At 64.4% G+C, this 50,145-nt stretch carries 48 protein-coding genes, 1 tRNA gene and 2 pseudogenes; 26 read left to right on the top strand and 25 right to left on the bottom strand.

The features are described 5' to 3' along the window. Window positions 1-70 precede the first annotated feature (70 nt). Window positions 71-187 (bottom strand): annotated as a pseudogene (locus NFV80_RS00820) (addiction module toxin RelE); the annotation flags it as partial. A gap of 175 nt (window positions 188-362) precedes the next feature. Here NFV80_RS00820 and NFV80_RS00815 point away from each other — a divergent pair. Next, window positions 363-1,334 (top strand): hypothetical protein, encoded by a 972-nt coding sequence (locus tag NFV80_RS00815; RefSeq protein ID WP_295324465.1) that lies wholly within the window; start codon window positions 363-365, stop codon window positions 1,332-1,334. A gap of 444 nt (window positions 1,335-1,778) precedes the next feature. Here NFV80_RS00815 and NFV80_RS00810 read toward each other — a convergent pair. The 7 genes from NFV80_RS00810 to dapC all read right to left on the bottom strand — a co-directional run bounded on the left by NFV80_RS00810 (window position 1,779) and on the right by dapC (window position 9,988). Beyond that, window positions 1,779-1,855 (bottom strand) — tRNA-Arg (locus NFV80_RS00810). 114 nt (window positions 1,856-1,969) lie between these two features. Then, window positions 1,970-4,603: an aminopeptidase N gene (gene pepN / locus NFV80_RS00805; RefSeq protein ID WP_296757508.1), complete on the bottom strand. Its 2,634-nt coding sequence runs from the start codon at window positions 4,601-4,603 to the stop codon at window positions 1,970-1,972. A 75-nt stretch (window positions 4,604-4,678) separates the two neighbouring features. Continuing rightward, the gene (prmB, locus tag NFV80_RS00800; RefSeq protein WP_296757506.1) at window positions 4,679-5,572 is read right to left on the bottom strand and encodes a 50S ribosomal protein L3 N(5)-glutamine methyltransferase; all 894 of its coding nucleotides are present in this window, start codon (window positions 5,570-5,572) and stop codon (window positions 4,679-4,681) included. Continuing rightward, window positions 5,565-6,725, bottom strand: coding sequence for a succinyl-diaminopimelate desuccinylase (gene dapE, locus NFV80_RS00795; RefSeq protein WP_296757503.1), 1,161 nt, complete (start codon window positions 6,723-6,725; stop codon window positions 5,565-5,567). Before dapE ends, prmB begins: the two co-directional genes overlap by 8 nt. A 13-nt stretch (window positions 6,726-6,738) precedes the next feature. Beyond that, window positions 6,739-7,920, bottom strand: coding sequence for a PilT/PilU family type 4a pilus ATPase (locus NFV80_RS00790; RefSeq protein ID WP_295324474.1), 1,182 nt, complete (start codon window positions 7,918-7,920; stop codon window positions 6,739-6,741). A gap of 35 nt (window positions 7,921-7,955) precedes the next feature. After that, entirely contained in the window at window positions 7,956-8,777 is an 822-nt protein-coding gene (gene dapD, locus NFV80_RS00785) for a 2,3,4,5-tetrahydropyridine-2,6-dicarboxylate N-succinyltransferase (RefSeq protein WP_295324477.1), read from the bottom strand. A gap of 11 nt (window positions 8,778-8,788) precedes the next feature. Then, window positions 8,789-9,988, bottom strand: coding sequence for a succinyldiaminopimelate transaminase (gene dapC / locus NFV80_RS00780; protein ID WP_296757510.1), 1,200 nt, complete (start codon window positions 9,986-9,988; stop codon window positions 8,789-8,791). A gap of 431 nt (window positions 9,989-10,419) precedes the next feature. Between dapC and NFV80_RS00775 the strand changes: the two genes are divergently transcribed. Next, window positions 10,420-11,319, top strand: a complete 900-nt coding sequence (locus NFV80_RS00775) for a DMT family transporter (protein ID WP_295324480.1) — start codon at window positions 10,420-10,422, stop codon at window positions 11,317-11,319. 43 nt (window positions 11,320-11,362) lie between these two features. On the opposite strand, the gene NFV80_RS00770 is transcribed toward NFV80_RS00775, so the two are convergent. Further along, window positions 11,363-12,070 carry a UPF0149 family protein gene (locus NFV80_RS00770; RefSeq protein WP_295324482.1) on the bottom strand — a complete coding sequence of 236 codons (708 nt, stop codon included), beginning with the start codon at window positions 12,068-12,070 and terminating at the stop codon, window positions 11,363-11,365. Between the two features lie 4 nt (window positions 12,071-12,074). After that, a complete protein-coding gene (queF, locus tag NFV80_RS00765; protein WP_295324485.1) occupies window positions 12,075-12,494 on the bottom strand; it encodes a preQ(1) synthase in 420 nt (139 codons plus the stop codon). A 181-nt stretch (window positions 12,495-12,675) separates the two neighbouring features. On the opposite strand from queF, the gene smc reads away from it, so the two are divergent. The 7 genes from smc to NFV80_RS00730 all read left to right on the top strand — a co-directional run bounded on the left by smc (window position 12,676) and on the right by NFV80_RS00730 (window position 21,943). Next, entirely contained in the window at window positions 12,676-16,179 is a 3,504-nt protein-coding gene (smc, locus tag NFV80_RS00760) for a chromosome segregation protein SMC (protein ID WP_296757498.1), read from the top strand. 8 nt (window positions 16,180-16,187) lie between these two features. Next, window positions 16,188-17,462 carry a cell division protein ZipA C-terminal FtsZ-binding domain-containing protein gene (locus NFV80_RS00755; RefSeq protein ID WP_295324490.1) on the top strand — a complete coding sequence of 425 codons (1,275 nt, stop codon included), beginning with the start codon at window positions 16,188-16,190 and terminating at the stop codon, window positions 17,460-17,462. A gap of 14 nt (window positions 17,463-17,476) precedes the next feature. Then, on the top strand, window positions 17,477-19,498 hold the full coding sequence (gene ligA, locus NFV80_RS00750) for an NAD-dependent DNA ligase LigA (RefSeq protein ID WP_295324491.1): 2,022 nt from the start codon (window positions 17,477-17,479) through the stop codon (window positions 19,496-19,498). A 76-nt stretch (window positions 19,499-19,574) separates the two neighbouring features. Next, window positions 19,575-20,123 (top strand): hypoxanthine-guanine phosphoribosyltransferase, encoded by a 549-nt coding sequence (locus NFV80_RS00745; RefSeq protein ID WP_295324494.1) that lies wholly within the window; start codon window positions 19,575-19,577, stop codon window positions 20,121-20,123. Between the two features lies 1 nt (window position 20,124). Beyond that, window positions 20,125-20,868 carry an S-methyl-5'-thioinosine phosphorylase gene (locus tag NFV80_RS00740; RefSeq protein WP_295324497.1) on the top strand — a complete coding sequence of 248 codons (744 nt, stop codon included), beginning with the start codon at window positions 20,125-20,127 and terminating at the stop codon, window positions 20,866-20,868. Continuing rightward, window positions 20,861-21,394: a peptide deformylase gene (gene def / locus NFV80_RS00735; RefSeq protein ID WP_295324499.1), complete on the top strand. Its 534-nt coding sequence runs from the start codon at window positions 20,861-20,863 to the stop codon at window positions 21,392-21,394. The genes NFV80_RS00740 and def overlap by 8 nt, the downstream gene beginning before the upstream one ends. 57 nt (window positions 21,395-21,451) lie before the next feature. Further along, a complete protein-coding gene (locus NFV80_RS00730; protein WP_295324502.1) occupies window positions 21,452-21,943 on the top strand; it encodes a low molecular weight protein-tyrosine-phosphatase in 492 nt (163 codons plus the stop codon). 51 nt (window positions 21,944-21,994) lie between these two features. Here the strand turns inward: NFV80_RS00730 and NFV80_RS00725 are convergent, their stop codons facing one another. Further along, window positions 21,995-22,603: an NUDIX domain-containing protein gene (locus tag NFV80_RS00725; protein WP_295324505.1), complete on the bottom strand. Its 609-nt coding sequence runs from the start codon at window positions 22,601-22,603 to the stop codon at window positions 21,995-21,997. A 151-nt stretch (window positions 22,604-22,754) separates the two neighbouring features. On the opposite strand from NFV80_RS00725, the gene NFV80_RS00720 reads away from it, so the two are divergent. The 7 genes from NFV80_RS00720 (at window position 22,755) to xerC (ending at window position 27,933) form a co-directional block, all read left to right on the top strand. Then, a complete protein-coding gene (locus NFV80_RS00720) occupies window positions 22,755-23,630 on the top strand; it encodes a YihY/virulence factor BrkB family protein (protein ID WP_295324507.1) in 876 nt (291 codons plus the stop codon). A gap of 127 nt (window positions 23,631-23,757) precedes the next feature. Further along, the gene (gene scpB / locus NFV80_RS00715; RefSeq protein WP_295324510.1) at window positions 23,758-24,537 is read left to right on the top strand and encodes a methylmalonyl-CoA decarboxylase; all 780 of its coding nucleotides are present in this window, start codon (window positions 23,758-23,760) and stop codon (window positions 24,535-24,537) included. A 105-nt stretch (window positions 24,538-24,642) separates the two neighbouring features. Beyond that, window positions 24,643-24,924, top strand: a complete 282-nt coding sequence (locus NFV80_RS00710; RefSeq protein ID WP_295324513.1) for a high-potential iron-sulfur protein — start codon at window positions 24,643-24,645, stop codon at window positions 24,922-24,924. Window positions 24,925-24,996: 72 nt separating this feature from the next. Next, window positions 24,997-25,497: a GNAT family N-acetyltransferase gene (locus NFV80_RS00705; protein WP_295324516.1), complete on the top strand. Its 501-nt coding sequence runs from the start codon at window positions 24,997-24,999 to the stop codon at window positions 25,495-25,497. A gap of 24 nt (window positions 25,498-25,521) precedes the next feature. Next, window positions 25,522-26,352, top strand: a complete 831-nt coding sequence (gene dapF / locus NFV80_RS00700; protein WP_295324519.1) for a diaminopimelate epimerase — start codon at window positions 25,522-25,524, stop codon at window positions 26,350-26,352. Then, a complete protein-coding gene (locus NFV80_RS00695; RefSeq protein ID WP_295324523.1) occupies window positions 26,349-27,002 on the top strand; it encodes a DUF484 family protein in 654 nt (217 codons plus the stop codon). Before dapF ends, NFV80_RS00695 begins: the two co-directional genes overlap by 4 nt. 10 nt (window positions 27,003-27,012) lie before the next feature. After that, window positions 27,013-27,933, top strand: a complete 921-nt coding sequence (xerC, locus tag NFV80_RS00690; protein WP_295324526.1) for a tyrosine recombinase XerC — start codon at window positions 27,013-27,015, stop codon at window positions 27,931-27,933. Between the two features lie 56 nt (window positions 27,934-27,989). Here xerC and NFV80_RS00685 read toward each other — a convergent pair whose 3' ends face one another. The 9 genes from NFV80_RS00685 to NFV80_RS00645 form a co-directional block, all read right to left on the bottom strand. Further along, window positions 27,990-28,379 (bottom strand): DUF2784 domain-containing protein, encoded by a 390-nt coding sequence (locus NFV80_RS00685; RefSeq protein ID WP_295324530.1) that lies wholly within the window; start codon window positions 28,377-28,379, stop codon window positions 27,990-27,992. 84 nt (window positions 28,380-28,463) lie between these two features. Further along, entirely contained in the window at window positions 28,464-28,790 is a 327-nt protein-coding gene (locus NFV80_RS00680) for a TfoX/Sxy family protein (RefSeq protein ID WP_295324533.1), read from the bottom strand. A 118-nt stretch (window positions 28,791-28,908) separates the two neighbouring features. Continuing rightward, window positions 28,909-29,313: a S4 domain-containing protein gene (locus tag NFV80_RS00675; RefSeq protein WP_296757491.1), complete on the bottom strand. Its 405-nt coding sequence runs from the start codon at window positions 29,311-29,313 to the stop codon at window positions 28,909-28,911. 2 nt (window positions 29,314-29,315) lie between these two features. Continuing rightward, window positions 29,316-29,882: a response regulator transcription factor gene (locus NFV80_RS00670; protein ID WP_295324539.1), complete on the bottom strand. Its 567-nt coding sequence runs from the start codon at window positions 29,880-29,882 to the stop codon at window positions 29,316-29,318. 12 nt (window positions 29,883-29,894) lie between these two features. Next, entirely contained in the window at window positions 29,895-31,262 is a 1,368-nt protein-coding gene (locus tag NFV80_RS00665; protein WP_295324542.1) for an ATP-binding protein, read from the bottom strand. Between the two features lie 137 nt (window positions 31,263-31,399). After that, window positions 31,400-32,704, bottom strand: coding sequence for a nitrate/sulfonate/bicarbonate ABC transporter ATP-binding protein (locus tag NFV80_RS00660; RefSeq protein WP_295324545.1), 1,305 nt, complete (start codon window positions 32,702-32,704; stop codon window positions 31,400-31,402). A 12-nt stretch (window positions 32,705-32,716) separates the two neighbouring features. Continuing rightward, window positions 32,717-34,480: an ABC transporter permease subunit gene (locus NFV80_RS00655; protein ID WP_295324549.1), complete on the bottom strand. Its 1,764-nt coding sequence runs from the start codon at window positions 34,478-34,480 to the stop codon at window positions 32,717-32,719. A gap of 235 nt (window positions 34,481-34,715) precedes the next feature. Beyond that, window positions 34,716-36,026, bottom strand: a complete 1,311-nt coding sequence (locus tag NFV80_RS00650; protein WP_295324552.1) for an Nramp family divalent metal transporter — start codon at window positions 36,024-36,026, stop codon at window positions 34,716-34,718. Window positions 36,027-36,111: 85 nt separating this feature from the next. After that, window positions 36,112-37,374: a CBS domain-containing protein gene (locus NFV80_RS00645; protein ID WP_295324555.1), complete on the bottom strand. Its 1,263-nt coding sequence runs from the start codon at window positions 37,372-37,374 to the stop codon at window positions 36,112-36,114. Window positions 37,375-37,686: 312 nt separating this feature from the next. Between NFV80_RS00645 and NFV80_RS00640 the strand changes: the two genes are divergently transcribed. Beyond that, window positions 37,687-38,373, top strand: coding sequence for a DUF1345 domain-containing protein (locus NFV80_RS00640; protein WP_295324558.1), 687 nt, complete (start codon window positions 37,687-37,689; stop codon window positions 38,371-38,373). A 133-nt stretch (window positions 38,374-38,506) separates the two neighbouring features. Further along, entirely contained in the window at window positions 38,507-38,881 is a 375-nt protein-coding gene (locus NFV80_RS00635; protein WP_295324561.1) for an amine oxidase, read from the top strand. 66 nt (window positions 38,882-38,947) lie between these two features. Here NFV80_RS00635 and NFV80_RS00630 read toward each other — a convergent pair whose 3' ends face one another. Beyond that, complete coding sequence (locus tag NFV80_RS00630) at window positions 38,948-41,221, bottom strand: heavy metal translocating P-type ATPase (RefSeq protein ID WP_366143379.1); 2,274 nt, start codon at window positions 41,219-41,221, stop codon at window positions 38,948-38,950. Between the two features lie 82 nt (window positions 41,222-41,303). On the opposite strand from NFV80_RS00630, the gene cadR reads away from it, so the two are divergent. Continuing rightward, the gene (cadR, locus tag NFV80_RS00625) at window positions 41,304-41,735 is read left to right on the top strand and encodes a Cd(II)/Pb(II)-responsive transcriptional regulator (RefSeq protein ID WP_295324567.1); all 432 of its coding nucleotides are present in this window, start codon (window positions 41,304-41,306) and stop codon (window positions 41,733-41,735) included. 3 nt (window positions 41,736-41,738) lie between these two features. Here the strand turns inward: cadR and NFV80_RS00620 are convergent, their stop codons facing one another. Continuing rightward, complete coding sequence (locus NFV80_RS00620) at window positions 41,739-42,260, bottom strand: ACT domain-containing protein (RefSeq protein ID WP_295324570.1); 522 nt, start codon at window positions 42,258-42,260, stop codon at window positions 41,739-41,741. 197 nt (window positions 42,261-42,457) lie between these two features. Between NFV80_RS00620 and NFV80_RS00615 the strand changes: the two genes are divergently transcribed. The 7 genes and pseudogenes from NFV80_RS00615 to NFV80_RS00585 form a co-directional block, all read left to right on the top strand. After that, the gene (locus NFV80_RS00615) at window positions 42,458-43,579 is read left to right on the top strand and encodes an AI-2E family transporter (RefSeq protein ID WP_295324572.1); all 1,122 of its coding nucleotides are present in this window, start codon (window positions 42,458-42,460) and stop codon (window positions 43,577-43,579) included. Between the two features lie 28 nt (window positions 43,580-43,607). After that, a complete protein-coding gene (locus tag NFV80_RS00610; RefSeq protein WP_295324575.1) occupies window positions 43,608-45,143 on the top strand; it encodes an efflux transporter outer membrane subunit in 1,536 nt (511 codons plus the stop codon). Beyond that, complete coding sequence (locus tag NFV80_RS00605) at window positions 45,140-46,285, top strand: HlyD family secretion protein (protein ID WP_295324577.1); 1,146 nt, start codon at window positions 45,140-45,142, stop codon at window positions 46,283-46,285. Before NFV80_RS00610 ends, NFV80_RS00605 begins: the two co-directional genes overlap by 4 nt. Before the next feature lie 4 nt (window positions 46,286-46,289). After that, on the top strand, window positions 46,290-47,318 hold the full coding sequence (locus tag NFV80_RS00600) for a DUF2955 domain-containing protein (protein WP_295324579.1): 1,029 nt from the start codon (window positions 46,290-46,292) through the stop codon (window positions 47,316-47,318). A gap of 14 nt (window positions 47,319-47,332) precedes the next feature. Continuing rightward, the gene (locus tag NFV80_RS00595; RefSeq protein ID WP_295324580.1) at window positions 47,333-47,794 is read left to right on the top strand and encodes an ion channel; all 462 of its coding nucleotides are present in this window, start codon (window positions 47,333-47,335) and stop codon (window positions 47,792-47,794) included. 246 nt (window positions 47,795-48,040) lie between these two features. Then, a complete protein-coding gene (locus NFV80_RS00590) occupies window positions 48,041-48,331 on the top strand; it encodes a type II toxin-antitoxin system Phd/YefM family antitoxin (protein ID WP_295324582.1) in 291 nt (96 codons plus the stop codon). Window positions 48,332-48,348: 17 nt separating this feature from the next. Next, window positions 48,349-48,519 (top strand): annotated as a pseudogene (locus tag NFV80_RS00585) (type II toxin-antitoxin system RelE/ParE family toxin); the annotation flags it as partial. A 19-nt stretch (window positions 48,520-48,538) separates the two neighbouring features. On the opposite strand, the gene NFV80_RS00580 reads toward NFV80_RS00585, so the two are convergent. Genes NFV80_RS00580 through NFV80_RS00570 form a run of 3 tightly spaced genes read right to left on the bottom strand, consistent with a single transcriptional unit; the run spans window position 48,539 to window position 49,850 of the window. Further along, window positions 48,539-48,892 carry a hypothetical protein gene (locus NFV80_RS00580; protein WP_295324591.1) on the bottom strand — a complete coding sequence of 118 codons (354 nt, stop codon included), beginning with the start codon at window positions 48,890-48,892 and terminating at the stop codon, window positions 48,539-48,541. Continuing rightward, window positions 48,889-49,335, bottom strand: a complete 447-nt coding sequence (locus NFV80_RS00575) for a transposase (RefSeq protein ID WP_295324583.1) — start codon at window positions 49,333-49,335, stop codon at window positions 48,889-48,891. Before NFV80_RS00575 ends, NFV80_RS00580 begins: the two co-directional genes overlap by 4 nt. Further along, complete coding sequence (locus NFV80_RS00570) at window positions 49,323-49,850, bottom strand: hypothetical protein (RefSeq protein WP_296757477.1); 528 nt, start codon at window positions 49,848-49,850, stop codon at window positions 49,323-49,325. The genes NFV80_RS00575 and NFV80_RS00570 overlap by 13 nt, the downstream gene beginning before the upstream one ends. Window positions 49,851-50,145: the final 295 nt, after the last annotated feature.

Genomic DNA, 50,145 nt, shown 5'->3' with positions numbered 1-50,145 from the left:
CTCCTCAAAGTATGCCAATCGCAGCATGAGTCCAGGCGACAACTAGCTTGACATTTACCGCCTCCGCGCAGACGCGCAGGAAAGCCTCGCGATCTTCGTCATCCTCGAAGATCGCTTCCCGCCGGTCGCCCCGGGAGGTGACGTGGTACAGGGCACCGGCAAACTCGATGCGCAGGGGTCTGACCATGTCGGGAGTCTGGCGGGTTTTCTGGAATGTCCCATGCGACGATTGACCCTATGCGGACATTAGAATTGGCCCCATACATACAAGAAGAGTGCGACCCCTGACCCGAGCGCTCGGCTTCCCGACGTGGAGCGCAATTTAGCGCGGATTGAGGTCAATTGATCAGCGAAGCCCTAGGATGAATGAAGAACTGAAATTGCTTAGCTGCGCTACCTTGGAAGAGCGAAGGGGGTTGGCAGCGCTGTTGGGGAGCAAGTCTTCCACACCTGAGGGAATTCTTTTTTCCATTCAACAGGCATCTCAATCACTTCTCGGTCGGATGTTCAGTTCAGATCCGACCTACCGAGACATCGTTCTCCAGTGCCTGGAGAAGCTCGGCGTCACCTCCAGCAGGAGCGAGCCAATTTCTATTCTTGAAGCCAAATTGGTGCATAAGGTACTCGGCGACACATGGAGCCGTTTGACTCCAGTGCAGCGCGAGAAGATGCAACAGGAAATGTCTAACGCGGCTGCATTGGAAGGAATAGACAGAGGACGACTTGCATCCCTTGGCCCAATCGCCGCCCTATCCGCTGCTCAATTGTCCGGCTTTGGCATCTATCTTTTTGCGACAACTGCATTGTCAGTGACTGGGGTTGTAGGTATCACACTTCCATTTGCAGCCTACACGGCAATGACTTCCGCCATATCGGTGGTAATTGGCCCCGTTGGGTGGATAGGTGCAGGGTTATTCGCCATTTGGAGGCTAACCGGTCCCGACTACAAGAAGCTCATTCCTGCTGTACTGATGATTGCAGCTCTTCGGGACAAATACTCTCCAAGAACGCCGCCCCGGAAGAATGGAAACGTTGGTTGGCTACGATGGGTTATCGTGGGCATTGGTGTTATTGGATTTGCAATTTGGCAGTTACCCAGCTCTCCACCAACCCCGGCAGCCTCCAATCCGGCGACTGCCGCCGCCAAACCGTCCATCGGAGATCAGAATGCTGGAACCGGAACACACATGCCGCAGCAAGCATCAAGACCTCCAGATAGACAAAGTAAGCCAAGAGCAGCAGTCGCGTCGTCCGTTATTGGAAAGAGGGATATGAGACATTGCTTGAATTTAGCGACCAATGCTGAGATTGCGCGTTGTGCCTCGCGGCAATGACGGCTCTTTGTCTCCACATGGAGCACTAGGCCGAACTTTGCAGGCGGGCGAGTGCAGGTTAGGGGTCACCGACTAGCCGGCCCCGGTCAATAGGGCGACCAAATCTTTTCGCACCGGGGGATAGGGCTCAGTTCTCCCATGATTGCGGGGCAAGGGGTCAATTCTCGCATGATTGCATGGAATGCTGAAATCATGCGAGAACCCCCAAATCTGCGTATGAAGGTATCAGCTTGTGTTCGATCCAGTCTTGCGGGGCAGCGCAAGAGCTTGACGGGCAAGTCTCGGCCTGATCAGGTACGCTGTAACCAATTTGGTTCTTGGAGTCATGGGTTACGCAGTAACGGCTTGCTTCGGCTACAAGGTATCACTCTGCCGCATGTGTCACCGGTGGCCCAATTAAGCACGTAGGCCAATCCGAAGATTGGCCTACGTTATTGATTCTATTGGCACGCCCGGAGCGATTCGAACGCCCGACCCCTTGGTTCGTAGCCAAGTACTCTATCCAGCTGAGCTACGGGCGCCTTGCCGTGTCTGAGGCAGCGATTATACCGAGCCGCTTGACCCCGCTCAAGCACTATTTGTCCGATCGGGGAGGGATGAGATCTGGTCGGGCTTGCGACGGGTGTTGGTCAGTGCTATTCCAGGGCACGTCCAACGATTTCCAGCACGTCGGACGACAGGCCTTGCGCGCACCGCAAGCCTTCGAGTGCCGATCGTGCGTGCGCCTGCCGACCGGAGTCGAACTTGCGCCAGCGGTCGAAACGTCGCGCGAGACGCGCGGCAACCTGCGGGTTTATGCGATCGAGTCGCTCGATTTGCCCGGCGAGGAAGCGGTAACCGCTACCGTCGGCGGCGTGGAAGCGCACGTGGTTTGCGCCGAAGGTATTGATCAGCGCGTAAACCTTGTTCGGATTGTGCAGATCGAACGCCGCGTGATTCAGCAGACCCTGCACGACCGCCAACGTCGCCGGCAGACGGCTCGCGGCCTGCACCGACAGCCACTTGTCCATCACCAACGCTTCGTCCTGCCAGCGTTCGTAGAAAGCGGCAAGCGCCTGGACACGTTCGGTACAGTCGCGTTGCGCCAGGGTGGCCAAGGCGGCGAACTGGTCGCTCATGTTGTCGGCTGAATCGAACTGACGCATCGCCATAGCCTCGTTGCCATCGAGTTCGCCAAGGTAGCCGAGACAAAGGTTGCGCAGGGCGCGTCGACCAGCGTCGGACGGTGTTGGTCGGTAGGGCCCCTTGCTCGCCAGGGATTCGTAGCAATGTCGCCACTCATTTGCCAGTTGCTCGGCGAGGAAACGGCGCAGGCCGTTGCGCGCCGCGTGCAGTGCGTCCGGGTCGACGATGGCGATTTCCTCGGCGAGAGTGGCTTCTCCTGGCAAGGTCAGCACTTCCGCTGCGTAAGCCGGGTCTTTCGCTGCGTCGGCCAGCACCTGCGCGGCAGCTGCGGCGAAGCTTTGCGGCCACTCGGCCGGGCGACCGGCGGTGATTTCTGCGGCGGCCGTCAGAATCAGCCGGCTGGCCAGGCGTTGTCCCGCCTCCCAGCGATTGAAAGGGTCGCTGTCGTGGGCGAGAAGATGATTGAGGTCTTCGTCGCTCCATTCGTACTCGAGTATCACCGGTGCCGAAAAATCGCGCAGGAGCGAGGGCACCGGTGCTGCCGGCAGATCTACGAAAACGAAGCGCTGTTCGGAGGAAGTCAGCGAGAGGATGCGGGTCGTCTCGTGGCCGTCGGCAGACGGATCGTCGACGAACCGCAGGGGCAGATCGGTTCCGTCCGGAGCGAGCAGCCCGATCGCCACGGGAATGTGGAATGGCTGGCCGTGGGCACAAACCGTCGGCTGCGACTGCGACAGCGTGAAGACGTAGCGCCGGGTGTCCGGATCGTAGCGGCCGCTTGCCCGTATCCGGGGGGTCCCCGCCTGACCGTACCAGCGCTGGAACTGTGACAGGTCAACCCCCGAGGCGTCGGCCATCGCGGCGACGAAGTCGTCACAGGTGACCGCCTGGCCATCGTGGCGTTCGAAGTAGAGGTCCATGCCTCTGCGGAACGCCGGTTGCCCGATCAGCGTTCGTATCATGCGGACCACCTCGGCCCCCTTTTCGTACACGGTGCTGGTGTAGAAGTTGTTGATCTCGATGTACGAATCGGGACGAACGGGGTGCGCCATCGGGCCGGCGTCCTCGGGAAACTGCATCGCGCGCAGGGTGCGTACGTCGCGGATGCGAGTGAGCGCGCGGCCGTGCATGGCGGCGCCAAATTCCTGATCGCGGAAAACGGTCAGACCCTCCTTGAGCGAGAGCTGGAACCAGTCGCGGCAGGTGACGCGGTTGCCGGTCCAGTTGTGGAAGTACTCGTGCGCGACGACGCGGTCGATATTCTGGTAATCAGCGTCAGTGGCGGTGTCGGAACGCGCGAGAACGTACTTGGTGTTGAAAATGTTGAGCCCCTTGTTCTCCATCGCCCCCATGTTGAAGTCGCCGACCGCGACGATCATGTAGTGGTCGAGGTCGCATTCGAGACCGAAGACTTCCTCGTCCCAGCGCATCGCGCGCTTGAGCGCGTCCATGGCGTGGGCGCACTGATCGAGCTTGCCCGGTTCGACATATACGGCAAGCTGGACACCGCGCCCGCTCCCGGTCGTGAAACGGTCGCACAGCACGTCGAGGCGTGCGGCGACCAGCGCGAACAGGTAGCAAGGCTTGCGGAAAGGATCTTCCCAGCGCGCCCAGTGACGGCCACTTCCTTCGTCACCGCTGCCGACCGGGTTGCCGTTCGCCAGCAGGACAGGCAGGCTGGCCTTGTCGGCGTGCAGTGTCACGACGTAGCGCGACATGATGTCCGGCCGGTCCGGGAACCAGGTGATCCGGCGGAAACCCTGTGCCTCGCACTGGGTGAAATAGCCGTCCTGCGAACGATAGAGGCCAGACAGGCTGGTATTGTGATCGGGATCGATCCGCACCAGCGTACGCAGGGTCAAGGATTCCGGCGGATCGACGATGGTCAGCAGGGTGTCGCTACAACGGTAGCGGTCATCGGCGACGACCTTGCCGTCGATCATCAGAGACAGCGTTTCGAGCCCGTGGCCGTCGAGTTGCAGTGACTGTCCGGCAGCGGCCGCCGGATTGCGTCGCAACTGCAGTTCGCTGCTGACCAGCACCTCGCCGGCGTGGAACTGCACATCGAGGTTTACCTGATCCACCAGGAAAGGCGGTGGCGTGTAATCCTGGCGGCGGATGATCTGCGCGGTGTCCCTTGTCATTGAGGTGTCCCTATTGCCTGTTGGCTCCGTTGGCAGCAGCCATGTAGATTCGCCGGGAATGTGGCGAGCGCCGCCTCACGGCACTTCGTCGCGGTGCAGCAGGAAGACGTATTGGTCTCCGCCGCTGGTGTCCAGCCAGGTGAAGGGCGTGCTGGGGAAGGCCGCTTCCAGTGCGTCGCGGTTGTGGCCAATCTCGACGACCAGCAGACCATCCGGCTGCAGATGCGCACGCGCTGCGGCGAGGATCGCGCGCGTCAGATCGAGCCCATCTTCGCCGCTGGCGAGCGCGATCTCGGGTTCGCAGCGGTATTCGTCGGGCAGGGTGTCCATCGACTCGGCATTGACGTAAGGCGGGTTGGCCAGGATCAGGTCGTAACGCCGGCTGCCGAGTCCGGCGAACAGGTCTCCTTCGACAAGGCGGACGCGCGCCGCGAGATCGTAGTCGGCGACGTTGCGCCGAGCGACGGCAAGCGCGTCGGACGAGATGTCGACGGCGTCCACGTCGGCCGCAGGAAAGGCGTGCGCCGCGAGAATCGCGAGGCAAGCCGAGCCGGTGCAGAGGTCGAGAACGCTCGTCACCCGGTCCGGGTCGTCGATCCATGGCGCCAGTTGTTCGCGCAGCAGTTCGGCGATGAACGAGCGTGGAACGATCACCCGCTGATCGACGTAGAAGCGAAATTCTCCCAGCCAGGCTTCGTTGGTCAGATAGGCGACCGGCAACCTTTCTTCGATGCGGCGTCGGATGAGATACAGAAGGTCGGCACGTTCGTCGCTGGTCAGTCTGGCGTCGAGAAAGGGTTCGAGCCGAGAAGGCGGAAGATGCAGCCGTTGCAACAGCAGGTAGACGGCCTCGTCCCAGGCGTTGTCGATGCCATGGCCGAAAAACAGCCCGGCTTCGTGGTAGCGGCTGACGGCGAACCGCAACAAATCACGCAGCGTCAACAGCTCGTCCCGTGCCTGCTCAAACATCGGCTGGCAACAGCTCTTCGAGGATGCGCCGGTAGATCGCGGCCAGTCGCGGCAGGGCGGCGACTTCGACGCATTCGTTGACCTTGTGGATGCTGGCATTGACCGGCCCGATCTCGAGCACCTGCGGGCAGATCTCGGCGATGAAGCGACCGTCCGAAGTGCCGCCGCTGGTCGACAGCTCGGGCTCGCAGCCGGTTTCGGCACGGATTGCCCGCAGGGCAGCATCGATCAGGGCGCCGCGACCCGTGAGGAAGGGCCGGGCAGCCAGCGTCCAGTCGATGTGGTAATCCAGACCATGCCGTGCGAGCAAGGTGCACAGTCTTTCTTGCAAGTCTTGCGGACGACTGGCGGTGCCGAAACGAAAGTTGAAGTCGATCACGACGCTGCCGGGAATCACGTTTCCGGCGCCGGTTCCGGCGTGGATGTTGGAGACTTGCCAGGTGGTCGGCGGGAAAAACTCGTTGCCCTCGTCCCAGACGGTGGTCGCCAGTTCGGCGATTGCCGGCGCCGCCAGATGGATCGGGTTTTTCGCTAGGTGCGGGTAGGCGATGTGGCCCTGGATCCCGTGGATCGCGAGCTTTCCGCTGAGCGATCCACGCCGTCCGTTCTTGACGATATCACCGAGCGTGTCGACCGCAGTCGGCTCACCGACGACGCAGTAGTCGATCGATTCGCCGCGCCGACGCAGCGTATCAATGACGACCACGGTGCCATCGATGGCGTCGCCTTCTTCGTCCGAGGTCAGCAGGAAGGCGAGCGAGCCGTGATGACGCGGATGATCGGCGACAAAAGCCTCGCTTGCCGTCACGAAAGCAGCCAGCGACGATTTCATGTCGGCGGCGCCCCTCCCGTAGAGCAGACCGTCCCGCTCGACAGGCACGAACGGGTCGCTATCCCATTGTTCGAGTGGTCCGCTCGGGACGACGTCGGTGTGCCCGGCGAAACAGACCAGGGGACGCTGCTCACCGCGCCGTGCCCAGAGGTTGGTCACGCCGCCACGGTTGATGAACTCACAGGCGAAGCCGATCGCCGTCAGGCGGCTGGCGATGATTTCCAGGCAACCAGCGTCTTCGGGCGTGACCGAGCGGCGGGCGATCAACTGTCCGGCCAGCGCCCGCGTGGCATCACCAGCGAAACTGCGGTCAGCCGACATCTTCTCTCTTCGCCTAGCCGCCTGATGCTTCGTCAAGGTGGATCATGAATTCCTTGTACGAAGGGCTGCCGGGATTGGTGAGCGCGAGATCGAACAGCGGCGACTGCGGAGCCTGGTTGGCTTGCGGCTTCTCGACGGCGCCGGAGTTGTTGATCAGCCAGGAAAGATTGGTTGGCGAGTCGGCATTGAGCATTGCCTCCTGCAGGGTGATCACCTCCGCGCGATAGAGACGGACGAGATCCTGTTCGAAGGTCTGTGATCCGGGCACCAGACTCTGTTCCATCGCTTCCTTGAGGGCGGGGATGTCGCCACGCTCGATCAGCTCCTGCACGTGATAGCTGTTGAGCAGCACTTCGACCGTTGGCGTTTGCTGGCCATCCTGCTTGCGCACCAGCCTTTGCGAAACGATGGCCTTCAAGCTCACGGAGAGGTCCATGTACAGCGCCGGCCGGTTTTCGATCGGGAAGAAGTTGATGATCCGGTTGAGTGCGTGGTAGCTGTTGTTGGCGTGCAGCGTTCCCAGACAGAGGTGGCCGGTCTGCGCATAGGCCAGCGCCGCCTGCATGGTCTCGACGTCACGGATTTCGCCGATCAGGATGCAGTCGGGCGCTTGCCGCATGGCGTTCTTCAAGGCATGCTCCCAGCCCAGCGTATCGAGTCCGATTTCGCGCTGGTTGACCAGCGATTTCTTGTGTTTGAACAGATATTCGATCGGATCCTCGATGGTGAGGATGTGGCCTGTGCAGTTCGCATTGCGATGATCGAGCATCGCCGCCAGCGTCGTCGATTTTCCTGAACCGGTCGAACCGACGATCAGCACCAGCCCGCGCCTTTCCATTACCAGATCGGCCAGCACGGACGGCAGACCGAGCGTATCGAGTGGCGGGATGTTGCCGGCTACGTAACGCACGACGATCGATATCGAGCGTCGCTGGCGGAACAGATTGATCCGGAAGTTGCCAAGCCTGTTCACTCCGAAGGAGAGGTTCATCTCCTTGTTCTTTTCGAAGGCCGCAGCCTGTTCGGCGCTCATCAGCTCGGAGGCGATCTTCTCGATCATCGCCGGCTCCATGACTTGCTGATTGACGGGCACCGAGTTGCCCAGGATCTTGATGTGAATCGGCGCGCCGGCAGTGATGAAGATGTCCGACGCCTGCCGGTCGGCCATCACCTGAAAGAGCTTGTCGAGGATCATTCCGGCGTTTGTACGGGGCGCTGGTCAGCGGTTGCTCAGTCGCCGCGCAACAAGTCGTTGATGCTCGTCTTGGCACGGGTTCCGGCATCGACCTTCTTGACGATCACTGCGCAATAGAGGCTGTAGCTGCCGTCGCCGGCAGGCAGGTTGCCGGCGACAACGACGGATCCCGGTGGCACGCGGCCATAGCTGACGGTACCAGTTTCGCGGTCGTAAATCTTGGTCGACTGGCCGAGATAGACCCCCATGGAAATTACCGAGCCGGCACCGACGATCACTCCCTCGACGACCTCCGAGCGCGCGCCGATGAAGCAGTCATCCTCGATGATCGTCGGGTTGGCCTGCAGCGGTTCGAGCACGCCGCCGATTCCGACTCCGCCCGAGAGGTGCACGTTCCTGCCGATCTGGGCACAGGAACCGACCGTCGCCCAGGTATCGACCATCGTGCCTTCATCGACATAAGCGCCGATGTTGACGTACGAAGGCATGAGTACCACGTTCCTGCCGATGAAGGCGCCACGGCGAGCGGTGGCCGGCGGCACGACGCGGAATCCGCCCTGGGCGAATTTCTCGTTGTCGTAGTTGGCAAACTTGTTCGGTACCTTGTCGAAATAGCGCATGGCGCCACTCTCGACCAGGGTGTTTTCCTGCAGCCGGAAAGACAGCAGCACGGCCTTCTTGATCCATTGATGGGTGACCCAGTCGCCGTCGATTCTCTCGGCGACACGCAGGCTGCCCTCGTCAAGCCGGTCGAGGACCTCGCTCACGGCTTCGCGGATGGCTGTCGGCGCCTGCCCGGGCTGGAGTGAACCGCGGTTTTCCCACGCCTCGTCGATGATTTGCTGGATGGCCTGCATGGCTTGCTTCCCTAGGATTTCGAGATGAATGAACGGATTCGCCCGGCGGCTTCGACGCAGTCTGCGAGCGGCGCAACGAGGGCGATGCGCAGATAGCCGGCGCCGGGATTGACCCCCTGCGCGGTGCGCGCCAGGTAGCTTCCGGGTAGGAGGACCACATTATAAGCGGCGAGCAGTTCGCGGGCGAAGTCGCTGTCGCTGCCCTCGCTACCCGCCCAAAGATAGAAACCGGCGTCGGGCATCGACGTCGCCAGCACGTCGGCGAGCAGCGGCGTCACCGCGGCGAATTTTTCCCGGTACTGACGGCGATTTTCGCGCACGTGCTCCTCGTCGTTCCAGGCCGCGATGCTCGCCGCCTGGACCGCCGGGCTCATCGCGCTGCCGTGATACGTCCGGTAGAGCAGGAACTGCTTGAGCGCCGCGGCGTCGCCGGCGACGAATCCGGAACGCATGCCCGGCACGTTGGATCGCTTGGAAAGGCTGGAGAACATGACCAGGCGCTGCCAATCGCGACCGAGTTGGTTGGCGGCCTGCAGACAGCCAAGCGGCGGATGGGCTTCATCGAAGAAGATCTCCGAGTAGCATTCGTCGGAGGCGATCACGAAGCCGTAGCGGTCGGCGAGAGCAAAGAGCTGTCGCCAGTCGGCGAGGTTCAGCACCTTGCCGGTCGGGTTGCCCGGCGAACAGACGAAGAAAAGCTGCACCCTGCGCCACTCGGCTTCGCTCAGCGCCGTGAAGTCGAAAGCGTAATCATTGCCGGGCACGGTATTCAGGAAGCGCGGCTCGGCACCGGCGAGATAGGCGGCGCCTTCGTAAATCTGGTAGAAGGGGTTGGGACAGACGACCAGCGGCGTGTATCCCCGTGCCGGATCGATGACCGTCTGGGCAAAGGCAAACAAGGCCTCGCGCGAGCCATTGACCGGAATCACCTGCGTTTCCGGGTCGATGGCATGCAGGCCGTAGCGGCGTTGCAGCCAGGCTGCGATGCTCTGTCGCAATTCGCTGCTGCCGAGTGTCGTCGGATAGCTCGCCAGGCCTGCCAGAGCGCCAGTCAAGGCCTCCCTGATGAACACCGGGGTTGCGTGTTGGGGCTCGCCGATCGACAATCTGATCTCGCGGTACTGCGGATTCGGCGTGACGCCGGCGAAGAGCTGTCGCAACTTCTCGAAAGGATACGGTTGCAGCTTGCTGAGGTGGGGGTTCACGGGCAGGCGCGTGTCGTGGCGGGACGCTGGATTATAAGGGGCTTCGCGCGACGGCAAAAGGCTGGCGGGCAGTCGCGCGCGATGCCGGCGGAACGGTTCGCGCGAGCAGGACGACCCTGCCCACATCGCGCTCGCCCGGGTTCTTGCCCGAACGCCGCGAATCGTACCGATTTCGGGAACCACCAGGCCGTACCACCGGGACGAGAACCTGTGCGCGGTCTCGGTCGAACGGAAGCCAGAGGATCACCGCGACGTCGACGGCGTCTGTGCTCGGATCACGTTCCAGCGAGCTCTCGACCCGGAGCATCGCGAGCGGCGGACGGAGCGTCGAGCGAGACTGCCAAACCAGGTGCCAGTCGATGCGCGGCGATCGGTTCGGAGTCTGTCGATCCGCCGCGCTGCCGCGTATGCCGCGTGACCAGCGGCAGCGAACGATCGTGAAAGGCATTGTGCCGCGCAGTGCTGCCCGCCAGGATCGCCGGGCGATTGCCGCCCTGCTCGGCGGTGCGCTGATCTGGGGACTGATCTGGTATCCCTATCGGGTCTTGCGCGATGGCGGGATCGATGGCATCGCAGCAACGACGATCAGCTATGCTGTCGCTTTGCTGTTCGGCTTGCTGCACTTGCGGCATTCACCGGAACGCCTCTCGCCTTCGTGGTCCTTGCTCGGGCTGGCGCTGGCCGCTGGCGTGTGCAACCTGGGCTATGTTCTGGCGACGCTCGGCGGCGAGGTGATGCGTGTGCTCCTGCTCTTCTACCTGGCGCCCTTGTGGACCGTCGCGCTTTCCCGAATATTGCTCGGTGAGCGCATCCGTACGGCCGGCGCGCTGGTCGTCGCGCTGTCGCTGAGCGGAGCAGCCATCATGCTCTGGCACCCGCATCTGGGCCTGCCGTTGCCGCAGGACACTGCCGACTGGCTTGGTCTGCTCGCAGGATTTTCCTTTGCCCTGTTCAACGTCCTCTCGCGGCGCGCGCAGCACCTGTGCATCGAACACAAGGTGCTGGCTGCGATCTCCGGTGTCGTGGCGATCGGCGTCGTGCTCCTGCTGGCTGGCATCGGCGGCAGGCAGCTGGCGACCACTCCGGCGCTCTGGCTGCTGCTCGTGCTGATCGGCGGCATCCTGCTGCTGGCCAATCGCATCGTCCAGTTCGGGCTGGAACGGGTAGCGGCCAATCGTGCGATCGTCATCATGCTCAGCGAACTCGGTTTCGCTGCCATCGCCGCATGGCTGCTGGCCGGAGAGACCCCGACCGCGCGTGGCTGGCTGGGCGGAGCGTTGATCGTTGCGGCCAGCCTGTGCGCGGCCTGGATGGAGACGGGCGACGCGCTGGAATGACGGACGAATGCAGCGTGGCGGTGCCGGCCCGATCACGGATCGGTCAGTCCGGCCCCAGTCCGCAGCACTTCTTGAACTTTCTGCCGCTGCCGCACGGGCAGGGCTCGTTGCGCCCCACTTTGGGTTGCGCACGGCGAAAGGTTCCGACGCTGCGCCGCGCGAGCCAGAAATGGAAGATGTTGCGCACCGTTTCTGGCAGTCTGTCTTCGCATTCCTCGCGCATGCGCTCGAGCTCGCTTGCCGAGAGCCACTCCTCGCCGGCCGCTCTGGCTGCCGCTTCGGCGTCGCCGGTAAGCAGGAACAGCGGGAAGAGTTGTTCGTCGAGGTAGGCGATCTCTTCGCTGTCTTCCTTGTCGTCGTCGGCGCCGAGCGCTTCGAACCAGTCCACGGCTGCCGAATCGATGCCGTGCAGATACGCCTGGCACCAGGGGACGTAGTCGCTCGGCGAGTTCTCTTCGTCGTCCTGGGCGTAAAGCAGCAGCAGCGGTGGCTCGCTGCCGGCGAGCTCGCTCTGCAGTTGTGCTGCAAGTTGGCGCAACAGGTCGGCTGCTTCACGCCGGCCTTCGCCGCCATCGCCTTCCGCGCTGCCGAGCACTTGGTCAAGCCATTGCTCTTCGGGGGTCGGTTGTGGGCCAGTGAGCGCCGCACAGAGATAGCCCTGCGCCTCGTCGAGGCGCATCGCCTGCTGCAGGTCGGGGTCGTCGAGCAATTGCTCGAGGCGCAGCAGTTGCCGGTCGGTGAGTGGAGTCATTCGCTCAGCCCCGGGTGTTCGACTGGCTGCCGAAAGCGGCGAGCTGTACCAGCGGTGCCGGCGTCCATCCCGGCTGCCGGTGTTCGGCGACGACCGTGGTGAAGATGCCGCCGCGCACGTAGAAGCGGGCGGTCAGGCGCATGTAGCGTGGCTGGGTGGCGCCGGCCAGATCGTCGAGGATGCGGTTGGTGACATCTTCGTGAAAGCAGCCGCTGTTGCGGAACGACCAGATGTAGAGTTTGAGACTCTTCAACTCGATGCACGTCTGTTCGGGGATGTAGTCGAGGAGCAGAGTCGCGAAGTCGGGCTGCCCGGTTTTCGGACACAGGCAGGTGAATTCCGGGATCTCCATGTGGATGTGATAATCCCGATGCGGAGCCGGATTGGGGAAGGTTTCGAGCGTTTCGGCCGGCTGTGTGTTCATTGTTCTTCCGAGTGTTGTCCGGGGGGAAACGAATCGGGCAGGCGGAATGCTATTATAAGCGTTTCCAATGGCATTCCGCAGGAATATCTCGGGGTCGTCTGCGGCTTGATCTGCCGGGTGACGCCCGCTCGACACCATGCTCTTACCGATCGCCCCCGACACGGCCGCGGCGCTCTAGTTGATGCGCCTGACCAAACTGAAACTCGCCGGCTTCAAGTCCTTCGTCGATCCGACGACGATCGCCCTGCCTGGCCAGCTCGTTGGCGTCGTCGGCCCGAATGGCTGCGGCAAGTCCAACGTGATCGATTCCGTGCGTTGGGTGCTCGGCGAATCGAAAGCCTCGGAACTGCGCGGCGAATCGATGCAGGACGTGATTTTCAATGGATCGGGAGGGCGCAAGCCGGTCTCGCGGGCTGCCGTCGAACTGGTTTTCGACAATTCGCTCGGTCGTCTGGCGGGGCAGTGGTCGCAGTACGCCGAGCTCTCGGTCAAGCGGTTGCTTACCCGCAACGGACAGTCCGAGTACTACATCAACAACCTGCATGTCCGTCGCAAGGATGTGACCGACCTCTTCCTGGGCACCGGCCTCGGTCCGCGCGCCTACGCGATCATTGGCCAGGGAACCATTTCGCGGATCATCGAGGCCAAGCCCGACGAATTGCGTGTGTTTCTCGAAGAGGCTGCCGGCGTCACCCGCTACAAGGAAAGGCGCCGGGAAACCGAGAACCGACTGGCCGACACGCGCGAGAACCTGGCCCGAGTCGAGGACATCCGCCTCGAACTCGCGGCGCAGATGGAACGTCTCGAAGGGCAGGCGGGCGTTGCCCGCCAGTATCGCGCGTATACCGACGAACTGACGCGCAAGCAGCAGTTGCTCTGGCTGATGCGGCGCAATGAGGCGCAACTCGAGCGTGAGCGTCTGGCGCGCGAGGTCGATCAGGCAGGCGTCGAACTCGAACGACGCAACGCTGCGCTGCGGGATCTCGAAGCGCAACTCGAGCAGGCGCGCGAAGCGCATTTCGCCGCCAGCGACGGGGTGCATTCGGCGCAGGGCGACCTGTTCGCTGCCAATGCCGAAGTGGCACGCCTGGAAGCAGAAATTCGCCATCGCCGCGAATCGCGACGCGAGTACGAAACGCGGTTGGCGCAGTTGACCGGCGATCGTGCGCACTGGCAGGAGCAGGCAGTGCGCCTGGCAAGCGACGACGAACGCTGGCAGGGTCTGTCGGCGCTTGCCGATGAGCGCGTCGAGCAGGGACTGTGGCGCCGTGAAGCTTGCCTGGAACGCTTGCCGCTGGCCGAGGAGAGGCACGCTGCCGCGCTCGCAGCAGTCAATCGACAGCGCGGCGAAATTGCCCAGGTGGAACAACGGCTGCACGTCGAGCAGGCGAATCGTGGGCACGCGCAGCGTTCGCTGCAGATCGTCAGCAGTCGCCGTGACCGGCTGGCGGTCGAACGTCAGGCGCTGCCCGTGCCGGATGATGGCGAACTGGTCGACCGGCAGGAGGAACTGGCCGAGTTGCGCGAGCGCATCGGCGCAGCACGCGAAAGGCAGCAGGAGCAGCAACTGGAGCTGCCGCGCCTGGAACAGCAGCGGCGCGCATTGCTGGGCGAAGTCCAGCACGCGCAGAAGGAGCGCGCCGAGGCCAGCGCTCGCCGTAGCGCGCTACAGCAACTGCAGCAGCGCCTGCAGGTCGACGGCAAGCTCGACGATTGGCTGCGCCGGCATCGTCTGCAACATGGCGAACCGCTGTGGAAATCGCTGCACGTCGAAGCCGGCTGGGAAAATGCGGTCGAAGCCATCCTCCGCGAGCGCCTGGCAGCGCTGCCCGCCGACCGTGCCGACCCGGCATGGAGCAGGGATCGGCCGGCCGGCAAACTGACCCTGTTGCTGCCACTGCCCGGCGCCGGCGCGCCAACGCTGGTCGAAGAACCTCTGCTGGCAAAAATCCGCTGCGACGATTCGGCGTGGGCGGCGATTCTTGCCGAGTGGCTGGGCGAGGTACTGAGTGCTCCCGATCTGGCCAGCGCTCTGGCGCGTCGCAGCGAGTTGCCGGCGAGCGCCTGCTGTGTCACCCCCGCTGGCGACATCGTCACTCGCCAGAGCATCACGCTGTTCGCCCCGGACAGCGTCGGGCATGGACTGCTCGAGCGCCAGCGCGAAATCGACTCTCTGGCGGAGGTGATTGCCGCACGGGAAGAAAGCGTTGCCGAGGTGCAGGGCGCTCTCGGCGAAGCCGAAGCGCGTCTTGCCGAAGCTCAGCAGGCGCTGCACGACTCGCAGCAGCAACTGGCTGGCCTGCAGGATCGCGCGCACGCCCTCCAGGTGGAAACGCTGAAACTGACGCAGGCACGCGAACGTTTCCGTGAGCGGCAGGCGCAAATCGACGCCAGTCTGGCCGAGATGGTGGTCGAGGAGGAGAGCGAGAGCGAGCGACTGCTGCTCGCCGAGGAGGCGATCGACCTGCAGCGTGCACAGCTCGTGGAACTGCAAACGGGGATGGACACCGCGCTCGCCTCGTTCGAGCAGAGCGAACGCGCGTTGCGCGACGAGCGCGAGCAGGTCAACAGCGCCGAACGTGAACTGCGTGAGGCAGAGTTCTCACAACGCGAATGCCGCAACAAGCGGCAGGAGCTGGCGAGCAATCGCGAGCTTGCGCGCCGGCAGCTCGAACGTATCGAGGAGGAACTGGCGCGTTGCGAAGAAAGTGCTGCGGCGTTGCACGCGGAAGACCTCGAACCTCGCCTGCAGGAAGCGCTCGACCATCGCGTCGGCCGTGAACATGCGCTGGCGCATGCGCGCGACGCCCTGGAGGCGGCGGCGAACGCCTTGCGTGCGTTCGACGAGGAGCGTCTGAAGGTTGAGCAGAGCCTCGACCCGCTGCGCGACCGGATCGGCGAACTCAGGCTCAAGGAGCAGGCGGCAGCCCTCGGTTGCGAACAGCTTGCGGCGCAGTTGCGCGAGGCGAACGCCGACGAATCGTCGCTGGCGAGCGAGCTGACGGGAGTGCGCGCGCCCGGGCTGCAAACCGCGATTGTTGCGTTGCAGCGCTCGATTGAGGCTCTCGGCGCGGTCAACCTGGCGGCGCTCGACGAACTCGAGGCGGCGCGCGAACGCAAGGGTTATCTCGATGCGCAGTCGGAAGACCTGACGCAGGCGATGGCAACGCTGGAGAATGCGATTCGCCGGATAGACCGGGAAACCCGGGACCTGCTGCAGAGCACCTACGACTCCGTCAACCGCAGTTTCGGCGAACTGTTTCCGGTCCTCTTCGGCGGCGGCGAGGCGCGCCTGATCATGACCGGCGAGGAGATTCTCGATGCCGGCCTGCAGGTCATTGCGCAACCGCCGGGCAAGAAGAACTCGACGATTCATCTGTTGTCTGGCGGCGAGAAGGCGCTGACGGCGATCGCGCTGGTGTTCTCGATGTTTCAGCTCAATCCGGCCCCCTTCTGTCTGCTTGACGAAGTGGACGCGCCGCTTGACGATACCAACACCGAGCGTTTCTGCGCGATGGTGCGGCGGATGTCGACCCACACGCAGTTTCTGTTCATCAGCCACAACAAGATCACGATGGAGATGGCGCAGCAGCTCGTCGGGGTGACCATGCAGGAATCCGGCGTTTCGCGCATCGTCGAAGTCGATATGGAAGAAGCGCTGCGCTTGCGCGAGCAACTCGTTTAGGAATTGACATGACCGACTTGCAGATGGGTTTGATCGGCCTCGGCGGGGTCGCCGTGTTCGGCGTGCTGGCCTACAACAGGTGGCAGGAACACAAGCACCGCAAACTCGCCGAGGAATTGTTGAGCGCCCGCCAGGCAGACGTTCTCCTCGATGAGTCGGTGGCTGACGAAACGGAAGAGGTAGCCGGAACCGTGGCTGCCGAGGTCGCTGCGGCGGCCCAGCGGAATTCGGTCAATGCAGGGTCGGCAGCAGAGCGGGTCGAGCCGCTGTTGCGGCACGAGCCAGAGGCGGACGACCGGGCGAGCGATCGGCAGGGACACGCCGACGCACGCAATGCGCAGCAGGTTCCTGCCTTCCTGCTGGCCGGCGAACGGCCAGTGCGGGCTGCGGTGGCGGAGGCGGACGAGTGGCTAGCGAATGCCGACGAAGCACGTACCGAGGCCAGGCAGCCGACGGCCTCGCTTTGTCTATTGTCGCCGACGATCGACTACATTGCCGCGATCGAGGTCTCGGAGCCGGCGGCGGCGTATCAGATCTGCACCGCGCAGCGCTCCGCTCTGGCACGACTGGCCAAACCCGTGCACTGGATCGGCTTCAATGAACAGGCGCACGAGTGGGAGCCGATTGTCGAGGACAGCGACAGCACGTACCGGCACATTCGCGTCGGGTTGCAGCTGGTCGACCGCAAGGGTCCGGTCCGTGACAGCGATCTGTCGATCTTCCACCTCGCCATGCAGGACCTGGCCACCGAGCTGATGGGCTTTGCCGAGTTGCCTTTGCGCGATCCGGCATTGCAACTGGCCGCGCAGCTCGACGAATTTTGCGCCGGGGTGGATATTCAGATCGGCGTCAACGTGATCAGCCAAGGGCAGGTTTTTCCAGGAACCAAGTTGCGTGCACTGGCCGAATCGGCAGGCATGGTGATCGATGGCGAGGGCGGCTTTTCCCGTCGTGACGACGATGGCAGGCTGCTCTTTGTCCTGACCAACCAGGAAGCGAATGGCTTCTCGGCCGAGTCGATGCGGACCATGACGACGCATGGAGTGACCTTCCTGCTCGACGTTCCGCGGGTTGCCAATGGCGATCGTGTCCTGACGCAGATGGTCGAATTGGCGCGGCGTTTTGCCGACGCCTTGCATGGCGCATTGGTTGACGACAATCGGCGCCCGCTGTCCGAGAATGCCATCGAGCCTATCCGGCGCCAGATCGTGCAGTACCAGACGGCGATGGCGACGCGCCAGTTGACGGCCGGCGGCGCCCTGGCGCAGCGGCTGTTCTCCTGAAACGGACGCTCTGCATGCCTTTCAGCGAGCGTGTGCAGGCCTTGCGGGCCGCGATCGAGGAGCACAACCATCGCTACCATGTGCTCGACGCGCCGCTGATCAGCGACGCCGAGTTCGACCGGCTGTTCCGTGAATTGCAGTCGCTGGAAGCCGAACATCCCGAACTGGTGACCAGCGATTCGCCGACGCAGAGGGTGGGCGCCGCGCCGCTGCCGGAGTTTGCCGCGGTCGTGCATGCGACGCCGATGCTGTCGCTCAACAATGCGTTTTCCGAAGAGGAGGTGGCTGCCTTCGACCGCCGCGTGCGCGATGGCCTGGCGAGCGCCGGCGAGGTCCAGTATTCGGCAGAGCCCAAGTTCGACGGTCTTGCCGTCAGTCTGACCTACGAAGGTGGAGTCCTGGCGCGCGGCGCGACGCGCGGCGACGGCTGGACCGGCGAGGACGTGACGGCCAATCTGCGTACCGTGCGCAGCATTCCGTTGCGCCTGCACGGCAGTCGCTGGCCGCCAGTGATCGACGTGCGCGGCGAGGTGCTGCTCTGGCGCAGCGATTTCGAGAAAATGAATTCGCGGCAGCGCGAACGCGGCGAAAAGGAGTTCGTCAACCCGCGCAATGCCGCTGCCGGCAGCCTGCGCCAGCTGGACCCGCGCATCACGGCGACGCGCCCGCTGCGCTTCTGCGCCTACGGCATCGGCGCGGCCGCGGGCGATGACCTGCCGGCGACGCACTCGGCCCTGCTCGACCGGCTCGCCCAATGGGGCTTTCCGGTGGCTGCGGAGCATCGCCGGGTCAGCGGTCTGAGCGGCCTGCTCGAATATTACGCGGGGATCGGCGGGCGTCGCCAGTCCTTGCCCTACGACATCGACGGCGTCGTCTACAAGGTCGATGATCTGGCCGCACAGGATCGTCTCGGGTTCGTCTCGAGGGCGCCGCGCTTCGCGCTGGCGCACAAGTTTCCGGCCGAGGAAGTGGTCACCGAACTGCTCGACATCTCGATTCAGGTCGGGCGGACCGGTGCGCTGACGCCAGTGGCGCGGCTGGCGCCGGTATTCGTCGGTGGCGTGACGGTGACCAACGCCACTCTGCACAACGAGGACGAGATCCGGCGCAAGGACCTCTGCATCGGCGATGCGGTCATCGTTCGCCGAGCCGGAGACGTGATTCCGGAAGTCGTCGGCGCGCTGCCCGCGAGGCGTACTGCGGCCGTCCGCCAATTCGTCATGCCGACCGCCTGCCCCGTTTGCGGCTCGCGCGTCGTCCGCCAGGCCGACGAGGCGGTGGCGCGCTGCAGCGGTGGCCTGTTCTGCCCGGCGCAGCGGAAACAGGCGCTGCTGCACTTCGCCTCGCGGCGGGCGATGGACATCGAGGGGCTCGGCGAAAAGCTCGTCGAACAACTGGTGGATGGCGCGATCGTGCGCACCCCGGCCGACCTCTATCGACTGGGATTGCTGGCGCTGGCCAATCTCGAACGGATGGCCGACAAGTCGGCGAACAATCTTCTGGCGGCGATCGAGCAAAGCAAGCAGACGACGCTGGCACGCTTCATCTACGCGCTCGGCATCCGCAACGTCGGCGAGGCGACTGCGCGCGATCTGGCGCGCCACTTCGGCAGCCTTGACAGCCTGCTCGCGGCCGATGTGGCGCAATTGCTGCAGGTCCCCGAAGTCGGTCCGATCGTTGCGGAAAGCATTCGCCAGTTCCTGAGCGAGCCCCACAACCTCGAAGTGATCGAACAGTTGCGCGCTGCGGGAGTCACATGGCAGGAGGGCGAGGCGATGGTTGCGAGCGCTGGCATGGTGGTTGGCAAGGTCTTCGTGCTGACCGGTACCTTGCCCGGAATGACGCGCGAGGCGGCGCGGGAGAGGATCGAAGCGGCTGGTGGCAAGGTCAGCGCTTCGGTGTCGACAAAGACCGACTTCGTCGTCGCTGGCGCCGACGCCGGCAGCAAGCTCGCAAAGGCTCGCACCCTGGGGCTGACGGTAATCGACGAGGCGCAGCTGCTGCGTCTGCTCGGCGTGGAGCAGGCGACGCAATGAACGGCTTTGGCACGGCCAGGCACCGGCATCGTCACGCCGTCGAGGCGGCGCAGCTCTTGGCGAGGCGGGAGAACCGATGATCGATCCGCAACAGGCGCTGGCGATTCTCGCGTCGGCCGACATCATCCACCCGGCCGATACCGTCGCTGCCGCGGTGGACCGTGTCGCCCGGGAAATCACCGTGCGCTTGCGCACGAGCAATCCGGTGCTGCTCTGCGTGCTCAACGGCGGTATGCCTTTCGCCGGGCAATTGATGACCCGTTTGACCTTTCCGCTCGATTTCGACTATGTGCAGGTCGCGCGCTACGGTCAGGCGACCAGCGGCGGCGTGCTGTCCTGGCGGGTCGAACCGGCGCTTCCGCTGCGCGGCAGAACCGTCCTGGTGGTGGACGACATCCTCGATGAGGGAGTGACGCTGGCGGCGATTCGTGATCGCCTGCTCGAGCTCGAAGTCGCCGCGTGCTACACCGCGGTCGTCGCCGAGAAGATGAACGGCAGGCGAAAGCCGATCCAGGCCGATTTCGTCGCGTTGACCGTTCCCGATCGCTTCGTTTTCGGCTACGGCATGGACGTGCGCGGTGCCTGGCGCAATTTGCCGGCGATCTACGCGATGCGCGGAAATTGACATGCTCGCGGTCATCGGTGGCAGCGGCATGACTCGCCTGGCCAGGCTCGAAGTAGTCGAGCGCACGCAGGTACGGACGCCGTACGGCGAACCCTCTGCGGCGCTAAGCTTCGGCCGGTTCGGCGGGCGGTCGCTGGTATTCCTGGCGCGGCACGGCGACGAGCACACGATCCCGCCCCACCAGGTGAATTATCGGGCCAATCTCTGGGCCTTGCGCACCTGCGCGCCGGTCGGCATTGTCGCCGTGGCAGCGGTCGGCGGCATCCGTTCCGACCTGGGTCCCGGCGATCTGGTGATGCCGCATCAGATCATCGATTACACCTGGGGTCGCGAGTCGACCTACCACCAGGGGCCGCTCAGCGCCGTGACGCACGTCGATTTCACCGAGCCCTACGATCGCGAACTACGCCAACGGATCGGGGCGGCGGCAGCGGCAATCGGCGTTACGATCGGTGGCGTCGCCGTCTATGCGGCAACGCAGGGTCCGCGTCTGGAAACCGCTGCCGAGATCGACCGCCTCGAGCGAGACGGTGCCGACGTGGTCGGCATGACCGGAATGCCGGAAGCGGTGCTGGCTCGCGAACTGGGCATACCCTATGCGGCGATCAATGTGGTCGCCAACCACGCGGCGGGGCGGGGCGATAGCCGCCAGGGAGTGAGCATGGACGCCCTCCACGCCGTTCTCGAAGAGGCGATGCTGCGCGTCGGTGCGATTATCGAAAGGATGCTGACTAGCAATGATTAGACCGGTGCTGAGGATGGGCGACCCGCGGCTGTGGCAGAAAGCCCGGCCGGTGCGGCAGTTCGATACACCGCAACTGCACGCGCTGATCGCGGACCTCGAGGACACCATGCGCCATCTCGACGGCGCCGGTCTCGCCGCGCCGCAGATCGGCGTCGATCTGCGGGTGGTGATTTTCGGCGTCGACGGCAATCCACGCTATCCGGACGCCGCATCGGTTCCGCGCACGGTACTGATCAATCCCGTACTGACGCCGCTTTCCGCGGAGATCGAGGAGGACTGGGAGGGCTGCCTCTCGGTACCCGGCCTGCGCGGCGCCGTGCCGCGCTGGATGAGGCTGCGCTACACCGGTTTCGATGCGCGCGGGCGATCGATCGACCGCAGCGTCGATGGCTTCCACGCGCGCGTCGTGCAGCACGAATGCGATCATCTCGACGGCATTCTCTATCCGCTGCGGATCCGCGACTTCACTCGGTTCGGATTCGTCGATGAGCTGTTTCCCGGGGGTGGTGGCGGTGCGATCGAGTAGCCGGCCGATGTGCACAGGCGCGAGCGCCGAGCTCGCTTCTTGCTGAGGAGGGCGGCAGTGGCCGAGCGATTCCGGATTCTCTTTGTCTGCATGGGCAATATCTGCCGCTCGCCGATCGCCGAAGCGGTGACGCGCACGCTGGCGCTTCGTCAGGGTCTGGCAGCGCTGCTGGAGTTCGACTCGGCGGGAACTCACGGTCATTACCACGCCGGCGAGCCGCCGGATGCGCGCGCCCGGCGGGTGGCGCTGCGGCGCGGCTATGATCTGTCGAGGCTGCGCGCGCGCTCGGTCATCGAAGCCGATTTCGATCGTTTCGACCGCATTCTGGCGATGGACGAAGCCAATCTGGCTGTGCTGAGACGTCTGTGCCCGGAGGAAAGCCGCACCAAGCTGGGCCTGTTCCTCAGTTATGCGCCGCATCTCGGCATCTCCGAGATTCCCGATCCGTACTACGGCGCGGAATCGGGATTCGACCGTGCGGTCGACCTCTGCGAGTTGGCGGCGCGCGGGTTGCTGGCCGAGTTTGCCCGTGAGCGGGGCTTCGCGTGAGCGACGGTGCTGGGGCCGCCAGGCACGCACAGCAGTCGACCCGGGCGGCGTTCAGGCCTCGGCCAGCCAGCGCCTGCGCACCGCCTCCCGGTGACGGGCGAACCATAACAGGGCGATCAGCGGCCAGGCGGAGTCGGTCCTTCCCTGTTCGGCAAGGGTGATCGCCTGCTCGGCGGCAAGGCGGACGACGCGGATGTCCTCGCCCTCTGCCGCCAGACCGTGAATGCCGCCGGCAGCGCTGGCATCGATGCGTCCCAGGTAGAGATGGGTGCGCTGCGAGGTCTTGGCCGGACTGCTGTAGAACTCGCTGATCGGCAGCAGATCGGTGATCGCGCACCCTGCCTCCTCCCATGCTTCGCGGCGCGCGACTGCCGGTGGCGTTTCGCCGGGTTCGATCAGGCCGGCGACGACTTCCAGCAGCCAGGGCCCGCGCGCATCGTTGCGGGCCCCGATGCGGAACTGCTCGATCATCACGACTTCGTCGCGCTGCGGGTCGTAGAGCAGCACTGCCGCGACGTCCCCTCTCTCGATCACTTCGCGCACGATCGCCGGGCTCATGCCACCGGCAAACAGGCGGTGGCGCAGGCGAACGCGCTGCAGCCGGTAGAAGCCCTGGTAGCAGGTCTCCTCTTCGAGAATTTCGAGATCCTCTGTGCGCACGCCCGCCTCCCGCTTGGATCGCAGCGTGGAGTGTAGCGCAGCGGGCGGCACGTCGGCCGAATCTGCTGCCTGCGAGCGACATTGTGATGCATACTCGCGGCAATGCCCCGAATCTTTCGTCCGGATCAACCGCCAGCGATCGCCATTGAGAATGCCAGCCGTCAGCCGGTCCACCGCGCAAGTCATCAAGCACCCGGCAGCCTTTGCGCTGCGGACGCTCGGCAGCTTCCAAAGGAACCAGGGCTTGCTGCTGGCGGCGGCGATTGCCTATTACGCGCTGTTGTCGGTGGTGCCCCTGCTGATTCTGTCGGTGATCGCGCTTTCGCAGCTGGTCAGCCAGGCAGAACTGCTGGCAACGATCGGGCGCTATCTGGAGTGGGTGGTGCCGAGTCAGTCACGAACCTTCCTCAAGGAAGTGTCGGTCTTCCTCGAAAACCGGGCGACGATCGGGGCGGTCCTGCTGGTGACCATGCTGTTCTTCAGTTCGCTCGCCTTCTCGGTGCTGGAAAAGGCGATGGCGGTCATCTTTGCCCATCGCGCAGCGCTGGAACAACGCCACTTCCTGACCTCCGCAGTTCTCCCCTACTGCTTCGTCTTGCTGCTCGGTGTCGCCTTGCTCGGTGTGACCATCGCCTCGATCGCGCTCGAGGCAATCGCACGCGCAAGTCTGCACTTCCTCGGTCGCGACTGGTCGCTCGGCGGCTTCGCGGGCGAATTACTCTACCTGCTGGGTCTCAGCGTCGAGGTGCTGATCGTCACCGCGATCTACCTCGTCATGCCGGTGGGCCACCTGCGTTTGCGACACGCGCTGTTCGGCGGCTGCACGGCGACACTCATCTGGGAAGTGATCCGCCGCATCCTGGTCTGGTTCTTCACGACGCTGTCGAAAGCGAGTCTCGTATATGGGCCGCTGGCGACTGCGGTGGTGGCCATGTTCAGCATGGAAATCGCGGCCACGGTGCTGTTGCTCGGCGCGCAGGTAATCGCGGAATATGAGCAACTGCGCGATCGACTGACCACCGGCTGAGGACCTGCCTCGGCTGCGATCGAAGTTGTCTGGTGGCCGGGGGTGGATTTTTCCGCGTCCGGGCCGGATGGATGGCGAATGCCGGAGGAGGGCATTCATCGATATACCCACCAAGAAGGAGGAAGACATGTCGCTGATCATCACCGAAACACAGGATGCGATCGGTACGATCGTGATGAACCATACGGCGAAGCGCAATGCCCTGAGCGAAGCGCTGATCAACGAGATCACTACCGTCCTCGACGCCTTTCGCGAGCAGGGCATCCGCGCCGTGGTGCTGCGCGCGCCAGCCGGCAGCAAGGTCTGGTCGGCCGGCCACGATGTCAGCGAACTGCCGGACAAGGGCCGTGATCCGCTCGGCTGGGCCGATCCGCTGCGCGTGCTGATCCGGGCGATCCAGGAATTCCCGGCGCCCGTTCTCGGACTGATCGAAGGCGGCGTCTGGGGTGGCGGCTGCGAGGTCGCGATGGCCTGCGACATCCTCGTGGCGACACCCGAGGCCACTTTCGCGATCACCCCGGCCAAGCTCGGAGTTCCCTACAACCTCGGTGGCCTGCTGACCCTGATGAACATGATCCCGCTGCCGGTCGCCAAGGAGATGCTGTTCACCGCCCAACCGATTCCCACCTCGCAGGCGCAGAACCTCGGAATGATCAACTACATCAAACCGGTAGAAGAAATCGACGCGTTCGTTTACGGCCTTGCCGGCCAGATCGTCCGCAATTCGCCGTTGAGCATTTCGGTCATGAAGGAGCAGTTGCGCCTGCTCTCCAGCGCACGTTCGATCACCCCTGAACTGTTCGAGCGGATGCAGGGGCTGCGCCGGGTGGTGTACGACAGCCACGACTACGAGGAGGGACTGGCCTCGTTCCGCGAAAAGCGCAAGCCACAGTTCCGCGGCAACTAGCCACTGATCGAAGTGAATCGGGAATGATGGTTGGCGCAGAACTTGTACGATCCGCCACGGTCTGTTTTCATTCCCTCCTTGCTTGCCGGAGAGCCCTGACTCGTCATGAACACCAACCTCAACCGTCGCCGCTTGATGAAGTCCGCCGGTATCGCGCTTGCCCTGGTTCCCCTGATTGCCGTCACGCGTGAGGCCAGAGCGAGTTCGAATCCAGCGGTACGAACGAAAGTGAAATACCAGGATGTTCCCATGGACGGGAAGAACTGCAGCACTTGCCTCGAGTTCCTCCCTGGCAAGACCGACACGGACCTGGGTAGTTGCAAACTCATCCCGAACGACGACGAAATCTCGCCGAACGGCTACTGCAGCCTCTGGAACACGATGTAGGAAGAGTCGTCAGATACCGACGGTGCGGGCAACCTGGTCCCCGGGCGGCGCGGCAGGCATTCAGGAGCTTTCATGGACATCTCGATTTCCCCGGTCACCCCGGCCGACATCGGCGCCGTTGCGGCGCTGGCGCGCGTCGTCTGGCAGCATACCTATCCCGGAATCATCAGCCAGGAACAGATCGACTTCATGCTCGAGCAACGTTACGACCCCTCGCGCATGGTCGAGGAATTGACGATGCCCGGGATCTGGTGGGATCAGGCGATGGTCGATGGCGAACTGGCCGGCTTTTCGTCGTGCCTGATCACTGCAGCAGGGGAAATGAAGATCGACAAGATTTACGTCGACCCGCGCAGACAGCGGATCGGTGTCGGCGCCCGACTCATCGACCAGGCGTCCGGCCATGCTCTGGCGAGTCGTTGCAGCACGTTGGTCCTGGCGGTGAACAAGCGCAACGAACGGGCCATTGCCGCATATCGCAGGCATGGCTTTGCCGTCCGTGAAGCCGTCTGCGTCGATATAGGGCACGACTTCGTCATGGACGACTTTATAATGGCGAAGTCGCTCTTCTAGCACGGCGCGAAATCCCCCGACACGATGAAACTCAGATTTGCCAAGATGCACGGACTCGGCAACGACTTTGTCGTGTTCGACGGCATTCGCCAGCCGGTCGAGTTGACGCCGGAGCAGCTACGCTTCTTGGCTGACCGCCATTTCGGAATTGGCTGCGACCAGATTCTGGTCGTCGAACGCCCCAGTCAGCCGGACGTCGATTTTCGCTATCGGATCTTCAACGCCGACGGCGGCGAAGTCGAGCAATGCGGCAACGGGGCGCGCTGCTTCGTCCGTTTCGTCCATCAGGAAGGACTCAGCAGCAAGCGCGGGATCCGCGTCGAAACTCTCGCCGGGGTGATTGTTCCCCGACTCGAGGAGGACGGCAGCGTGACCGTCGAAATGGGAGTGCCGGTTTTCACACCGGCGCAGATTGTTTTCGACAGTGCCAGCGACGATCTGGTGCAGAGGCTGACGGTCGCTGACGAAGAACTCGCGATCACTGCAGTCGGCATGGGCAATCCGCATGCGGTGCAGCTGGTAGACGACGTCGATACCGCACCAGTCGCGCGGCTGGGGCCGCTGATCGAATCGCACCCGCGCTTTCCGCAGCGGGTCAACGCGGGTTTCATGCAGGTGCTCGATCGGCACGCGATCCGCCTTCGGGTTTTCGAGCGTGGCGCGGGAGAAACGCTGGCCTGCGGAACAGGCGCCTGTGCCGCAGTGGTTGCCGGCATCGCGCGCCGCCTGCTCGATTCGCCCGTGCGCGTTGAAATGCGTGGGGGTGTGCTGTTCGTTGCCTGGCGCGGCAACGGCACGCCGGTATTGATGACGGGTCCCGCCATTACCGTCTTCAAGGGAGAAATCGATTTATGAGATCGGAAGAAGTCGCGAGCTATCTGCAGGACAATCCGCAGTTTTTCGAGGAGCATGCCGACCTGGTGGCGAACATGGTCGTTCCGCACCCGCACGGCGGGCGCACGATTTCGATCACGGAGCGCCAGATGCTGGCGCTGCGCGACAAGAACCGGCAACTCGAAGGAAAGATGGGCGAATTGCTGCAGTTCGGCGAAGAAAACGACGCGATCAGCGAAAAGATGCATCGATTGGCGGTAGCGCTGATTGCCGCGAGAAGCTTCCAGTCGGTCCTGCACACGCTGAACTTTCACCTGCGCGACGATTTCGCGGTCCCGCACGTCGCCCTACGTCTGTGGTATCGCTCCGAGGGGAGCGGGGAATTGCCCGAATTTGCCGACGTCAGCCATGACCTGCAGGCTTTTGCCGAAACGCTGGTGCAACCGTATTGCGGTTCGACCGCGGGCTTCGAGACCTCGTCATGGTTTGGCGAGGCGTCCACCCATGTCCGCTCGCAAGGGCTGATCGCCATGCGCAACGGCGGCGGGACGATCGGCATGATTGCCCTCGGCAGCGAGGACCACGAGCGCTTCTACGCCGGCATGGGGACGATCTATCTCGAACGTCTCGGCGAAATGGCGTCGGCCGCCCTGGCGCGCGTCCTCAGCTGAATCGCGTGCGATGAACGGCAGCGTCGCTGCCTATCTCGACGAATTGGCGCAGCAGCGCCGGCTGTCCGCGCACACGGTCAAGGGCTATCGGCATGACCTCGAGTTGCTGTGCCGCCTGATCGACGAGTCGTCCGGCAGGTCCACCCGAGCAGCCGGGGAATGCAGCTTCGCCACGCTGCAAACGCAGCACATCCGCCGCTTCGTCGCACAGTTGCATTCCCGTGGGCTCGGCGGCCGTTCACTGGGGCGCGTCCTTTCCGCCTGGCGCGGTTTCTATCGCTGGCTCGGCCGGCAGGGCGAGACGAGTCAGAATCCGGTCGACGGCGTGCGCGCGCCGAAGAGCCCGAAAGCGCTGCCGAAAGCTCTGTCGCCCGACGAAGCCGGTCGCCTGCTGGCAGCCGACACCGAAAACCTGCTGGCACTGCGCGATCAGGCGATGTTCGAGCTGTTCTACTCTTCCGGTCTGCGCCTGGCCGAACTCGCGGCGCTCGATGTTTCCTGTCTCGAAGACCTGCTGGCCGGCGAGGTGCGCGTCCTCGGCAAGCGCAGCAAGCTGCGCATCGTCCCGGTGGGGAGCAAGGCACGGGCCGCGGTCGCGTCATGGGCGGCACAGCGCAGCCAGATCGCGGCGGCAGACGAAGTCGCCCTGTTCGTCGGCCAGCGCGGCAAGCGTCTCGGCATGCGCATGATCCAGCTCCGCCTGCAGCGGCGCGGCTTGCTGCAGGGCCTGCCAGCGCGGGTGCATCCGCACATGCTGCGCCATTCGTTCGCCTCGCACGTGCTCCAGTCTTCGGGCGATCTGCGCGCCGTGCAGGAGATGCTCGGGCACGCGAGCATCTCCTCGACACAGGTCTACACGCACCTCGACTTTCAGCATCTGGCCGCGGTCTACGATCAGTCGCACCCGCGCGCCAAGCGCAAGGCGGATTGACGGCGAAGGCGGGGGCCGAGGGCGAAGGAAAGTTCGCGCAGCGTGTCGCCACACGCCTACCGATCCGAATTCGGCATCCCTCGCTTCCCGCAAAGTCGATGGCAAAGCCATCCATACGCGGCGAGATTGACCACGATCACCAGCGCCGCCAGAGCGATCTGGATGCCGCGCGTGAGTCCGGCCGGATAGAGGATCGGCAGCAGATAGTGCTCGACGAAGCTTGTGCGGTAGGCGGCTTGGCCGGCGGCCTGTCGCCAGCCCGTTTCCAGCGGTGTCAGCGGGCATTCCCAGCCGTACAGCTCTACCAGCGCAGCCCAACAGGCGGCGGGAAGGTGGGCCACCGCCAGTCCGGGCCAGCGCCGCAGCAGCAGGCCGCCGAAAAGGACGAAACCGATGAACAGCAGATGCACGACGACGACGCAGTCGGGGAGCAGTCGATGGCTCATCGCGGAATGGTGCGCGAGCGGTGGTGCCCGCTTGCTGCGAAAGCCTTCACTTGCGGGCGGGTGCGCGGCATCGGGGCGTTGTCCTCAGGGGCCCTTTGTCTCGACTTCGAGTGCCAGCAACAGGCTGCTGCGCTGCTCACGCGCGACTTTCTGCCATGGCTCGCCAGTCAAGGCCCCCTGCAGCGCCCACAGCAGGTTCAGGCTGGCCGTGCGATCGACCCGCTTGACCCGCGCGTAGGCCGCCACCGCGCCGATTTCGCGCAACTCGTCAAGCGAACGGATGGACGCCCGCGCGAGCATCGCGCTGGATTTCGGGCCAAGATTGGGCAGCCTCTCGATCTGCGAGGCGACGGCATCGGTCACCTGGCCGGAATTCGGGTCGCTGGTGGCAGTGGCGATCAGCGTTTTCATCGGGCTTCGTGGGTCGGAGCAAGGCACTTCGTATTGTCGAAGCGAGGTCGGGAAGGACAGGCACAGTATTCCGGGCTGGCCGACGGGCGTCAACTGCACCGGGAGGGCTTGCCTGCGATCAGCAGTTTTCGTTGAATCCTCGGATCTGCCGCCGGTCTCTCTTGGTCGGACGTCCGCGCAGCTCGCTGCCGGGGACCGGTGCGAGTCGCCGCGCCTCCTGATTCGCGGCACGTCGCGCGCTGCTCTCGGGAGTTTCCTGGTAAAGCAGTTGCGCTTCGCTGGCCGGACGACGCTGGACGTTGAAGCCGCGGACGACGACTGTCCAGACCAGGTCGCCGATGGCGATTTCGAGGCAGGCACCCATGTGCAGGTCGCGACCGGCCTTCACCGTATGGCCGTCGAGTTTGACGTGGCCGGCGGCGATCGCCTGTGCGGCGAGCGAACGCGTCCTGTAGAAGCGTGCTGCCCATAGCCATTTGTCGATTCGCATCCGTGCCGGGGTGGCAGGTGTGCCGTCGGTCATGTTCATTCCGGACTTGGATGTTTGCCGAGCTTGCGCTGTAGCGTGCGACGGTGCATTTTCAGGGCGCGCGCGGTGGCCGAGATATTGCCCCGATTCTCGCTCAGCACGCGCTGGATGTGCTCCCACTCGAGCCGATCGACCGACAGCGGGGAACTGGCAAGCGGAATCGCCGAGTCGCCGGCGCCGCCCCTGTTGAGTGCCGCAACCACCTGATCGGCATCACAGGGTTTGGCGAGGTAATGGATGGCGCCGAGCTTGATCGCCTCGACCGCGGTGGCGATGCTGGCGTAGCCCGTGAGCATGACGATGCGCGTGTTCGGATCGAGTTCGATCAGTTTCTCGACCAGCACCAGGCCGGAAGGACCGGGCATGCGCAGGTCGACCACGGCGCACTCGGGCGCCTGCGCCTGTGCCTTGGCGAGGGCCGATTCGACGTTGGCGGCGACGGTCACGGCGTATCCTCGCCGATCGAGGGCGCGTGCCAGGACGCGCCGGAAAGCGTCGTCGTCATCGACCAGGAGCAGCGTCGTTCGCTCGTCGTCGGGCGGTTGCAGAATTGGCTTGAGCATGTCGTCGCTCCTTCAGGCCGGCCGCAGCGGCAGGGTGACGCGGGTGCACGCGCCGCCGCGCGGATCATCGCGGTTGAACAACTCGACCCTGCCGCCCAGGCGCTCGATTGTGGCATTGCTGAGAAACAGACCGATGCCGATCCCGCGGGGGCGTCCGCCCGAGCCGGTCTTGGTGCTGAAAAAGGCTTCGCCGAGGCGTTGCGCGGTCTCCGACTGGAGTCCAGGGCCGCGGTCGAGAATCTCCACCCGGACACTGCCGGTGTCCCAGCGGGCGAGAAAGTGAAGCGCTTCCGCGCTGGCGGCGTTGGCATCGGCAGCGTTGTCGAGCAGGTTGAGGAGCGCCTGCGCCAGCGTCCGTTCGGCGGCGATCGCCGGGGCCGGCTGTTCTCCCTGCAGCGTCACGTGCAGCACGGCCTGCGGGCGGATGATCTGCCAGTCGTCGAGCAGACGCTGCAGATAGGCGTCGACCGGCAGCGAACGCAGATTTTCGTCGCGACCCTGGCCAGTCGAAGCGAGAATCTCGGAGATCGTCTGCTTGCAGCGCTCGACCTGCTGGCGCAGCAGCAGAAGGCTCTCGCTGAGCTCGGGATCACGCTCATGGTTCAGTTCAAGTTCGCGGAGGACGATGGCCATCGTGCCGAGCGGCGTCCCCAACTGATGCGCGGCACCAGCGGCGAGGGTTCCCAGCGAGAGAATCTGCTCGTTGCGCAGAGCCGCTTCGCGGGCCGCCGCCAGCTCGCGTTCGCGTTCCCGGAGCGCCGCGGCCATGCGTGTCAGGAAGAAGGCCACGACACCGGTGCTGATCACGAAATTGAGCCACATGCCGACCACGTGCAGGGCGAAGCCGCTGGCGTGCGCGGCATGTTCGCCGGCACCACCGGCGGCGCGGGCGAGCAGTGCGTCCCACTCCGCCAGATTACCCTGCGGCGGCGGGAGCGGGAGGTTCCAGAACATCAGAAAGGTGTAGACGAGCAGGGTGATTCCCGCCATTCCCCACGCATGTCGGGCAGGCAACAGCGCGGCGGCAAGCGTGGGTGGCAGCAGAAAGAGCGAGACGAAGGGATTGGCCGAGCCACCGGCAAAGTAAAGCTGCCATGCCAGCGCGCCGACATCGATCGTCAGGTGGAAAAAGACCTCGCCGGCCGAGACCGGCCCGCCGTGTTCGACGCGCCACCGGCTGGCCAGGTTGATGGCGGCAAGAACGACAATGACCACGGTCATCGGCACGACGGGCAGTGGAATCTTCAGCCAGGCCACCGCCAGAAAGAGCACTGTGGTCTGCGTCAGCACTTCGATCCGGCGCAGCGCGAGCAGGCGCGGCAGCGGGTTGGCCTTGCCTTGCCGGAGCATCTGCGGCGAACCCTGATCGATCTGAGGCATTTCTCGCTACCTTGCCGTGCAGCCAGCAAAGCGCGAGATTCTACGCCGTACCGCGGACGTTCGGCCGACCTGCGGCAATCGGTCGCGGTCTGTGTTGCGGGTCGATGGCCGCCCGCGACGCGCGGGAGAGCGGGGCCTCAAGGGGTATCCGCAAGGTCCTCGCTGCCCGGATTTTCGAGACTGAAGGTTCCGGTGTCGCCATCATAGGCGAGGATTTCCGCGTAGCGCCCCCAGTCGGTGACGACGCCCAGCACCCGTTCCGCTTCCTCCTCGCTCAGGTGATCCTCGAGCTCGCGCAGGAAACGCGACCGTGGCGCGCGTGAACCGCTGCGTTCTTCCAGGACATGGCGGATGTTCGTCGCCAGAGGAATTCTCTGCAGCAATTGCTCTCCGAAAATGATCTTGCGCTGCAGGATGTCGGCTTCGGCAAAGGTTTTTCCGGCTGGCGTCAACTCCACGCGTTGCCCGTTGGTGCGCGTGAATACCATCAGTTCGAGCGCCTCGATGATCGGGAACAACTCGTCCACCTCCATCTGCATCACCTCGGCCAGAACCGACAGGCCGAGTCCGCCGGCGTTGCCCGGAAGGTTCAGGCGTTCGAGAATTCCCATCATCTGGCCGACGGTCGCCGACGGCAGGCGGTACCCGACACCGAGCTTGCGCCGCTGTGCCGCGCCCGTCGACGAGATGGCCGCGTAAACCTGTTCGACGAGCAGCCGGAAAGCGCGTGAATCCGGATCACGTGGATGCTTGAGCTGCACCCGGATCTCGCTCTTGATGCTGCCGGGATTGTTGTGGAGGATCACGATGCGGTCGGCGACCAGCGCCGACTCCTCGATATTGTGCGATACGAGGAGCATCGCCCGGGTCGGGATCTGGCGCGTTGTCCACAGATCCATCAGGTCATGGCGCAGCGCCTCGGTGGTCGGTACGTCCAGGGCGGAAAAGGGTTCGTCCATCAGCAGCACGTCGGGATGTACCACCAGTGCCCGGGCAAAACCCACGCGCTGGCGCATGCCTCCCGAGAGCTCCTTCGGATACGCCGATTCGAAGCCGTCGAGACCGATCATGTCGATCACTTCCAGGGCGCGCCGTCGACGTTCCTCGGCGGGAACGCCGGCGGCTTCGAGGCCGAGTTCGACGTTCTGCTGCACATTCAGCCACGGAAACAGAGCAAAGGTCTGGAACACCATGCTGATTCCCGGCTGCGGTCGCGTCACGCGCTGCCCCTTGTAGCGCACTTCGCCCATCGTCGCCGGCGTCAGGCCAGCGATGATTCGCAGCAGCGTCGACTTGCCACAGCCCGAACGGCCGAAGAGGACGATGATCTCGCCAGGGTTGACGCACAGATCGATGCCTTCGAGTACCGGGCTTGCGCCGCCGTCGCCAGAGCGAAAGGTCTTGCCGACGCAGTGCAGTTCGAGCAGGGGCTCCCTTTCCATTCGGCGATTCCCTCAAACGAAGCTGAAGCGCTGTTCGGCCATCATGTACAGTCGCTTCCAGACGACACGGTTGAACAGGACGACGTACAAGCTCATCACGACGACCCCCAGGGCGACGCGTGGATAATCGCCGGCCGCGGTCTGCGTTGCGATGTAGGCTCCCAGCCCGGTCGCGCTCAAGCTGGTGCTGCCCCAATTGACCAGCTCGGAAACCACGCTGGCATTCCAGGCGCCACCGGAGGCGGTGACCGCGCCGGTAACATACGACGGAAAGACCGACGGCAGGAGCAGCCGGGTCCACCGCATTCCCCCGCGCAAGCCGATGTTCGCAGCTGCTTCCTGCAGGTCCGACGGCAGGGCGGCGGCGGCCGAGACGACGTTGAACAGGATGTACCATTGGGTGCCGAGGATCATCAGCGGGCTGAGCCAGATTTCGGGATCCAGATGGAAGCCGACGATAGCGGAAATCGCGACGGGGAAGAACAGGTTGGCCGGAAATGCCGCGAGCAGGACGACAATCGGTTGTGCCGGCTGGCCGATGCGCGGGTTGAGTCCGATCCAGATGCCGATGGGTACCCAGAGCAGCGAGGCGAGTGCGACGAGAAGCAGCACGCGCGCGCCGGTGATCAATCCGAGCAGCAACACCTGGCCGACCTCCTGGAAGCTGACCGCCGCATGCACGAAACGAATCAGCGCGAACGTGCTTGCCGCCGCTGCCATCACCACGAGGGCGTTCCAGTAGCGGTCGAGAAGCGCGCCGTCCACGCTCCAGCGCAGTCGCCGCGGCCAGGCAAAGGCCTGCCGCGCCTGCCTCGACGCCAGCAGCGCCGAGACCAGCTGGACAACCACCATTCCGCGCATCACCGCAGCGAGGAACATGCGCGTGAACTGCGCACGGCGCAGTAGCGACAGGAACCACGAGCGCGGCGGACGCTGGTTTTCGGTGAACTCGAACTTGAACCTCTCGCCCCAGGCGACCAACGGGCGGAACAACAGTTGATCGGTCGCCAGGATCACGATGAACATCGCGAGAATGGCGTAACCGACGGCGGGCAGATCCTCGCTGCGAATTGCCAGCGCGATGTACGAGCCGATCCCGGGAAGCTGAATGCTCATGTTGTCAACCGTGATTGCTTCCGAGGCGACGACGAAGAACCAGCCGCCAGCGACCGACATCATCATGTTCCAGATCAGGCCAGGCATCGCGTAAGGTGCCTCCAGCCGAAAGAACTGCTGCCACGGCGAGAGCTTGAGCATCCGCGAAACCTCATACAGATCGCGGGGGACCATGCGCAGGCTGGCGTAGTAGCTGAACGTCAGGTTCCACGCCTGCGACGTGAAAATCGCGAAGACCGCCGCGAGTTCCGGGCCCAGCATGCTGCCGGGAAAGAGCCGGACGAAACCGACGACGCTGATCGACAGAAAGCCGAGGATCGGGATCGATTGCAGAATGTCCAGCAGCGGGATGAGAACCCGTCCGGCGGCCACCGATTTTGCCGCCAGGCTGCCGTAAAGAAGCGCGAAAGCGAGCGATCCGAGCATGGCCAGCGTCATGCGCAGCGTCGTACGCAGGGCATACTCGGGCAGATTCCCCGGTTCGAGGGATATCGGGATCGGCGTGCCGAGAACATACGGCGCGTTCATTTTCCCACTGCCCCAGGTGATCAGGAACAGCGTGCCGATTACCAGTGGCAGCAGGAGAACGTCCCAACGATTCGGGCCGACCGCGCCAGCCGCGCGTGGCGCGAAGCGGTTGAAACCGGCGTTTGTCGTCATCGCCTTGCGTCTTGCACAGGGGCATACGCGCTCTGGCCGGAGGTGCGATCAGCCTGCGCGAGCGGTTCTTGGCCCATCGTTGGCCGAGATGGCGATTTTCGCCTGTCCGGGTGCGTGCGGCAACGCCTTTCGCGAACGATTCCACGTCCAACTCGTTCGTTGCCCGGGGGTGGCGCCGCGCGGCGCCACCCACTATTCTTCCTCGGCCGTTGCCAGCGGTCTTTTCCGTGAAGGATCAGCCGCCCAGCTTGATGCCGAACCAGTCGAGCACGGTCAGTACGATCAGCGTCAGCGACAGCAGGCTGACGACGATCGCAATCGTCCACGCCGCCAGATTGTAGGCCCTGCGATTGACGTACTTGCCCATCAGCTCGACGTTGTTGATCAAGGTCAGGATGGCGAACAGCTCGATCGGCAGCACCAGACCCTGCAGCACCTGCACGCCGAGCAGCACCTGGATGACCGGCAGGTTGGGGATCAGCGCCAAGGCGGCGCCCAGCCCGAGCAGCACGGTGAACATTCCCTGGAAGACCGGTGCCTCGCGCCACGAGAACGACACGCCGCGCTCGAAGCCCAAGGCCTCGCTCATCACGTAGGTCGTCGACAGCGGCAGCACGCCACCGGCCAGCAGGCAGGCGCCGAGGAGACCAATGGCGAACAACTGGCTGGCGTACTGCCCGGCAATCGGCGCCAGGGCCTGTGCGGCGTCGGCGGCGGTCTCGACTGCCTGGCCGATCGGAAACAGGGTCGCGGCGGTGGCAATGATGATGAATCCGGAAATGGCCACGGCAAAAAAAGTTCCGGCCCATACTTCGAAGCGTGTGAAGGAATATTCGCTGGGCTTCACCCCTTTTTCGACGACCGCCGACTGAACGTACAACTGCATGTACGGCGTGATCGTGGTGCCGATCAGCGCGATCAGCAGTGTCAGCCAGGCCGGATCCTCCTTGATCTGCGGCGTCACGATCTGGCCGACCACCTCGTGCCAGTCGGGTTTCCCGAGGATCGCCGAGCCGATGTAGCTGAGAAAGACCAGCGTCAGGACGAGGAAGATCTTTTCGACCCGGCTGTACGAACCGCGCGTGATGAGCACCCAGAGCAGCACCGCAGAAACCGGCACGGCGATGTAGCGACTGACGCCAAACAGTTCCGCCGCTGCACCGATGCCGACGAATTCGGTGACGATGACGCCAAAGTTGGCGATCAGGAGGGCGAACAGGATGAACACGGTCATGCGCAGCGAGAAGTTTTCCCGGACGAGATCCGAGAAGCCCTTGCCCGTCACCGTGCCGAGGCGGGCGCACATTTCCTGGACGACGCCAAGGCTGAAGAGAATGACCACCATCACCCAGAGGAAGTCGTAGCCGTACGAGGCGCCGGCAGACGCGTAGGTCGCAATGCCGCCGGCGTCATTGCCGGCGTTGGCCGCGATCAGGCCGGGGCCCATCGCCATCAGATACACCCAGATTTTTCCGCGCTTCTTGTGGCCGTGCGCGAGCTCGGCGGCGGTTTCGAACTGTTCGCTGATCGGATTCACATTTGCCATCACTTGTCTCACTTTCCCGGCGCCAGCGCGCCAAACGAATTCCATTGCCTGCGGGACAGGCCCGCGTCTTCCTGATCGCTCGATCCTAGCTGAACACGCGTGCGCCACGGTGTTGCCAGATCTCCGGCAGCAGCATCGCGATCGCATCGTCGACGGTCACGATCCCCACGAGATGTCCGGCCTCGTTGAGAACCGGGATCGCCAGCAGGTTGTACTCGGCCATGATCCTCGCGGCTTCGTCGGCGTGGTCCGTGGCGCGAACCGTCGGCGTGTCGTGATCCATTACCTCGGCCAGCGGCGTCGCATGGTCGGCAGTCACCAGGCTGCGCAGCCGCACGATGCCGCGCAGGACGACCGCATCGTCGTCCTTGGCGGTGGCCGGTGTGGTGTCCCTGGCCACGACATAGAGCGCCAGCAGCGGATCGGGTACTTCCGGCAGCGCGCGCAGCAAGGCCAGGGCGTCGCCCACGGTTGCCGTGGCGCGCACGCGCACGTAGTCGGTCCGCATGATCCGGCCGGCACTGTCCTCGTCGTAGGCCAGCAGTTCCTGCACTTCGGCAGCCTCTTCGGGCTCCATGCTGGCGATGATTTCCTCGGCGACCTCCTCGTCGAGATCCTCCAGGGCGTCGGCGGCGGCGCCCGGAGACATTTCCTCGAGGATGTCGGCAGCACGCTCCTTGTCCATTCCTTCGAGCAGGTCGGTGACGCGCTCGTCGCTGACCTCCTCGAGCAGATCGGCGGCGGTTTCGTCGTCGAGGGCGGCGACGATCTCGGCACTCTCGCGGTAGGAGAGGGCATCCACGATGCGCGCCAGATCCACCGGATTGAGTTCCGACAGACGGTCGTAAGAGACCTTCAGCTGAACTGGAGCCTCGCTGGCCAGATACTGCGCCTCCTGCCAGTCGATGATCCGCCGGCCGACCACCTTGTGCGCCAGCGAACGCGGACCCAGTCGGCGCAGCAGCGCCTGCGGGCTGACATCGACGCCGATCAGCCGATAGACGTGCTCGACGCGGAGGACCTGTACGTCGTTGACGCGCACGATGCGCCGCCCGGAGATGTCGATGATCTGATGGTCGAGCACGTCCTTGCGCAGCAGGATTTCGCCGTCACGGCGCCGGAACGGCCGCAGATTCACGGTCGACGTCGAAAGCCGGGCTACCCCGTTGATCGATTCGAGCTGCGTTGCCGGAACGAAGAAGTCCCGCCGTCCATCGCGGATGACCAGCCCGGTGATCGGCGGGTACAACTCTTCTCCCACCTTGACGATCAGGTCTTCGAGTCGCCCGATCGTTTCGTCAGTCTTGCCACGGACCGGCTGGTCCAGAAATGATGCAAGGTAAAGCACGGATTGCCTCCTGTTCTGCCGCGCGAGCGGCGTAAAAAAAGCCTCCGACACCGCAAAGGTGTGGAGGCCAGGAGGCTGGATGCGCACGTCAGGTCACGTGCGCTGGGCAGTCGCTGGTTACACCTGTGCCGTGGCCAAGCCACGCCGTGTCGTCAGAGTGCATGAATTGGGTAAACTGCCCACGTCCTGATCCTGTCTTACGAGAGGCGCGCATTTTCGCCGGAATATTGTTGTTACGCAACCATTTTTTGCGGCATCGTCGATCTCGCTGCGGCACCCGCCGTAGGCTTGTCGGCAGGGTAAAATGGCCTCATGGCAGAACTTCCCTTGACTCCCGAACGGCCCAGACTGCTGCGTTTGCTGATGGCTCGTCCTCGCCTGTGCATCTGCGCGCTGCTCGGTGTGCTGACGGTGTTTTTCCTGCCGACATCGATTGCGGGCCACGAGGCGACCCGCCTGCTCATCGGCTGGAACGTCGGTGCGATATCGTACCTGGTGCTTGCCGGCCGCATGATGTTCTGGTCTACCCACGAAAGAATGCGTACCCGCGCGCTCGAGCAGGACGAGGGGCAATTCGTGATCCTCGCGCTGGTCGTCTGTGCCGCCATCGCCAGCCTGGGTGCGATCGTCGCCCAGCTTGCGGTGGCCAAGGACCTGCAGGGAACCTTGCGCTACGAGCACATCGGCTTGGCGGCGCTGACCATCCTGTCGTCCTGGGCGTTCACCCAGGTGATGTTTGCGCTGCATTACGCGCACGACTACTACGCCGCCGAAATGCGTGGGTTTCCCGGTGGCCTCGACTTTCCCGGTGGTCATCGGCCCGATTATGGAGACTTCCTCTATTTCGCCTGTGTCATCGGAACTTCCGGACAAACCGCCGACGTCGGTTTCACCAGTCGCCGCATGCGCCGGACCGGACTGGTGCACTGCGTTCTCGCGTTCTTCTTCAATACCACCCTGCTGGCACTGACCATCAACATCGCCTCCGGGCTGTTCTGACGCAGTGACACAGCGATACATGACCTTACACTTGTACTGACATCCTCCGGGGGGTGGGTCGCGTTGTTCGGCCCAAGGCGCTGCAATGTCGCAGTACCTGAAAACCAGACCCAGACACTCAAGGAGATGCAAGATGATGAAGACCGTGATCGCCCTGCTGGTTGCCGCCGGCTTTGCCACCACCTCGTTCGCCCAGGGGAACGCTCCTGCTGCCGCTCCCGCGACGACGCCGGCGACGAAGGTGACCGCGCCGGCTCCCGCCGACAAGAAGGTGGAAGCGCCGAAAGCGGCCGAGCCAGTCAAAGCGGACACCGCCAAGGCGACTTCGCCGGTGACCACCGACAGCACCAAGACCACTCCGGCAGCGACGAGCGAAGCCGCCAAGAGCGGGACCAAGGGCACGGCGCAGGCGAGCAAGACCAAGAAGCCGGCGAACAAGCCCGCCAAGACCGACACTGCGCCGAAGACCGACGCGGCCGCCGCTACTACACCGGCACCTGCGAAGTAAGTCCTCCCCCACCTTTGGCGGACCCCCAGGGCGGGACCTGGGGGTTTTCGGCATTTCCCGGATGGTTCATTTGCGCAGCAGCCGCAGACCGTTGAACACGACCAGCAGGCTGGTTCCCATGTCGGCGAAAACCGCCATCCACATCGTTCCCAGACCAGCGACCGTGAGTGCCAGGAAAACCCCCTTGATGCCGAGTGCCAGCGCGATGTTCTGCACCAGAACCCGGTAGGTGGCGCGCGAGAGGCGAACGAAGCGGGCAATCTTGCGCAGATCGTCGTCCATCAGTGCGACATCGGCGGTTTCGATCGCCGTGTCGCTGCCGGCCGCGGCCATGGCGAATCCGATGTCGGCGCGGGCCAGCGCCGGTGCGTCATTGATGCCGTCGCCGACCATTCCCACCTTGCCGGTCGCTGCCAGCTTGGCGCTGATCGCCGCTGCCTTGTCTTCGGGCAACTGGTCGCCGCGGACTTCGTCGATCCCGACCTGGGCGGCGATCGCTGCAACCGTGTGCGGGTTGTCGCCGCTCAACATCAGCGTCCTGATGCCGAGGGAGTGCAGTTCGGCGATCGCCGCGCGGCTATTGTCGCGCACGCTGTCGGCGACGGCGAACAGCGCCAGGACGGTCTCTCCGTCGGTCAGCAGCAAGGTGGTCTTACCCTGCCGCTCGAGCGCGTCGAGGCGCGCTTCGAGTTCCGGCGAACAGACGCCGAGATCATGGATCAGGCGGTGGTTGCCGAGTTGATAGGCGACGCCATCGATCACACCCTGTACGCCGCGACCGGGGATCGCCGCGAAATTGCTCACCGACATCCGCGGCAGTGTCGCCTGCGCTTCGGCCTGCGTCAGGGCGCGCGATACCGGGTGATCGGAGCGCGCCGCGAGGCTTGCCGCCAGCCTGCGTGCCTGCTCTTCGGGCAGTGCGCCGCGCAGTTCGAAATCGGTCTGCACCGGTTTGCCGTGGGTCAGCGTTCCGGTCTTGTCGAGTGCCAGCCAGGCGAGCTGGCGGCCCTGTTCGAGATAGACGCCGCCCTTGATCAGGATGCCGTGGTGCGCAGCGGTGGCCAGACCGCTGACGATGGTCACCGGTGTCGAGATCACCAGCGCACACGGACAGGCGATCACCAGCAGCACCAGCGCCCGGTAGATCCAGTCGTACCAGACGCCGTTCATCAGCAAGGGCGGCGCGATGGCAACAGCGAGTGCGATCACGAATACCACCGGCGTATAGACCTTGGCGAACTGGTCGACGAAACGCTGCGTCGGTGCGCGCCTGCCCTGTGCTTCCTCGACAGCGTGGATGATGCGTGCCAGCGTGCTGTGGTCGGCACTGGCGGTGACGCGGTAGGCGAACGAGCCGGACTCGTTGATCGTTCCGGCAAACACTGCGTCGCCTTCGCCCTTTTCGACTGGCAGACTTTCTCCGGTGATCGGCGCCTGATTTACGGTCGAGCGGCCGCTCACGATGACGCCGTCGAGCGCGATCCGTTCGCCCGGACGCACGCGGGCGACGCTGCCCGGCGCGACCGTCGCCGCGTCGACCGCGACCCACTCGCCGTCGGCCTGCTGCACCATTGCCTGTTCCGGTGCCAGTTGCAGCAGGCCATGGATGGCGTGGCGCGCGCGGTCGAGCGACCTCGCCTCGATCAGTTCCGCGACTGTGAACAGGAACATGACCATCGCCGCTTCCGGCCACTGACCGATCAGCAGGGCGCCGGTCACGGCGATGCTCATCAGCGCGTTGATGTTCAGATTGCCGTTGCGCAGCGCGATCCAGCCCTTGCGGTAGGTAGCCAGACCGCAGCCGGCGACCGCCGCCAGCGCCAGCGCGGCGACCAGTACCACCGGCATGTCCAGCCAGTGCGCCACTTCCGCGGCGATGGCGAGCAGCCCGGCGATCGCCAGCGGCCAGTGCGCCCTGGTGGTGGAGCTCGTGTTTGCCGCCTTCGCCGTCGCCGTCGCCGTCGCCGTCAGCGGCGTCGGGGTCATTCCCAGTTCGCGGATCGCGGCATCGATGTCGGGCAGGGAGTCCGCCGTGTGGACGACGGTCAGCACGCGCTGCATCAGGTTGAAGTCGAGGCCGTGCACCGCGTCGATGCCGTCGAGCTTCTTGCGGATCAGCGCTTCCTCGGTCGGGCAGTCCATTTGCGCGATGCGCAGCCGACTGCGAACGCTGCCGGCCGGCACTTTCAGAGGCGCGCTCTGCCTGGCGACGGTCGCTGCAGGATGGGCGTGCGCGTGCTGGTGATCGTGACCGCAGCCCGCATGTGCGTGCGCAGGACGGTGATCGTGACCACAGCCGGCATGAGCGTGACCTGACTGGAGGGGACGGTATGAGGGCATGACGAAACTCCTGCGAATGGGAACTGGCGCATTGCACATCCTGAAGTTACTATAGGGTCAAGCAATTTTGCTGGAGTCGCTCATGAAGGTCGGGGAACTGGCGCAGGTCGCGCGGTGCACGGTGGAAACCGTCCGTTACTACGAGAAGGAAGGGCTGCTGCCCGCCCCGGAGCGGACGGCGGCTAACTACCGCCGTTATGTGCAGGCGCACGTCGACCGGCTGCGCTTCATTCGCAACTGTCGTGCGCTGGACATGACACATGCGGAAATTCGCGCGCTGCTCGAAAGAATCGACCATCCGGCTGGCGATTGCCGGGCGATCAACGATTTGCTCGACCAGCACATCGAGCACGTCGAGGCGCGCATCGGCGAATTGCGACAACTCCAGGATCAGCTCGTGAGCTTGCGCCAACGCTGCCGGAACGAGCGCCCGATCGACGCCTGCGGGATTCTGCAGGGGCTGGCGGCGATGGAAACGGAAGTCCGGCCGCCTCGTCCCAGCCACCTCGGCTGATCGTCAGGGAGCGGCTTCGTCGAGCGTGATATCGACCATCAGGTCGTCCGACAGGCCCTCCAGTTCCCTGGTCAGGTCGCTCACGTCGAGTGTCGGCGACGCCGTCAGCTCGGCCGTGGCATGAAACAGGATGCCGGCGGACATCGGTGCACTGGCCGTATGGGTGCTCAGATCCTCGACGTTGATCGCATGTCGGGCGAGTATCTGCGAAACTTCGCGGACGATGCCGATGCGGTCGTGGCCGACCAGCGAAAGTTTCAGCCGCCGATTGACGGATTGCGACGCGGGCATACCGGAGGCTTCGGAAGTGATGCGCAAACCGGGCAAAGCCGCAAGGGTTTCCGTGAGCGCCGCGAGCTCAGCCTCGGGGACGCTGACGCAGACGATGCCGGCGAACTTCCCGCAGAGGTTCGCCATCGACGACTCCAGCCAGTTCCCCTGGTGCCGACTGATCGCGGTGGCAAGCTGTTCGACGAGACCGCGACGATCGTTGCCGATCACGGTCAGGACAAGGGAAACGCTCATGCGGGGCTCCTGGCAAGGTGAGCGAGCATTTTACCTCCTGCGGCCTGCCGCGCGCTGCATTCCCCGCCGGCGAACCGGCGAGCAATTGTCCCCGATGAAGAGCTTTGCGTTACCATCGCCGGTTCAGATTCGTGATCGACCAGACGCAAAGTCCGCTCGCGCGCGAACTCGCCTTGTCGAAAAGGAGGAATCGTTCCATGCGTGAGACAAACCAACCGGATCAGGACCTGGAAAGGCGATTGGCCGGCCGCCTGATGGACGTGTTCATCCGTGCGGGACTGGTGCTTGCCCTGGTGCTGCTGTGTTACCGCATCTTTTCCCCGTTCCTGGTCCTGATGCTGTGGGCGCTGATCCTGGCGGTGTCGCTGTATCCGCTGCAGCAGTCGCTGGCCCGGCGGATCGCTGGCAGGCAGGGGCTTGCTTCCACCCTGCTGGTGCTGGTCGGCGTCGTCGTGATCGTCGTGCCGACGGCGCTGCTCGGCAGTTCGCTGGCCGATTCGATCCACGATCTGATCCAGAATGTGCGCAACGATACGCTGCAGATTCCCGCCCCTCCCGACAGCGTTGCCACCTGGCCACTGGTTGGCAGGAAGGCACACGCATTCTGGTCGCAGGCGCATGCGGACTTGCCGGCGCTGGTGCAGAGCATGCAGCCGAAGATCGGCGAACTGGCGACCAAGGCGCTTGCCATCGTCGCGGCAATGGGCGGCGGACTGCTGCAGTTCCTGCTTTCCTTCGTCGTTGCCGGCATCATCATGGCCTTCGGCGAGCCGGGGGCCAGGGCGGTTCAATCGATTTTCGAGCGTGTCGCGGGCATGGCGCACGGCGAGGAACTGACCAGGCTGTCCACCGCTACCATTCGCTCGGTGGCCGCGGGCGTGCTCGGCGTCGCCTGCATTCAGGCGCTGCTCGTCGGGCTGGTGTTCATCGTTGCCGGCATTCCGTTCGCCGGGGTGCTGGCCCTGGTCGTCCTCGTGCTGGGCGTCGCCCAACTGCCGGCGCTGATCGTCTCCCTGCCGGTCATCGGCTACATGTGGACCGGCGGCGACTACAGCACGACGTCTGCCATTGCCTACAGCGTGCTGATGATCGTCTGCGGTTCCGCCGACAATGTGCTCAAGCCACTGCTGCTCGGTCGTGGCGTCGACGCGCCGATGCCGGTGGTCCTGCTCGGTGCGCTCGGCGGAATGGCGACCAGCGGCATCCTCGGCATGTTCGTCGGCGCCACCCTGCTGGCGCTGGGCTACCAGATCTTCATGCACTGGGTGGCCGAGAATCCTGAAGCAATACTGGCAGAGAGTGGTCGGCAAGCCGACTGAGTCGGCGCGCCCCACTCCCGCACGGCGAGTGGGCCGGAGGCCGCCGATCGTTCTCGCGGTGCTGCTGCTGAGCGCCTGCACGGCGGTCGGTCCGGACTTCAGGCGTCCCGAGGTTCCCTGGCTGGCGAACTGGTCGGGCGGCTCGCTCACCTCGCTGGCCAGCGAACGGAGCCGTCCGGCGTACAGCCAAGAGTGGTGGCGAAATTTCAACGACCGCGTGCTCGATCAACTGATTGCCGAAGCGCAGCGCCTGAATCCCAACGTGCGCATCGCCGGCATGCGCATCATGGAAGCGCGGGCACAGCTCATGATTGCCGGCAGTACGCTCTATCCGCAGCAACAGCAGTTGACCGGCAGTGTGCTGCGCACCGGCGAACGCAGGTCGGTCGGCAGCGATACCGCATTCACGGCGTATGGCGCCGGCTTTTCGGTCGGCTGGGAAATCGATTTCTGGGGCAAGTTTCGCCGCAGCATCGAGGCTGCCGACGCCAACTATTTCGCCACCATCGCCCAGTACGACGATTTGCAGGTGCTGATGGCCGCACAGGTCGCGACCTTCTACACTTCGATTCGCTCCACCGAACTGAGGCTGAAGATCGCCCACGAGAACGCTGCACTGCAGAAGCGCAGTCTGGAGATCACCGAGCGACTTTTCAAGTATGGCAACGAGGCCGAACTCGACGTGCAACAGGCGAAGGCCCAGTACCTCGCCACGCTGGCGACGATCCCGCAGCTCGAGGGCACCTTGCGGCAGCTGCAGAATGCGCTTGCCATTCTCCTGGCGAGGTCTCCGGGACCGCTGCCGGAAATGGCTGCGGGCAGCGACCGCATCCCGCAGGCGGAACTCGCGGTGATCGTGGACCTGCCTGCCGACCTGCTGCGTCGCCGCCCCGACGTGCGCGCCGCGGAAATGCAGCTGGCGGCACAATCGGCGCTGATCGGCGCGAGTCAGGCCGATCTGTACCCGTCGATCGCCTTGCTTGGCTCGCTCGGCCTGTCCGCCTCCTCGCTTTCGGGGGCACCCCGGACGTTCGCCTGGGGGATTGGCCCCAGCCTCGTCTGGAACGTTTTCGACCATGGCCGGCTGACCGGCGAGGTGCTGGTACAGGACGCACGCTTCCAGCAGCTCTTCGAGCAGTATCAGGCGGTCGTCCTGCAGGCGGCGCGCGAGGTCGACGATGCCGCCGTCGGTTTTGCCAAGAGTCGTGAGCAGACCGGAATCCTGCAGGGCGCCGTCGATGCGGCGCGGCGCTCGCTGGAGATCGCCAACGTCCAGTACCGCGAGGGATTGGCCAGTTTCGAGCGGGTGCTCGACTCGCAGCGCACGCTGTTCAACCAGCAGGAGCGCTGGGTGAGCAATCTGGGGGATGTGGCGCAGAGTCTGATCGCCCTCTACAAGGCGATGGGGGGCGGCTGGCAGCAGGCGCGCGCCCGCCCGCTGCTCGACGACGCGACGCGCGAAAGCATGGGCGAAAGCAGCGACTGGAAGCAGATGCTGGAGATCCCGCTGCCGCCACCGGATGCCGGCCCGCAACTGATCGATTCGGGGACGAAGGAACAATGAACCAGGAAGCAGCAGAGCAGGAGCCGGCCGTTGTCGGCGTGGCGCCGGAACAGCCCGCGTCGCCGCCGGCAGGTAGGGGAAGCCGCATCGGTGCGAGCGTCGTGCTGGCACTGATCGTCATCAGTCTGCTCTGGTATTTCGCCGCCGGTCGGCTGACCCCATTCACATCGCAAGCGAGAGTCCAGGCATTCGTCGTGCCGGTGGCCGCCGAGGTTGCGGGCAAGGTGATCGCGGTGCACGTCAGGGACAACGACGACGTCGAGCGGGGACTTGCCCTGTTCGACATCGATCCCAGTCAGTACCGGATCGCGCTGCAGCGCAGCCGTTCGGACTACGAGTCGGTACGCCGTTCGGTGAATGCCTCGGCAGCGGCCGTCGAGTCGGCGCGGGCGTCGCTGCTGGCGGCAGAGGCCAATCGCGTGAAGGCCGACCAGGATGCGGTGCGGCACGAGCGGCTGTACGCGGAAGACCCGGGGGCCATTTCGGTGCGCCGCCTGGAGATTGCGCAGGCGACCCGGATCGAGGCACGCAGCCGGGAGAAGGCAGCCGAGGCCGAGTTGCGGCGGGCGCAGGAGGCCGCCGGCGCGAGCGGTGACGACAACGCCCAGTTGCAAAGCGCCCGCGCGGCGGTCGAGAAAGCCGAACTCGACCTGTCGCGCACCCGCGTCGTCGCGCCGGCGCGTGGTTTGGTCACCGACCTGCGTACAGACGTCGGGCACTTTGCCCAGGCCGGCGCGCCGGCAATGACCCTGATCGCGATTCACGACCTGTGGATCAGTGCCGACATGACCGAAAACAATCTCGGCAATATCGAACCCGGCAACCGGGTGGCGATCGTCCTGGACGTGTTGCCGGGCGAAGTGCTGCAGGGCCACGTGCGCAGTGTCGGCAGCGGCGTCAGTTCCGGGCAACCGGCAAAGGCCGGCAGCCTGCCGACGATACAGAACAGCCGCGACTGGCTGCGACAGGCCCAACGCTTCCCGGTGGCCGTCGAGTTCGACCCGGCCGAGCGGTCGCGCCTGCGCTATGCGCGGGTTGGCGGGCAGGCCGAGGTGATGGTGTTCACCGGTGACAATTTCCTGATGAACCTGCTCGGGGCGGGCTACATGCGTCTGATGAGCCTGCTCTCGTTTCTGTATTGAGGCGATGGAGCCGGCGGACAAGGCGGTACTGCGGCTGGCGATCGGGCTCGGCGTCGCCGTTCTGATTGCCTACGGGCTGGCGCTGCCGTTGCCCTACGTCGTCTGCCTGCTGGCCGTCCTGGTGTTGTGCAAGCCTGAGCCGCCACTGCCGCTGCTCAAGGCGGCGGTGGTCGCCGCACTGCTCGCTCTGCTGCTGGTTGCCGGAGTCCTGATGGTCCCGCTACTCGAAAACTATCCGCTGAGCGGCGTCCTGCTGACCGGCGTGGTGCTCCATGGCCTGTTCTTCTTCGGCCTGCGCAGCGGCAGTCCGGTGACGGTGATCCTGGTCGTGTCCTTTACGCTGGTTCCGGTGGCCGGGGTGGCCGAACAGGGGCTGGTCACCATCATCAGCGTCGCCCTGGCTGCCGGGATTGCGGTCGGAGGGCTGGCCAGCAGCATTTCGCACGCATTCTTCCCGGATGCTGCGCAGCCGGCGAGGAAGGCGGCGAAGCCGCCCGGCGTGAGTCGCGCGGCGGCAAACTGGATCGCCCTGCGTGGCATGCTGGTGGTGATGCCGGTGTTCGTTCTGGCGCTGACCAATCCCTCCTTTTATCTGGCGGCGATCATGAAAACGGTCACGCTGGGGCAGCAGGCGTGCACCACCGATACCCGCTCGGCTGGCCGGGAACTGGTGGGATCGACGCTGATGGGAGCGGCCATGGCGCTTGTCGTCTGGTTTGGCCTGTCGCTCTGGCCCAGCCTGTGGATGCTGCTCTGCTGGCTGATGGCAGCGGCCTTCTGGGCGGGCGTGCGCTTGTACGGGGTCCGGGCCACGCGCTTCTCGCCGTCGTTCTGGAACAGCGCGCTGATCACGATGCTGATCCTGCTCGGGCCGGCAATCGAGGACAGCGCCAACGGACAGGGCGTGCTGGCCGCCTCCGCCGTCCGCGTCGGCCTGTACGTCGCGGTCGCCGCTTACGCCTGGGCTATCGTCTGGGCCCTTGAACGCTGGCGCGCCGCGCGCACCGGTGTCCAGCTCCTCCCCCGTGGCTGACGAAGGAGTAATGCATGATCTTCGCGAATTTTGCGATCGGTATTCCGACCATGATGCTGTGCCTGATCCTGCAGGTCACATTCACCTATTGCGGTGTACGTTACGCGGTGCGGTGCGCGCGCGCACCCGACGCCGGATTGCTGCTCGGCATCCGGGCGCTGCTGATCGCGATGGTGATCATGATGCTCGGCAATTTTCTCCAAATCATGCTGTGGGGAGCGCTGTTCTCGTCGCTCGGCGAGTTCGAGGAATTCTACGAGGCGGTCTACCATTCGGCGGTCAATTTCACGTCCCTGGGCTACGGCGACGTAGTGATGACCAAGCAGCGGAAACTCCTCGGTCCGCTCGAAGCGCTCAACGGTGTTGTCATGCTCGGCATGAGCGGCGCGGCGCTGGTGACGATCCTGCAGCACCTGACGCGCAGGCAGATGCAAGCGGGCAAACGGCAGGGGCAGGCAGCCGATGACGTGGGTTGATCGTCGTGAGCTCGTGATCTGACCTTCGCCCAATGCTCTGCTGACGGCGCGGTTTGCTTGCCGCGCCGTGCTTACTCGAATGGTTGGTGCCGGCGATTGGCGCGAGGGAAACGCGATCCATTCGCGCGAAAATCCAATACCCAGTGCACCACGCCGACGAGCCGCGCAGATTCTACTTTCGTCTCCGACTGTCCGGGCGTGTGATGTACAAGATAATGCACATCTTGCGCCGGATAGGAGGCAGCCATGGGAATTGCTGCGAGCGACGTTGTCCCCCTTTCATACGCCCGCGCCCACTTCTCGGAACTGGCTGAAGAGGTCAAGGGCGGTGCCGAGAAGATCATCACCAAGAATGGCGAGCGCTACATCGCCCTGATCGACGCGCAGCGGCTGGATTACTACCACCAGCTGGAACGCGAACGTATCCACCTGCTGCTGATCGACGAGACTGGCAAGGGCCTGGATGACGTGGCTGCCGGTCGGGTCAAGGAAGCTCGGAGCGCGATCACTGCCCTCAAACGTCGCCGCAGAGCCTGACGGTTCGGGTCCTGGGTATGGCGAAAAAGCCGGTCATCAAATTCACCGCCAACTTCGAGAGGAATCTCGAAGAAATCGAGCGCTTCGTGACCGATGCAGAAGCACCGCAAGCCTACGACGCCCTGCTCGATAAACTGCTGGAAACGGTCGTTCCGAATCTCGAACGCTTTCCTGGCATGGGCGGACCGTTCATCCTTGATTCCTCCGTTAGCCCATTTCGGCAGCCAGAGAGGGAGGGTCCAAGGCGATTGGGTAGCGCGTTTTCGGTCTGGCGGGAAGGATTTTGGTGACGATATACCGAACAAGGGCTAGCCAGCGTCCGGATTTGGTCAACGGAGGCGCAGTTGCCCGAACATGGTCAAGACCCTTGCGGATATTGGTGATCATCGACTTGATCTGATCTCCTGCCGCATGGGAAAGGGTGAGCAGCAGGCGGGACTGGCCGGCGTGCTGAGTCAGGCGGGCGACACCGGAGAGCAACATCGGGCGGCTGGTGATCGCCTCCAAGCGGGTCTTCGGGTGTGCCAAACGGACATACCAACTCCACCAGTTGTAGATCAATGCCACCGCCCGTGCCGAGAGGTTGCAGCGCTCCAGGTCGTGCGTGGTGTAGCCGCCCCAACCCCACTGATGCTGCGGGTTTCGGCGACCAGGCTTCCCTTGACTCGCCGCCGCAGCACCACGACACGCCGCGCGTGACTCCAACCCGCCAACTGGAGTTCGCCGTCCACGGCGTCAAAGCCCTGGCCCACACCCTGCCAGTCCGCGCGCCTCCAGAGCCGCTCGATCAAACGCTTGACCCCGGCCGTTTGCCTGAGCTTGAACAGGTAGCGTTGCCCCATCTCTTCCATCTCGGCCATCACACCCTCATTGCCAAAGGCATTGTCGCCGCGCACCAGGACGGGACGTTCCTCGGGAGCGAGCCGTTCGAGTAGCAGACGCAAACGGGGCAGGCTATGTTTGGCCGCATGGGCTTTGCCGCCTTGCACCTCTACATCGAGCACCAGGCGCAGGTTGCCAATCCAGTACGTGTGCAGGGTATGGCTGGGTCGTCCCGGCTTGCTCGGTTGTATCCGATCTCGGCGCCCGCCTGATGGCCGTAGAGCACCTTGACGCTGCTGTCCGTGTCGAGAATCCAGGGCGTACGCAGGGCTTCGCGACTACTCTCGGACAGGGCTGTGTCCATCCAGGCCGTACTCCTGGCCAGTTGGGCCGTGCGCGCAGCGCGTTCCTGGTCGCTACAGCTCTTGGCTTGGTTCGGGGCGGGATGCGCCAGGGCGCGGCGCAGGCTTTCCTCGCTGATGATCTTGTTCATGCCGAGAATCCCTGGCGCCACGACGTCTCCGCGCAGCCCGGCCACGTGCGCATAACGCCACTGTCCATCCAGGATCGACAGCAGCCACGTGCCCAGAACATCAACCACTTCCGGTGCGTTCGGGCTGCTGTATGCCATCGGACACCCGTCCCGCCAGCGCGCGAATAATCCCGAGACTTCGAGAAACTTGGCAAGAATCGCCAACTGTCCCAGCGCAGTCGCAATTCCCCCTTCGTCCCAGCGAACGTGAAACCGCCCACCAGGGGGGCCTCGCGCATTTCCGCCGCCCCTTCTTCGTCGTCCCGCAAGGCACTATCCACCGCTTTGACGAGCACTTTTCGATCAATTCGACGCGGAATCAGGCGAAGTGCGCTGCTCTTCCTGTACAAGGATGTCCTCGGCACCGAGCTTCCCTGGCTCGATGACGTCGAATCGGGGAGGGGAGCCGGCGATGGTCTTTCTTCAGATCGAGCGACAGGCGAAGGCCGAAAAGGGGAAC

The sequence above is a fragment of the Accumulibacter sp. genome, assembly GCF_023806565.1.
In the GTDB taxonomy this organism is placed as follows: domain Bacteria; phylum Pseudomonadota; class Gammaproteobacteria; order Burkholderiales; family Rhodocyclaceae; genus Accumulibacter.
The sequence above is the reverse complement of the archived record's forward strand: the minus strand, read 5'-3'. Positions and strand labels throughout refer to the sequence as shown.

What these genes read in the sequence shown, in the direction of transcription:
- NFV80_RS00815 (WP_295324465.1), top strand. Translation starts at nt 363, where the DNA reads ATGAATGAAGAACTGAAATTGCTTAGCTGCGCTACCTTGGAAGAGCGA.
- pepN (WP_296757508.1), bottom strand. Translation starts at nt 4,603, where the DNA reads ATGACAAGGGACACCGCGCAGATCATCCGCCGCCAGGATTACACGCCA.
- prmB (WP_296757506.1), bottom strand. Translation starts at nt 5,572, where the DNA reads ATGTTTGAGCAGGCACGGGACGAGCTGTTGACGCTGCGTGATTTGTTG.
- dapE (WP_296757503.1), bottom strand. Translation starts at nt 6,725, where the DNA reads ATGTCGGCTGACCGCAGTTTCGCTGGTGATGCCACGCGGGCGCTGGCC.
- NFV80_RS00790 (WP_295324474.1), bottom strand. Translation starts at nt 7,920, where the DNA reads ATGATCCTCGACAAGCTCTTTCAGGTGATGGCCGACCGGCAGGCGTCG.
- dapD (WP_295324477.1), bottom strand. Translation starts at nt 8,777, where the DNA reads ATGCAGGCCATCCAGCAAATCATCGACGAGGCGTGGGAAAACCGCGGT.
- NFV80_RS00770 (WP_295324482.1), bottom strand. Translation starts at nt 12,070, where the DNA reads ATGACTCCACTCACCGACCGGCAACTGCTGCGCCTCGAGCAATTGCTC.
- queF (WP_295324485.1), bottom strand. Translation starts at nt 12,494, where the DNA reads ATGAACACACAGCCGGCCGAAACGCTCGAAACCTTCCCCAATCCGGCT.
- smc (WP_296757498.1), top strand. Translation starts at nt 12,676, where the DNA reads ATGCGCCTGACCAAACTGAAACTCGCCGGCTTCAAGTCCTTCGTCGAT.
- NFV80_RS00755 (WP_295324490.1), top strand. Translation starts at nt 16,188, where the DNA reads ATGACCGACTTGCAGATGGGTTTGATCGGCCTCGGCGGGGTCGCCGTG.
- ligA (WP_295324491.1), top strand. Translation starts at nt 17,477, where the DNA reads ATGCCTTTCAGCGAGCGTGTGCAGGCCTTGCGGGCCGCGATCGAGGAG.
- NFV80_RS00745 (WP_295324494.1), top strand. Translation starts at nt 19,575, where the DNA reads ATGATCGATCCGCAACAGGCGCTGGCGATTCTCGCGTCGGCCGACATC.
- NFV80_RS00740 (WP_295324497.1), top strand. Translation starts at nt 20,125, where the DNA reads ATGCTCGCGGTCATCGGTGGCAGCGGCATGACTCGCCTGGCCAGGCTC.
- def (WP_295324499.1), top strand. Translation starts at nt 20,861, where the DNA reads ATGATTAGACCGGTGCTGAGGATGGGCGACCCGCGGCTGTGGCAGAAA.
- NFV80_RS00720 (WP_295324507.1), top strand. Translation starts at nt 22,755, where the DNA reads ATGCCAGCCGTCAGCCGGTCCACCGCGCAAGTCATCAAGCACCCGGCA.
- scpB (WP_295324510.1), top strand. Translation starts at nt 23,758, where the DNA reads ATGTCGCTGATCATCACCGAAACACAGGATGCGATCGGTACGATCGTG.
- NFV80_RS00710 (WP_295324513.1), top strand. Translation starts at nt 24,643, where the DNA reads ATGAACACCAACCTCAACCGTCGCCGCTTGATGAAGTCCGCCGGTATC.
- NFV80_RS00705 (WP_295324516.1), top strand. Translation starts at nt 24,997, where the DNA reads ATGGACATCTCGATTTCCCCGGTCACCCCGGCCGACATCGGCGCCGTT.
- dapF (WP_295324519.1), top strand. Translation starts at nt 25,522, where the DNA reads ATGAAACTCAGATTTGCCAAGATGCACGGACTCGGCAACGACTTTGTC.
- NFV80_RS00695 (WP_295324523.1), top strand. Translation starts at nt 26,349, where the DNA reads ATGAGATCGGAAGAAGTCGCGAGCTATCTGCAGGACAATCCGCAGTTT.
- xerC (WP_295324526.1), top strand. Translation starts at nt 27,013, where the DNA reads ATGAACGGCAGCGTCGCTGCCTATCTCGACGAATTGGCGCAGCAGCGC.
- NFV80_RS00685 (WP_295324530.1), bottom strand. Translation starts at nt 28,379, where the DNA reads ATGAGCCATCGACTGCTCCCCGACTGCGTCGTCGTCGTGCATCTGCTG.
- NFV80_RS00680 (WP_295324533.1), bottom strand. Translation starts at nt 28,790, where the DNA reads ATGAAAACGCTGATCGCCACTGCCACCAGCGACCCGAATTCCGGCCAG.
- NFV80_RS00675 (WP_296757491.1), bottom strand. Translation starts at nt 29,313, where the DNA reads ATGACCGACGGCACACCTGCCACCCCGGCACGGATGCGAATCGACAAA.
- NFV80_RS00670 (WP_295324539.1), bottom strand. Translation starts at nt 29,882, where the DNA reads ATGCTCAAGCCAATTCTGCAACCGCCCGACGACGAGCGAACGACGCTG.
- NFV80_RS00665 (WP_295324542.1), bottom strand. Translation starts at nt 31,262, where the DNA reads ATGCCTCAGATCGATCAGGGTTCGCCGCAGATGCTCCGGCAAGGCAAG.
- NFV80_RS00660 (WP_295324545.1), bottom strand. Translation starts at nt 32,704, where the DNA reads ATGGAAAGGGAGCCCCTGCTCGAACTGCACTGCGTCGGCAAGACCTTT.
- NFV80_RS00655 (WP_295324549.1), bottom strand. Translation starts at nt 34,480, where the DNA reads ATGACGACAAACGCCGGTTTCAACCGCTTCGCGCCACGCGCGGCTGGC.
- NFV80_RS00650 (WP_295324552.1), bottom strand. Translation starts at nt 36,026, where the DNA reads ATGGCAAATGTGAATCCGATCAGCGAACAGTTCGAAACCGCCGCCGAG.
- NFV80_RS00640 (WP_295324558.1), top strand. Translation starts at nt 37,687, where the DNA reads ATGGCAGAACTTCCCTTGACTCCCGAACGGCCCAGACTGCTGCGTTTG.
- NFV80_RS00635 (WP_295324561.1), top strand. Translation starts at nt 38,507, where the DNA reads ATGATGAAGACCGTGATCGCCCTGCTGGTTGCCGCCGGCTTTGCCACC.
- NFV80_RS00630 (WP_366143379.1), bottom strand. Translation starts at nt 41,221, where the DNA reads ATGCCCTCATACCGTCCCCTCCAGTCAGGTCACGCTCATGCCGGCTGT.
- cadR (WP_295324567.1), top strand. Translation starts at nt 41,304, where the DNA reads ATGAAGGTCGGGGAACTGGCGCAGGTCGCGCGGTGCACGGTGGAAACC.
- NFV80_RS00620 (WP_295324570.1), bottom strand. Translation starts at nt 42,260, where the DNA reads ATGAGCGTTTCCCTTGTCCTGACCGTGATCGGCAACGATCGTCGCGGT.
- NFV80_RS00615 (WP_295324572.1), top strand. Translation starts at nt 42,458, where the DNA reads ATGCGTGAGACAAACCAACCGGATCAGGACCTGGAAAGGCGATTGGCC.
- NFV80_RS00605 (WP_295324577.1), top strand. Translation starts at nt 45,140, where the DNA reads ATGAACCAGGAAGCAGCAGAGCAGGAGCCGGCCGTTGTCGGCGTGGCG.
- NFV80_RS00600 (WP_295324579.1), top strand. Translation starts at nt 46,290, where the DNA reads ATGGAGCCGGCGGACAAGGCGGTACTGCGGCTGGCGATCGGGCTCGGC.
- NFV80_RS00595 (WP_295324580.1), top strand. Translation starts at nt 47,333, where the DNA reads ATGATCTTCGCGAATTTTGCGATCGGTATTCCGACCATGATGCTGTGC.
- NFV80_RS00590 (WP_295324582.1), top strand. Translation starts at nt 48,041, where the DNA reads ATGGGAATTGCTGCGAGCGACGTTGTCCCCCTTTCATACGCCCGCGCC.